Source organism: Hymenobacter sp. (assembly GCF_031398885.1).
Lineage (GTDB): Bacteria > Bacteroidota > Bacteroidia > Cytophagales > Hymenobacteraceae > Hymenobacter.
The window spans coordinates 1-54,655 of sequence record NZ_JANNOD010000011.1 but is presented as its reverse complement, the minus strand read 5'-3'; the positions used below and the strand labels follow the sequence as shown (position 1 = coordinate 54,655).

Here is a 54,655-nt window from a genome sequence, read left to right as displayed (position 1 = left end):
TGCCCTAGCCGCGCTGCCCGCCGACGCGCCGGTGTGGGTGGAGGACGAGAGCCGGCAGATTGGCCGGCTCACCATCCCACCCGCCTTGTTTGGGCAGCTGCGCACCGCCCCGCGCTGGGTGCTGGAGGTGCCCCGCGCCGCCCGCGTGGCCAAGCTGGCCGCCGAGTACGGCGCCGAAAGCCCCGCGGAGCTGGCGGCCGCCATCGAGCGCCTGCAAAAACGCTTGGGCGGGCTGGCCACCCAGCAGGCGCTGGCCGCCGTGGAGGCCGGCGATTTCACGCAAATGGTGGAGCTGGTGCTCGACTACTACGACAAGACCTACACCTACGGCCTCACCCGGCGGCCCGGCGAGCCGGCCCGCACCTTCGTGCCCGTAGCGGGCTGCGACCCGGCCGCCAACGCAGCGGCCCTGCTACAAACAGCCGTTGCAGTGACTCAATAGCCGCCGCGTGAGACGGCAGGCGCGAACGTACTCACGGGTTTTCTCGGAAGTATCGCATTTTATTCGCAGCTTTAGGGCCCTCTACTCCGCAATCGGCAAGCGGTTAATTTAATTCACACCATACCCCTTTTCTTATTTTCCACTTTTCCCCTTCCTTCCATGTTTTCATTCTTCCAAACCCGGCTGAAAAAAGCCAGCCGGTGGCTACCCATCGCGCTGTTGCCGTTTGCGGCGCAGGCCCAATTCAACTACGCACCAAGCAATGTGGCGAACACCACCGGCACTTATACCGACTTGGCGGCGACCGGGACTGCTATCACCACAGCCAATACGGACGATGATAATTCGGCCGCTCAACCTATTGGGTTCAATTTCACCTTTAACGGCACCGTCTTCACGCAGTTCGTTCTGAATACGAATGGCCTCATTCGGCTGGGTGCTACCGCTCCTTCCTCAGCGGCAGCTTTCCCGGCTTTCGCCCAAGCACCCGCAACCGGCCCCGTTTCCGGCACCGACGCTGCTGATGTGAACCTGATTGCTCCTTTTAACCTAGACTTGGGACCTGGTACCGCCGGAGGCACGGAGTATCGGGTATTCACAACCGGAACGGCTGGCAGCCAGGTATGCACCATTCAATGGAAGAATGTGGCGGACAAGCCCCAGGCGGCTGACGTTGCTACTCCCACGGTCATCACTACTCAGTTGGCCAACGTTTCCTTTCAGGTAAAGCTTTATGAGGGCACCAACAATATTGAATTTATATACGGTCCTGCAACGGCTGGCACGGGCGTGGCCAACACCAAATATGCGGCTGTAGGCATCAAAGGCTCGGCTCCTAATGCGTCCGTACTGGCCACTAAACTGTCGTCGGCGGCATGGACCACCACCACTTTTTTTGTGGGTCCTTACCTTGCTTCCACTGCAGGCAATGCCCACAACGTGCGCCAAACATTTCCACCCGATGCCGGCCGCACCTATCGGTTTGCACCCGGTGCCCCTTGCGGCGACCCCACGGCGGCCACTATTAGCACCAATAACAATTCGATACAGTTGGCCTTCACGCCCGGGGCCAACAGCGTGAGTTACAACGTGACGTACACCGCTGGCGGAGCTGTTCAGACCCTGAGTCCGGCCCCCACCACTTCACCTATCACTATCCCTGGCCTCACGGCTGGCACCGTGTACGCTGTCACGCTTCAAAGCGTATGCGCAAACGGCACGAGCAACGTACTGCGGGGCACAGCTACGACCACTGGCCCCCCCCCGGCTTCGCCTTATGTCACGCTTCCTTATTCGGAAAGCTTTGAAGGGCCATGGGTAAACGGATTAGGTACGCGTGACCTGCCCACAGCTAATTGGCGCAACACTCCGGCATTTGGCGATAACTCCTGGCGCCGCGAAGACGACGGGTTTGATGCGGCCGGTTGGCGTTTCAGAGATGATGAAACAGGTCCTAATCCGCCTTACCCTACCCGTTTCAGCACAGGCGCGCATTCCGCGCGCTTCCACTCTTACGGGACCCCCCTCAGCACTCCAACAAATCCTGTGCTTCCGGGCCGCCTTGACCTCTACGTGAACTTAAGTGGAGCCGGCACCAAAACCCTGACCTTTGATTACATCAACCCCTCCGGCACCGACAAGCTGGACGTGCTGGTGAGCACCGACGGCGGGGCCACCTTCGGCGCCACGCCCGTGCTCACGGCCACCACCAACGCCACGTTCACGGCCAAAACCGTAACCATTCCCAGCACCTCGGCCACCACCGTCATCCGCTTCCAGGCCACCTCCGATTTCGGCGATGACGACATCGGCATCGACAACGTGCAGCTGCGCGTGATTACAGCCACCCGCAACGCGGCCCTGGCCGCCGCCGTGGGCCTCTACCCCAACCCCGCCCGCCAGCGCTTCACGCTCGAAGTGCCCGCGGGCAGCCTCCGCGCCGCCTCGGCCACGCTGCTCAACGCCCTGGGCCAGGCGGTGCAGGCGCGGCCGCTGAACGCCGCTGGCATCACCTCTTTCGACGTGAGCGGCCTCGCGGCCGGCGTGTACTCGCTGCAGCTCCAAACCGGCAGCGATTTAGTCGTCAAGCGCGTGGTGGTCGAATAACCACTGCCTGGTTCTTTGTGATTTAGGGGCTGACCATCAGGTCAGCCCCTTTTTTTGCATTACGACGAGCCATTCAGACGCCCGATAACTGTGCCGGTTGAACCAAATAGCCTTGCGGGCCGGAAGGGTTTTTTATCAGCATTTCATCGTTTGCTGCTTGAATGAATGCAGGAAGTACTACGGCTCGAAAGCCCACGGGCAGCGCAGTGCCTGAATTGGAAAGCATGGCCCTCATTCAAAAATGGCCTTCTATAGTAATCTGGTTATTTGTTCGCAGATTTGGTTATCCCATCCGGCAACGGCAGAACAGCTTGCTTTCACTTCTTTTTCTTTTCCTATTCTTCACTTTTCCTCCCTTTTCATGTTCACATCCCTTAACACCCGGCTGAAAAGAGCCGGCCAGTGGCTACCTGTGGCGCTGCTACCTCTGCTGCCGTTCGCGGCGCAGGCCCAATCGTTGAATTACGCCCCGGCAGGCGCCGTGAATGTCGCGGGCGCTTACGCCGACCTGGGGACCACCGGCACGGCCATCGCCACGGCCAACACGGACGACGCCAACTCGGCGGCCCAGCCCATTGGCTTCACGTTCGGCTTCAACGGGGCCACCTTCACGCAGTTTGTGTTGAACACCAACGGCTTTCTAAAACTCGGCGCGGCGGCTCCTTCGGCCACGGCCTTGTTTCTGCCCGAAGGCACGGCCACCAACGTGGACCCGTTCCGGAGCACTGACCTTGCCGATGTCAACCTCGTCGTTCCGTTCAACGTGGACCTGACCGCGGGCAACGGCGCCGGCGGCGCCGAGTACCGCGTGACGACCACCGGAACTGCCCCCAACCAGGTGTGCACCATTCAATGGAAAAACCTGAGCGACAAGGCCAGCGCCACGGCTTCGCAGTACGCGAATTTCAGCTTTCAGGTAAAACTCTACGAAACCACTAACAACGTCGAGTTTGTCTACGACGCACCGGTGGCCAGCGCGGCCGCGGCGGTTTTTCGCTCCGCGCAAGCGGGCCTGAAGGGCTCCGGCTTTGCCAACGGGCAATTTGTGCAGGCCACCAAGCAGTCGGCCACCGCCTGGAGCGACGCCACGTTTGCCAACGCCATAATCAACAACACGCTCAACACCCTTAACTTCCGCAACAATATTAACCCGGTCGCCGGCACCACTTACCGCTTCGCGCCCACTGTAATACTAAACAATGATGCCGCGGTAACTGCGCTGTACACGTTGGGCAAAGTGTCCAGCACCTACGGCTCGCCCGTGACGGCGCAGGTGGTGGTAACCAATCCCGGCAGCACGGCGCAGGCCAATCTGGCCGTGACCCTGACGGTGAGCGGGGCCACCACGTTCACCAACACGCAGACGGTCGCAACGCTGGCCGCCGGGGCTTCGACGACGGTCAACTTCACCTACCCCGTGACGGGCACCGGCGGCACCAACACCCTGACCGCGACGGTTCCGGCCGATGACCTGGCGTCCAACAATTCCAGGGCCGCGACTCAAACCATTACCAGCGTAGAAGAAAGCCATTTCCCAAGCGGCACGGTAACATACACGGGCGGTATTGGGTCAGCCACGACTGCTGACATTCTCCTGCTAACCCGCTACCAGACCACTTCCCCGGCCTCTATCACCACCGTGACGCCCACTTTTGCGGGCACCGGCACGGCGACGAATACCTATCAGGTAGTTATTTACAGCGTCAGCGGCGCGGACAATGCCCCCGGTACGCTGCTCTACACTTCGCCGACGCGCACCCGGCCCGCCACGGCGGCGGCTGACGCCGTGGCCGTGCCAGACATCAACGTAAACGGCGATTTTTTTGTGGGCGTAAAGCAACTGACGTCCAGTAGCGTTGGCCTGGCATTCTTAACTGATGCGCCCCTGCGGCCCGCCACGTTCTACATTTCGACGAACGGGACGGCCTTCACGGATTTGGCCACCACTGCCCCCTCGCCCCGCCTGGCCATCGACGTGACGCTGGGCGCGGCCTGCGGCGTGCCCACCAGCCTCGCCGTCACGGGCATCACCGCGACCTCGGCCTCCCTGGGCTTCACCGCCCCCGCGGGCGCTACCAGCTACACCGTGACGACCACGCCCGCCGGCGGCACGGCCACCACCGTCACGCCCGCCCCCACGGCTGCGCCCGTCGCCCTGACCGGCCTCACGCCGAGCACCACCTACACGGTGAGCGTGACCACGAACTGCGCCGCGGGCCAAACCTCAGCCGCCGTAACCACCACGTTCACGACCCTGCCCGTGGCCCCGGCTAATGACTTGTGCAGCGCCGCCATTGCCCTCACCTGCGGCGTGCCCGTCACTGGCACCACGGTGAGCGCAACCACAGCCGGCGACCCCACCGCGGTGTGCGCCGCGGGTTCGCCGCTCACGCCTTCGGCTTCGCCCGGCGTGTTCTACAGCTTTGCCGGCAACGGCCAAGTGGCCACGGTGAGCACCTGCTCGGGCCCATCGGCCCCGGCCGGCGACACAAAGGTGTTCGTGTACTCGGGCTCGTGCGGCGCGCTCACGTGCGTGGGCAGCAGCGACGATTTTGCGGGCTGCGGCACCAACGCGACGGCTTCCAGCGTCACCTTCCCGACTGTCACCGGCACGAACTACTACATCTTCGTGCAGTTTTTTGGGACCGCAACCGGCGCATTCGGCGTGAACGTGACCTGCCGCCCCCCCGTGGTAACAACGTACGCCACGCTGCCGGTCAGCGAAAGCTTCGAAGGCCCCTGGATTGACGGCCTGGGCACGCGCGACTTGCCCGGTGCCTCCTGGCGCAACTCGCCGGCAGACGGGGACGCCTCTTGGCGCCGCGACAACGACGGCACCAGCGCTAGCTGGGGGTTTGCAGCCTCTGGAAGCTATACGCCAGCGAGCAGCCAGGGTACCCGCTCGGCTCGTTTTCACAGTTACGGGGCGGATGTGAATGAGCAGGGCCGACTTGACCTGTACGTGAACCTGAGCGGAGGCGGAGCCAAAACCCTGACCTTCGACTACATCAATTCGACTGGGACCGACAAGCTAGAGGTGCTGGTAAGCACGGACGGCGGGGCCACCTTCGGCGCCACGCCCGTGCTCACGGCCACCACCAACGCCACGTTCACGGCCAAAACCGTAACCATTCCCAGCACCTCGGCCACCACCGTCATCCGCTTCCAGGCCACCTCGGACTTTGGCGACGACGACATCGGCATCGACAACGTGCAGCTGCGCGTGATTACAGCCACCCGCAACGCGGCCCTGGCCGCCGCCGTGGGCCTCTACCCCAACCCGGCCCGCCAGCGCTTTACTCTCGAAGTGCCTGCGGGCAGCTTAGCCAAGGCCTCGGCCACGCTGCTCAACGCCCTGGGCCAGGCGGTGCACGCGCGCCGACTGGCCCTGCCCGCCGCCGGGGGCACCGCCGAGTTTGACGTCAGCGGCCTGGCCCCGGGCGTGTACTCGCTCCGGCTCCAAACCGGCAACGACCTCGTGGTGAAGCGCGTGGTGGTAGAGTAACTTCCCCATATTTTAATCACGAAAAAGAGGGCTCACCGTATGGTGGGCCCTCTTTTTTGGCTGCGGCAATGCGCGGCCATTGGCTCATGGCCGGGGCAAGCTAGCTGATAGGCACCTTGCGCAGGATGGCCTCAATCAAATCCTGGGTGCGGATGCCGTCCGCTTCGGCTTCGTAGGTGAGCAGAATGCGGTGGTTGAGCACGTCGGCGGCCATTTCCTTGATGTCTTCGGGCAGCACGTAGTCGCGGCCTTCGAGGTAGGCCAGCGCCTTGGCGGCGCGGTGCAGCGCGATGCTGGCCCGCGGGCTGGCCCCGAACTGCACGGCCTGCGCAAACTCGGGCAGGTCGTAGTCGGCCGGGCGCCGGGTGGCAAACACCAGCTCGATGAGGTACTTCTCCAGGGTGTCGGAAATCTGCACCTGGTTGATTTGCTGGCGGATGCCGAAGATGTCGGCCTGCGTGAGCACGGGCTGCACGTCCTCCACGAAGCTGAGGTTGGCCATGCGGCGCATCACCTCCAGCTCGTCGGCCTTCTTAAGGTAGTCGACGTGCACCTTGAGCATGAAGCGGTCGACCTGGGCTTCGGGCAGCGGGTAGGTGCCCTCCTGCTCCACGGGGTTTTGGGTGGCCAGCACCAGAAAGGGCAGGTCGAGGGCGTAGGTGGTTTCGCCGATGGTGACCTGCTTCTCCTGCATGGCTTCGAGCAGGGCGCTTTGCACCTTGGCCGGCGAGCGGTTGATTTCGTCGGCCAGCACCAGGTTGGCGAAGATGGGCCCCTTTTTCACCTCAAATACCGACTGGTTCTGGTTGTAAATCATGGTGCCCACCAGGTCGGAAGGCAGCAGGTCGGGGGTGAACTGCACGCGCTGAAAGTGCAGGTGCAGCACCTTGGCCAGGGTGGAGATGGTGAGCGTTTTGGCCAGTCCCGGCACGCCTTCGAGCAGGATGTGCCCGCCCGTAAACAAGCCGATGAGCAAGCGGGTGAGCAGCGGCTGCTGGCCCACCACCACCTTGCCCATCTCAGCAAACACCTGGCGGATGAGGGGGTGGTAATCGACCGGGCCGGCCGGCGGAAAAGGAGCGTCGGGGATGGGAAGCATGGGCAAGAACAGGCAAAACAGCGGGCGCAAGGTAGGCACGGGGCCGGGGTCGTCCGGCCACGGGACGGGCAGTTCCCGCTCCCAATGCCTGTTAATTGATAGTCCTTCGCAGCTGGCTTTTCCGCCGAGGCACGGTACTTCCGGCGGCGCCGGTGCTTGCGGTTTTAACTCAAAACCAAGTGTTGGCCAACCGCTTATTTATCAAGCAATTGCTACTTGTTTTCCCCAACGAAAACCTGGGCGGCTGATTACCGTTTGCTTTTGCGCCCAACCGCCCTTCTCATGCACTCTTGCCGCGCCTAAGCCCGCTGCGTTTGTCGAGGCTTTTGCTTCCTCCTCTTTATATTTTGCATGAAATCATTTCTTCTCACCCGCTTGCTGCCCACCCTAACGCTGTTGGTGGGGTTTGCCGAAGTTGTCCTAGCTCAGCCCGGCACTGGCGGCGTCATTCCGGGTAATTCCGCAGCCATTCCGCTCGACGGGGGCGTTTCGCTGCTGCTGGCAGGCGGCGTTGCGTACGGCGCAAAGCATTTGCGCAACCGTCGCAAGGAAGCGTAAACGTTTGTGCCCCCAGAAAAAATGACGGCTTCTCGGGCGGAGAAAAGCCGTCATTTTTTGCATTTTTGTATCCATCACCCGCAGGCACCCGCTCATGTCCCCCCCCGCTCCCGCCGGCACGACGCCCCCCGGCAACCGGCTCTTGTATCGTTTCATCCTGGTCGCCGCCGCCATGTACCTGGGGTGGTTCTTCGGCTACGAGCAGTGGCTGGCCCGGGACGGCCGCCTGGACGCCGCCCTGTGCGCCCACATCACCAAAGTCAGCGTGGCAGCGCTGCACGCGTTGGGTTTCGACGCCGCCGTAGCCGCCGCCAACGACCGGCTGGTGACAATGAACGGCCAGTCAGCGGTCATTGTGGGAGTGCCCTGCAACGGCTTGGTGCTGTACGCGCTGTTTACGGGCTTCGTGCTGGCCTTTCCGGGGCCCTGGCGGCGCAAGCTGTGGTTCATTCCGGCGGGCATCGGGCTCATCTGGTGCCTCAACATATTGCGGGTGGCGGCCCTGGCCATCAACCACCACTACGCCCACCAGTCCCTGGACTTTAACCACCACTACACTTTCACCTTCGTGGTGTACGCCTGCATTTTTGGCCTCTGGATGCTGTGGGCCCGGCGCCTGGCCGTCCCGGCCCGCCCGGCGTTGCCCGCCTCAACCCCAACCGGAGCCGTAAGTGCCTGACCAACCTATTTCTCCCGCCCGCCCGCCCGCCCGGGTCGGCCGGTGGGTAGCAGTGGGCGGGGTGGTGGTTACGCTGCTGCTCGTTGGCGTTTACGACGAGTTCATTCTCACGTTTCTCACCGGACTCTGGCAGCGGGTGCTGGCGGCAGTGGGCCTGCGGCGGCAAGCCGAGGCCATGCAGCAAGGCATCAGCGGCGGCATTACCAAGCGCTTCCTGCCGGCGGTGGCCACCTACGCGGCGCTTTACCTCGGCTTGTGCCTGCTGCTGCTGCGCTTATTGCTGTCCTCCGCCCAATGGCGCCTCGTGCTGCGGCTCTACGCCGGCGCCCTGGCCGTGTATGTGGCCGTTGTGCTGCTGGGCAAGTTTAGCGGCGATGCCGTGTGGGCTTACCGGCTGAGCCGCCAGCTGTTGGATTTCGTGGTGAGCCCGCTGCCCGTGGCGGGGTTGTTGGTGCTGTTTCGGGCCGGCTTTGGGCCACAAGTGCCGCGCTCGTAGCGTAAGCTTCCGTCCACGCCGGCTTGGAGCCAGAGAATATCCTCATCCAAATAGCAACAACGAAAACGGCCTGCCGCTGCAAGCAGCTTCAGGCCGTTGTTGTACCAGAGACGGTGACTGAATCTAATGCCCGAAAGACTCGGCAAACAACATATTATCAACTACTTGCAGCCAGCGAAGCAGCTGCACAATTCTAGTCAGGGGCGTAACCAGGGGCGTTTGCCCGGTTACCCCCTTTTATACTGCCATTGCTGCACCCCGCGGCGAGTGCGCCCCCTGGCCGCCCTCCTCCAGGAATCGGCGCACCTCGTGGTAATCGTGACCCAATGACTCAATAACTTCCTGCAGCCGTTCAAGCAACGCACCGCGGCTGTCGGGGCGGGTCGGTACGGCCGTGGAGAGGTAGCCGCGCACGTGCCAGAGCTGCACGAGGTCCGATACTGGCAGCCGGTAGGGGTCATAGCCCGGGTTGTCCGAATACAACTCGACGGTACCACGCCGGTCAGTGATGACTTCGCTAATACGCTTGAGCAACAGGTTTTCCTGGGTCACCACCACGTAGCATTCCCAGGGCTTGAGCAGGTGCCAGCGGTCCACGTAGCTGCACACCACGATGTCGCGGTTATTGAACGTCGGGTGCATACTCAGTCCGTCCACTTCAAAGGCCCGATAGCCACCCCCCTCGAAGCCCGGAATATTGTAGGGTTGCATATCCTGGAGGTATACCTCGTCATTCATCCGGGTAGGATAGCCCGCCTGCGCCTCGCGGGGGAACAGCACCGTGTTTTCGTCCCCGTCCTTGTCGACGGTCACGGTCAGCACTTTCAAGCCGTCTTCGTACTTGTTGTGCGTTGCTACTTTGGTAGGAGCCGCTGGCCCCCTGGCTGGAGCTGAACCAGCTCCTTCCCGCAGCATAGGTCCCACACCGAGTAGCATCCAGTCGCTTGACACGGCCGGGAAGGCTTTCAGGAAGTCCACCAAAGTAGGGAAACTAGGCTCTGCACCTTGCAAAATTTTGTACATTTTGCTGGTTGTAGAATATCCTAATTTGGTCGTAACACTATTGGCGTTCAGATTATAGTGATGCAAAAGCAGTTTGATTCGGTCGGTGACGGTGGCACTCGCTTCCATAAAAAAGTGTATTTGGGTGACACATTTGCACCGCTGTGCGTGTATGTTTGTACACGCAAGTCTCGGCATCACTTGCAAAGATACACAACTACAACTAAAATACACACCAAAGTGGAAAGAATTACCAAAGAACCCACCGAGTTGCAAAAAGTGCTTGAACGCTTGGGGGCTGGCCAATCCGTGGTGAAGGATGCTATTGCGGCCCTGGCTGAGCGGGGAATCAAGGTCAGCAAGTCGGCCATGTACCAGGTGATTAATGGCCGCAGCGGCAAAAAAGAGTTGGTGGAAGCCTTCCTTGCTGCTGCCGAGGCTGAGCACAACCGCCGCGAGCTGGTGAAGCAGCGCACCGCCAAAATCGCCGCCTAGCCATGCAGCACGTCGTCATCATTCCCGAGCCCGAATGGCGGCAGCTCACGGCCCGCCTCGACCGCCTGGAGCAGGCCGAAGCGGCGCGTCTGCTGGCCACTACCACCCCGCCTGACGAGGTGCTGAACGTGCAGCAGGCCGCCGCATACATCGGTCTGTCGGCCGAGGCGCTACGCCGCGCCCGCCGCAAAAACCGCATCAAGGGCGTGCGCCTGAACGAAAAGGAGTGAGGCTTCAAACAGTCGGCGCTCGATGCCTACCCCCGGCGCTATCACCGCGCCGCCGCGTGAGCACCCCCTGCTGGCACTTGGTGCGACCTGACGGAAGCCGAGATGCAGCAGGTGCGCCAGCAGATTCGGGCCACCGGCAAAAAGACCCGCGCTATTGGGCCCGCAATACGCTCAAAGCCGCCGGCAACCGAAGGACAGCGCCAGCTAACGCCCCAGTGCCCCACATACCCGAACTATTCTTCCGATTCATTGCCGACCACAAACGCAGGTGAACTACATCCAACACACCCGCGCCGCGCACGAGTGGCTGCTGGCCCAGCCCGCCAGCCGCCCGCTCCACATCAGCCTGTACATGGCCCTGTTCCACCAGTGGAACGCCGAACGCTTCCCCGAATTCATTGAGCTGGACCACGACGCCACGATGAAGGCCGCCCGCATCGGCAGCCGCCACACTTACCGCGACACCCTGCGCGACCTCAACGCCTGGGGCTTGCTCACCTACCAGCCCAGCAAGTCCAAGCACACCGACAGCTGCTGCTACATGGCTGTTCTATCGGGGCCAGAAGTGGCCCAGGTGAAACCGCCCACCGAGGCCAGAAGTGGCCCCGATAAAACACCCCCACCGGGGCCAGAAGTGGCCCAAGCACTTAGGCCAGAAGTAGCCCCGGTAGAAGCTTCATCGAGGCCAGAAGTGGCCCAAGACACTGTATTAAGTAAAACAGTAGTCTTAAACAGTGTAGTAGTAAACGGCGACGCCGCCACTGCAAAAAAAAAGAAGGGGCCTGCGGCGCTTCCCGACGAAGGGCTTTTGGAGGCGGAAGTTTTTAACCCCGACTTACTAGCCAACGACCCAGGCGCAGCCCCAAAAGAAAAAGTTGCGCCAAAAAGAAAAGGGGTATGGGCCGAGGCCATCCGCGCAGCCGCCACCGCCGGCCCCAACGAGCCGCGCCGGCGCGGCCCGCTCCCTGAGCTGCTGTTCAGCCAGTCGGCCATCGCCGCGCCCGATGCCTTCGCCGCCGCTTTCGAGGGCACCGATTACGCCTTGGCCGACCTGCGCCACTACCACCAGCTGGTCGCCACCTGGCGCGACAAGAAAACGGGGCTGCCGCCCCTGCGCAAAGACTGGATTGCCACCGCCTCACGCTTCATGCTTAACGATGCCGCCGACAACCGCCTCAAACTCGCTCCCCACGTCCACCGCGTCAGCGCCGATGGCACCGGCCAATCAAACGCCGGAATCCCATCTACTGGCTACCGCAGCAGCCGCTACGACTAACGCCCTGGCCGAGGCTTCCACCGCCGAAACCCGCGCCATGCTGGCCGACATCGGCATCGGCCTCACCAAAGCCCAGGCCCTGGCCGCCCCCAAAATCTTCCAACTCACCCACCGCATCGGCGAGCGGGAGGTGGTAAAGCTGCTCGTCCTCATCCTCCGCGCTTTCGTCGACTCGCTCCGGGTGAAGGAAAAGCCCGACGCGGCCGACCTCATCACCCTGGCCGACGACCTGGCCCGCACCTACACCCACGACAGCATCAAGGACATCATCCTGGCCCTGAAAGAAGCACGCATGAGCGGCCACAATTTCTTTCAGGCCCTCGACATCAGCACCCTCTACAAGCTGATTGCGGACTACTTCGAGCAGAAGGCCCGCTTCCTCGAACACCGCCACCTCGACCAGAAAGCCAACGGGGCCAGCACCCAGGCCGCCGACGTGCAGCTGTTGGGCGATGCCGCCCCCCGGATGCTCGAGAGCGTGGCCCAGCAGATTCCCGACGACCACCCCAATGCCGAGGGCCTGCGCCAGAAGCTCAGCATCACCAACGCCAAAGCCCGCCGCGGCCTCATCACCCCCGAGCAGGCCGAGCAGCAGCGCGCCGAGGCCCGCAAAGCCACCCAGCGCAAAGACCGCCCCGATTGGAAGCCCAGCCCCGAAGCTCAGCGCCAGATGGACAAGCGGCACCAGCAGGAGAACCGCAAAATCATGGACTGCTACCGCACCTGACCCGCCCACCCGCACCTGCCTTCAAATTACCCTGCCTTTCAAAACCGGCTTTTGACCGCTCACAAGAAGCCCGAGCCCGCCCATGATTGCTCGCAAACACGACCAGCTGCCCCTTGATTTCGGTACCCTCAAAGCCGGCGAGATAACCAGCGCCATCATTGCCTACCTCACCCGGCACGGCTTCAAAGTGTGGCGCCAGAACACCAGCGGCATCTACGACCAACACACCGGCCGCTGGCGCAAGAACCCCCAGGGCTGCAACGGCGTGCCCGACATCATCGGCTTTCGACTCGCTGACGGGGTATTCGTGGGCGTCGAAGTGAAGGCCGGGCGCGACACCTTACGCGACGACCAGAAGCAGTTTCTGAACGAGCTGAAACAAGCCGGCGGCGTGGCCTTCGTCGCCTACGATTTCGCCCAGTTCCAACAGTCATTCGAGTGCCGCGGCCTTCACCTGCAGCACCGCCATGCTTGAGCTCCCCGCCATCAGCACCTACTACGGAGGTAAGGGCAGCAGCGCGTTATAAAGCAACTTTTAGAGCTTACCAAAGAAACTGGTAAAGCGACTGACCGCAAATGAGAAGTGAAACACTACAGCAGGCGCCAAAACAAAATAAGCCCTGCTAACTTTGTAGCAGGGCTTACCTAGACAAAGAGCTAAGCTCCCACACCGCTACGCATATTGGATGAGGGTCCAAGTGGTAGCATCACGGTTGTACGGCGGCATCGTATTGCCTTTGGCAATAGGGGCCGTCGTATTGCCGTTGGACGGACGCCAAACACCGCTTTCGGGGCATTCTTGTCCGGTCCGAGCAGTAGTTCCGATTGGTTTACGGGACATGGCTAAGGGTTTTAGGAACCTACTTTATAAGGCATTGGCAAAACTTCCTCAAGGAAATGTTCTCGCGTCGATAACAGTTGATTACGTGCACTTAATCAACAAACCTTAGCAAATGGCCTTTTCCCTAACAAGCCATTAAAATTAGCAAAGCCAGCACTGTGCCATAATTGATGAGCTTAACATGATTCGAGACTAAATCTGCCATAGTGCAGCTAAATCGAACATCACTTCAATAGCGCTAGCATGACAATCTGGTGGCGTATGCACACATTGGTGTTATTGTGTCATGCTCTATCTTCCTTTACGAACGTCGTAGTATGACATGCGACAGATACACGAAGGGTCAAATCACACTGTGCTTCTGGCGGTTAAATCTTACTTGAATGCCTCTATTTGGTATGGCACGCCGTACTGTTGAAAAAGCTTCCTTCTGAACTCATACATGCTGCTGCACGATTCCATTACCTCAATGGCTTCATCACGGTACTGCTCCAGCAAGGCCAAGCCTTCCACAGTGAGATAATGATACAGTTTCTGTGGCCTTATCCCATTGGTATAAGCGGGATTTAGTGCCCGCAATGCTGGCAGCACCGACTTGTCAAATCTGCCATAAACAACCTCGACCACAATTTTGCCAACAAACGCAGGCTTGATATATTCCGTCGGGTCGAATTTCACTTCTGACAGTCGGGCAATTTCCGAAAAGAAGGAAATATTGTTTGGAAACATCGGCAGGTAATCCGAGTGTCGGCCGGAAACGATGGCGTTGATTTCACCAATTGTTATCCTGAAGCCGCTATGCAGCTCAACAACCTCCTGCTCCCGCTTGCGCTTGACCTCACGCGCCTGCTGTGCCAACTCATCAGCACCCAGAATTAGCATTCCGGCTAGACGCAGTTGCTGCTCTCTGGACTGCTCAGAAACTTCCTTCGGTTTCTGGGTGCTTACAGGACTTGAAATGGTTGGTTCATCAGGGTTTTGCGAAGCCTTTTTCATTGGTTTTTGACCTAAGCGTACAGTAAAGATTTGAGCGGTTTGGTTAATTCAGCAATAAGCTCCCCATTTTCCAGAGCAAAGCCATACTGGCTTATGGTATGGCCTGCTGAAGGAGAATGCTTACGAGCCAGTATCCAAGCAGAACGGTTCTTGGGCATGGCAAAAGCGCATTGAGTATAGATGATACTGGGATGTACCTGATTGTCGGCAGCAAACCGGGTCACATACTCATCATCATGGAGATGGTATTTTATCTGCGCGACTTTCTCACGGGAAAACAAGTATTCACCGGCAAAATTATTGGCCTCCCGCTCCCGCTCCTGAACCGAAAGCTGCTTGTTCTCATCATCAGTTATGTGGTACTGATTCAGCTTAATATCATCCCAATCGAATAAAACGTGAAAAAGCTCGTGGAACAGAGCAAACCATAGTGTCGGGTAAAAGCCGACGAAATCAGTTACTACCACACACGGCTTCCCGTCATGATTAAATGTAGCTCCGCGTAGTTGCAAGCCGGGCATTGACGGCTGTAGTACAACCGTAACTCCCACTCTATGTAGCAGCTTGATTACTTCCGCTAAGCCATGCTCCTCATTGGTTGTAAACCACCGTAGGCGCGGGAAAAGCTTTACAAGCTCTGCGCGGTCATATGGATACAGATTATCTATTTCCGTGAAGCAGGCTTGGGCGGCTTTAATCCATACTGCCCGTGTGAGTTCGTTCTTTGGTTCGTAAGTACCCACACAAAAGGCTACATCGACTGCCGGCTTACGATATTCCAAAATGGATTTCAGCCCTAAGCGGGCAGTTAACCTCTTCTCAATATGAGCAAAATCGGTGATGTTCTCAATCCACCCTGCTTTACGCAACGCAGCCAAGTCAAAGTAGGACTTGATAAATTCAACTTTGGTTGCCGAAATTGTACTTGTCGGAAAATGCTTCTCAACCCCATCCAAATAAAGATTCACAATCTTTTCGCGGGGTAATTGTACGAAGCTCGCCAGCTTGCTGATAATGGTAATGTCAATTACCTTCTGAGTGCCGTTCAGTATTCCGTTCAAAGCCCGGAGCTGAACTCCCAAAATCCGGGCAGCAGTTGTAGGAGAGACACCGAGTGCCTGTACCTTATAATCAAAAAGTTCGCGGAGCGTCTGCGATGGAAACAAGCCACCCAACAGAGCATCGACTTCTTTATACTTGTCGTCCATTGCCAGTGAGTGCAGGTGATTGATGCAGGATTGCATTGGCAAATGTATTGCATTTCAATTGCAGAACAAGACTTTTGCAGAAAATAAATGCAGGATTGCATCGACAATATCATCATCTAGCTAACAGCTTCGTTGCTACCACCTTTTTCATTGCGCGTACCAATCGGCGTAGGAGCCAGGGGTTGAGGCCTCTGCCAGAACGAAACGCTCACTGGGGCGCAAGCCGCAACGCCCCTCATTCTGTCTACTTTTACTATCTTGTCTACATAAAACAGACACATGGAAAAAGATAGACAACCCACTGCTACGCGGGTCCTGCTCACCCAGGTAAAAACCGCCCTCAAAACCGTGCTAGGCAAGCGGCTCACTATTCAGATAGCCACCGATGAGCACAAGCAGCCCACCATAACGGTAGGCAAGCAAGCCGTTTTTACCGTCGAGGTGAAAGAGCAGGCACTAAAAAATGTCACCCCTCTGCTGGCTTTGTGGCCCCACCCGCCCGCGCAGCCCTGGGTACTGGTCACCACCTACGTGCCCGATGAGATGGGCCGGCAGCTGCGCCAGCACGGCTTGTGCTACGCCGACACCGCCGGCAACGCCTGGCTTCAGCACCCGGACGCCGGCTTGTTCGTCCTCGTGCAGGGCCAGCCCCGCCCCCGCAAAGAAGCCACCGCCACCACGGCCGGCCGGGCGTTCCGCAAAAGCGGCCTGCGCGTGCTCTTCCACCTGCTCACCCAGCCCGACCTCGTCCGCCAGCCCTACCGCACCATTGCCACCCGCACCGACACGCCCGTGGCCACCGTGGGCCAGGTCATGCTCGACCTAATCCAGCAGGGCTTCCTGCTCGACGAAGAGCCGCGCCAGCTATTGCGCCGCCCCGAGCTGACCCAGCGCTGGGTAGCCGGCTACGGCGACACGCTCCGCCCACACCTTGCCCCCCAACGCTACCGCTGGCTCGATGCCGACCAGGCTGCCGGCGGCTGGCAAAACCAGCCTCTGGGCGCCGCTACCTACTGGGGCGGCGAACCGGCCGCCGCCCTGCTGCTCGATGGCTACCTGCGGCCCGAGTTCTTCACCCTCTACAGCACCGCCACCCGCCCGGCCCTCATGCGCCAGCTGCGGCTGGTGCCCGACCCCACCGGCAGCGTGGAAGTCCTGGAACCCTTCGACCAGCGCCTGAATTTCCACCACCCCACCAGCCAGTGCGTGCCCCCCCTGCTGGTGTACGCCGACCTGCTCCTGAGCGGCGACGCCCGCAACCGCGAAGTCGCCCAAAAACTCCATGCTCGATATCTCCACCATCCCGCCTGAGCGGCGCTTCCCCTCGGGCCTCGACCGGGTGCTGCCCGCCCTAACCCGTGGCCTGCACCACCTCGGCCTCGACTTCTTTCTGGTCGGTGCCGTCGCCCGCGACCTGTGGCTGGATTCGGCTCTCGGGGCCGCGCCGCGCCGCCGCACCACCGACGTGGACCTGGCCGTGCTTATTGCCCACGAAGCCGAGTACGAGCAACTGCGTGCCTGGCTGGTCGCCCACGAGCAGTTCACCGCCCCCGCCAGCAGCGCCTTCTGCCTGATTCACGAGCCCACCGGCATCCAGGTCGACCTGATGCCCTTTGGCGGCATTGCCGACGCCGAGGGCCGCGTCCAGGTCGCCGGCCAGGGCCTGAGCCGCATTTCTGTTGTCGGCCTGGCCGAAGTACTGGCCTCCGCTGCCCCCGTCAAAGTAAACGAGCAGATTACCTGGCAGGCCGTCACCCTGCCGGGCCTGGTAACCTTGAAGCTGCTGGCCTGGGACGACCGCCCCGAGCAGCGCGGCAAAGACGGCACCGACCTGCGCCTGATTCTGCAGCATTACCACGCCCTCATCGAATCCGACATCATCGAGCGCCACTACGAGCTGCTGATTGCCCAGGACCCGCAGGAAGAAGAGCTGATGCAAATGGTTGGAATCCGCGTGCTGGGCCAGGAGCTGCAAACCCTCGTCACCGTGTCGCCTCCGCTCCGAACCCGCCTCCACAACATTCTCACCCAGGAAATCCAGCTGGCCGCCGCCAGCCGCCTGGCCCTGGCCATGTCCCAGCGCATCAGCCCCACCGATAAAACAAGCCCCACGGTTGGCCAAAGCCAGAAGTGGCTCCGGGCGCTGGTAACCGGGTTAGCCGATGACCTACTGCCACCGGACCAGCCTACTGCTTATAACTGAAAACAATGACGGAGCCAGCCAATCGGACATCACGCCCGGCCAGCTGGCCCCGTTGTTTGTGGCGGTGTAAGCTCCGGCTACTTACCGGCCCGGTCACGCTTCTCGTCCACGAGCTGCAAAACCCCATTTACGGCAGCGTGGACACCTTTCCGCCAATCTGCGCAAGCCGCGCGAGATAGGCAGTGGGGTCAAGCAGCTGATAGGGGAAATAGAGCCCGGCTGGGGTTGACGGCTTGCCGTCAAGGCCTAAAAGCCGTTCAAGCACCATGGCGACACCGAGGCCCGTCAGCGGCATTTGCCCTGCCGGATGCACCACCGCATGCCGGGTGCGAAGCGGCCGGCCCGCCGGGTCCTCCCCCGTGAGTTCGATGAGTATCTCGGTGGACAGCGGCTCGCCGCGGCGACGGGTCGAGCTAACCCCCAACGCGAGATGAAATTGCACGTTCGGGGCACCGGTCGCATTCGCCAGGCCGACCACGTCGTAGGGGGAGAAGGCCACCGCCGCCATCTCCGTGCCGTCCACGGCGCGGAACGTGGCCTTGGCCTCGTCGCCCGCGCGCCACACGTAGCGGCCGTTGCGGCGGGCAAGCGCCGCCGGCATGGTCTTCGTTTGGCGCTCCAGGTCGGCTTCGGCCGCCGGGCCGAAGGCATCCTGCTCGTCGAGCAGCGCGCCGATGGTGATGTCGTGCACCCGCCCGAACGCCTTGGCGAATTCGAGCGTGGGGACCGTCGTGGCCCCGACCAGCCACTCCGTGCCGAGCACGACCGGCGCGGCCTGCGGCCGGTGGATGTAGGCCGCCACTTCGGGAGCCATTTCGTTGATACCGGGCGAGATACTCAAGTGCGGCACGCCGCGGGCTTGGGCGAACCGGAGCGCGGCCGTCCGTTCGTCCGTAAACAGGACGGCCACGGCACTGACCGGGCGCTCGCCGAGGCCCAGGTCATCGGCGGCCAGGTCGAGCGCAACGCCCTGCGCCTCGCCCGCCTCGGCCGCGGCTTGCTCGGCCTTGACGAGGTCGCGCCCGCCAATCAGCAGCGGCACCGAGGGATGGGCGGCGCGCAGGAACCGGGCCGCCCAGCGGCCGACAATTCCGGAGCCACCGACCAGCAGAATGGGAGTTGAGGACATCATACTATCGGTTGTTAAACACGTTGATGGAGGCAATCTGCCAGTCATACTACGTCACACCTCGAAATGCGGCCGGTCCTTAAACTTCGACCAGTCGCCGCCCCAACGTACCCGCGCATCGGCCGCTTTCATCAGCCGGGCAAACTTGGAGAGCAGCAGCCCCGACCACGACACCGACCCATCAACCAGCAGAAAGGCCACGTCCAGTGCCGGCGTGGGTACCTTGTTGTGGTTGGATTCTCCTCCACGCTTATAAGTCACCACCGGCCCCGGCTTGCTGCGCCCTTGCTCAAAAAGCTCATTCTGACGCTCAGGGCTACGGTAGCACTCCGTGATGATGGGCAGCCCGGCCAGCCGAAGCATTGGGTCACCGACCCAACGACGCAGCGCCTCCGAGTAAGCCACCGCTAGGCTCGGCACCGCCTGGCGCAGCCTTGCCGCCTGACTTTTCACCTGCGCGGGCGTCAGCACCGGGACCCAACGCCGCGGCTTCAGCGCGGCCTTAGTAACGGCGGGCTTAGTCGGCGACATGGACAGAGTCGGTAGGGGAGGCTTGAACAGGAGTAGCAGGTAATGCTGGGGGCACCACTACCGCCCCCACGGCCGGCAGCTTAACCACCGATTCGGGCTTCTGAAACATCTTGCGCACCGTGGCATAAATCGTCACCACCCCCACCACCACCTGAATAACGACGTGCACGAAGGTTTCGATTTCGTTAGCCGTGGGCGGCGTAAAGGCCGAGGTTCCGATTTCCCAGACCGCACTGGTACTGAGTATCTGGCCAATATGACCAAGTTTTGAGCTACTGAACAACATGGCTTACTGAAGTAGATGTTAGAAAATATACTTTAGTGCAAATTTACGTAAACACCGGCTACTTAGGCCACCGAATTGAACTGCCAGCATAATTGTATTTTTAAGGGCGCATCCCCCTCCGCTCCCGCTGGTCGCTCCGGGGGTCGGGCTGTACGCCACTGCGCTTCGCTGCGGCCCTGCGGGCACCTCCCGCTGGTCGGTTGGCTCCCATCCTTTGCGCATTTCTTCAGCGACTAACTGACTCGCCAGCCGCAAACCGCCAGCGGGTCGGGCAGCACCTGAAAACGGCGCAGCCCGCCCCTACCGAAGCCCACCGCTCGCGCCGGCCGCGGCTGCGCATCGGGGCTGCGGAGCCCTCCGTTTGCTCCCTCTCTCCCGTTGGTCGTTCCATCGCTCACTATGGGCCCTACGCCCCGACGCTTCGCCCCGTCCCGCGCTCTGTCTTCCTGCCTGCTCCCGACCCAGCGAAGCTGCAGCACCACCGCCAACGGGCCGGCCCGCTTCCAAAAAGTCAGCCAGCCGCCCCTACCGCAAACCCGCGGGAACCCCTCGAGGGCAGGCCCACCTCATTCCGGGCCGGGCGGCCAGACTGCGCTCCATTCGGCCGGCCTCTCCCCACCCGCATTCCACTGATTCAAAAGCAACCACGTACCCACCGCAAGAAGTCTGGAGCAGCGCCGGTTTCACCAGTGACCGAGCCAGGGCGCGGCTTGATTCGGCCCAGGACTCAACAGCGGCAGCAGCGGCCCCTGGCCGAATGCGGTGCCCTTCGGGCGGTGCTCATCGGGGAGTCCCCCGAGCCCCCGTACTGCCCTCCGCTTTGCTCTAGGCTGCCTCGGCTTCCGCAGCCGGAAAAGGCTGCTCCTACCTCATAAGGCGCCCTTCAGGCGCGTGGTGCGGCTGCGCGCGCACCGGGGGCCTCATGGCCGGCCCCCGAACCCCCTGGCCGTGGGCATTTAGGGTTTGTTGGGTGGGGGTACCCCGGCGGGGTGCCCGCGCAGCTGCCACCATCAGGGCCAGCGGTGGCCACCGCCACCACCGGCGGCGGGGCTCACAGACCCAGCCCGCCCGGCACCGGCACAGCCCCAGGCGCAGGGGCCGCCAGCCACTCGCAGCGCCGGCCCAGGGCCACGGCGGCGCGGGCGGCGCTTAGCGTGCCCTGGCTTTTCCCATCCCACACCACCAGCACCACGCTGGCCGCCGCCACTATTGCCGCGTTCCGCACGTGGGGCGCGGCCGGGCCGTGGGTGCGGTAGTCGGGCCGCAGCACCCACAGCGGCACCCCGTTGGCCCGCGCCCATTCCGCGCCCAGCGTGTCGGCCCCGGCCGCGCCGCCACTCACCACCTGGGCAGGGGCCAGTTCCGTCAGCCGGGCCAGCAGCGCCGCGCACCGCGTCATGCTTCGGCTGCCTACCACCGCCACTACCAGCCCACCAGCAGGCGCTACTATATTTTGCATATTTTTCATACCACAAGTTACAACACAGAAGTGTATTTTGGCGCATATTGTGAATAAATATTTACCTACTTTGGTGTATCAATTACTACTTTAGTGCGTATATTTGTAAGGTAGTCGGGGGAGAGGCCCCCGGCGCTTTGCGCCAGCGGCGCGTGCTGGGCCCGGCCCGCACCGCAGCGCATTTCATACCTAACCCTTACAGGTCATGTTGTCCCATTTTCAATTTGCAGAGCTGGCCGCCGCCGCCTGGTGTGGTCCCGCACTTCATACCGCCGGCGTCCACGTCAGCATTTCCGGGCCCGTCAGCCGCCCGCAGTTCGGGGTTCACTATTTCGTTGCGCAGGCCGGCACCGAGTACGGTTGGGCGGGCTACTTTTCTTGCGGCGTTTCATGCCCCTTTGCTGCCATAGCTGCCGCCGTGGCCAGCTATGCGCAGGCTGCGCAGGAGCAGGCCGCCGGGCTGGCCCTGCTGGCCGAGGCCGCCCAGGGCCATGCCGCCCGCGTGTTGTCGGCCGCCGAGCAGGCATTCAGCGGTGCGCCGGCCCTCCCGGAGGAAGCCGCGTCCGAGATTGTTTGCGTGGTGTGCCAGGAAGGACGCGACGCGCTGGGCCAGTGCGGGTGCTGCTACGTCCGCGCTTCCGAGCCGGCTTATGCTTAGCCAGTGTGCCCCTGCCATTGCCGCTCCCGCATTGGGGGCGGCTCTATTGGCCCCGCTCACGCCCTACGAGGTGCTGGCCCGCGCACAGTCGGCCAAGTTCGATGCCGACCGGGCCTTGTGGGAGGTGCGGGATAACGACTTCGGCCCCGGCCGTTTTCGCCGCCTGCTGGCCGCCGCCCGCCGCCGTCAGGCCGCCCGCGCCGCTTATGGCGTCGCCGCCGCTGCCTACCACGCCACGCCCAGGGCAGCCGCCGAACGGGCCGCCCGCACCGCCTACGCCGCCAGGTACGGCACCCCCATTCACTAGCCACTGGCCCGCGCCCCGTTGCGCGGGCCCCTTCTGCCCCCACCATGCCCGCTTGCCTCGACCCCAGCTTTCCACAGGTCGCCGCCGCCTGCTTTCCCTTGCCCGGCTGCTCGGTAAGCGGCTACGCTTTCGCCCAGGGCACCCGCTACAACCTCACCATTCACACCCCGGCCGGCGCGGGCTGCCCCAGCCAGTACCACGGCACCGGCCGCAGCTGCTACGAGGCCCTGGCCGCCGCCGTGGCGCTTTTCCACGCCAGCGCCCACGCCTACCCTGCTACGGCCGCCCACGCCGGGCCCATCCATCAACCAGAGGCCGCCCGCCCAGCGCCGGCCCTATTTCTCCAGCTTCCATGCCTAAGACTACTTACCAACCCCATTTGCTGGACCCGCACAGCGCCCAGCCGCAGCCCGTCAGCCCCGCCAACGGCCGCAGCTTCAAGCTGGCCGAATTGTACACCATGCTGGACTGCCAGCGCGTGGACGTGGTGCGCCTCACGCCCGAGCTGATTCTGATAATCGACGACGAAGGCAAGTTCCGCAGCCCGGCCTACCTCAATCTGCTGGCCACCTACCTCTGGCACCAGCACCAGCCCGCCGCCCGCGGCGTCGACTGCATCGTGGGCCGCGCCATCCTATGCCACGACAATCAATTCCGGTAGCCACCCAGGGGCCGGCCCCACGACACCGGTCCCGCCTTCCCCCTTCGCCCATGAAAGCCCCCACTTTCCGCGCCTACGTCCGCCGCGACGCTCAGGCCCACGGCGCGCCCTACGTGTGGCAGATGCGCCAGCCATTCAGCGCCGCCACTGCCAACGACCTGCACCCGACCCGGCAGCAGGCCATCAGTGCCATCATCCGCGACGCCCGGCACTTCCAAACCATTCACGAAAGCCCCGACCCCAGCAGGAGCTAATCAAAAACGGCGTAGGGGCCGGCCGACAACTGGCCCCGCTTTTTCATCCCAATCATCGCCCACATGGCAACTCCCAAAACCACCGCCGCAGGTGCCGCCGCAGCCGCGCCCGCCGCAACCCTTACCGCCACCCCGCAGCCCAGCCGCGCCTACCTCACGGCCGCCTTGGACCAGGACAGCGGCGAAGTCACCGAAACCAGCCGCTTCCGCTACCTGACCGGCCACCCGCGCCAGATTCGTTTCGACGCGAAGGCCGGCCAGTTCAACATCGGCGGCGTTACCCCGCTCGGCAACTCGCTCGAATTCGTGCCCCTGGCCTGGCGCATCTTTCAGGACAACATTCTGAACATGGGCCGCAAGACCTGGGCCGAGCTGTTTTTTGTCGATGCGAAGGGGGCCGTTTGCGCCGTGCTGTTCCACGGCTACAGCGTCGAAAACCTGTACCGCCTGATTGAGCCGCTGTTTTACGACGACCTGACGTTGGCCGACGTGAAGGTGAAAATCAGCGCCGAGAAGAAGCAGACCATCAAGGACGAGAAAACGGCCACCTACTACATCGCCCAGTTCAGCTACACACCCGCCGACCCGGCCGAGGTGCAGGCCCTGCGCGAGTTCGCCGAGGACTTCCCCATCTGGCGCGAAGAGACCTACACCGGCCTGGCCGAAATCAAGACCAGCGCCGGCTACGCCGTGCCCCAGGCCGACGAGCAGCCCGCCCTGCTACTCGAAGCGGCCGAAGCGGCCTAGCCTACCGGGCGGGGCCAGCACCGACACAGCTGGCCCCGCCCGAACCGGCGGGTCCCTTCGACGACACCGCCAGAACCGCCAGGGCGAGGCCCAACTTTTCACCGCTTCATTTTCACGCTCATGCTGCAACTTCCCGAACTCCGCCAGGAGCAGATGCCTAATTCCGCCGACGAGGCCGCCCGCCTAGCGGAGCTGGCCCAGCTGCTCGCTGCCACCGCCCCGCTGCCCGACGTGCGCGACCTCGCGCCCGCCGTGCGCCGCCTTTTCCCCGAGCCGGCCTACCAGGTCGGCTGCGGCGGCTCCCACATCTGGCTGCACCGCGCCGAAGAGTCCAGCCGCCTGGCCTGCATCATCGACCAGCACCAGTAGCCCCCGATTCTCCACCATTCCGTCATCGAGCCCCCGCCATCATGTTTCACGCCCTCACCCATCACCCCGACCTGACCCAGGCCCAGCACCGCGCTTTACCCTACGTCAGCAACACCGACCTAAGCACGCTCAAAAATGAGCTGTTGGGCCTCACCCGCCAACCCAACCCCGTGGCCCTAGCCTACGGCACCCACTTCCACACCGCCGTGCTGGAGCCCCCGCACTACGCCCGAACCCAGGAGCGCGGCATTAAGTGGGCTGACTTGGAGACATTGGCGCGGCAAGTGCGGCGGCAGCGGTATTGCCGCGATATCTTATATCGGGGCCAGGCCGAACAGTCCTACACCGCCACGCACACGGCCACCGGCGTAGAGGTCAAGCTCCGCCCCGACCTCCTGGTACGCAGCCCTGCCGGCCGCTGCCTCACCCTCATCGACTTCAAAACCACCAGCAGCCCCGACCTGCCCCACTTCCTGGCCACCATCGAGAAGTACGACTATGACCGCCAGGCTGCCCTGTACCTGGACGTGCTCGGGGCCACGCGCTTCCTCATCATCGGCGTGCAAAAGAAGGCTCCGCACGAGGTTTGGCGCGTCGAGCTAACGGCCACGCCTGGCCCCATCGAGCAGGGCCGCAAAAAGTACAACACGCTGCTGCGCCACTACGCCCGGCAGGCTCACGAAGTGCCCCACACTGCGCAATTGGGAACCGTCGCGCCGTTGGCGCAGGCCGCTTAACTTGCCCACGCATCCTACCCAAATTCGTTCATCTAATGGCAACCTTTCAAATTTTCCAGAGCAGCGGCCACCATTGGTACCGCCTGCGTGCCGACAACGGCGAAATTGTCCAGTCCAGCGAAGGCTACACCAGCAAAGCCGCCTGCGAGAACGGCATCCAGAGCGTCAAAGCTAACTGCCAGCCCCACTGCTTCGAGTCGTTTCTTGAATCCGGCCAGTACGGGTTCAACCACGTGGCGGCCAACGGCGAAACCATCGGCCGCAGCGAGAAGTACACCACCGCCCAGGCCCGCGACCACGGCATCCAGGTGGTGCTGCGTGAAGCTCCTGAGGCCCCAATACAGAACTTGGATTAGTCATCTTGTCTACAGCAAGAAAGCCTGCTGGCAAGTTTCCAGCAGGCTTTCTTGCTGTCTGAATTTGTCCAGAAAAATGGCCGTGGCTATTGGGGAATTCGGCGCGGTTGACTCTTGTGCCGCGCATTTCCTTCTTGCACACCCGGTTTGGGGTTTTAGCTGGTTGAGGTGGTCGGCTAAATCTGGACAGAACGAGGTAGTGTCTTTCCTTCGTCATGATAGATGCACCAAACCCCGGCAAACGCCGCAAATGATAATGCGGTCCTTAGTGCCGAAGCCCTACGCCTAGATACGTAAAGCCGCTTGACACAAGCAAAGGCGCGGGCGCTGAATCTAAACCCTAAGCGGCTCGCTCTATCAATAGCAGAAAGCCGCTAAAGCGCCGACGGCGGCGTTGGGTGTGGCCCCGACCCGGCCATCGCACCGAGCCGCGCCAGTTGCGGGCGGCCAACGCAGGAGCTGCTCCATGAAATCAGTCGCCGGCGGAGCCGCGCGCCGTGCGTCCTCGTCAAGCACTCCGTCGAGCTTGAGCGTAGTAGCGATGCGCCCGGCCGCCAGCTGTCCGCCTGGAGACGTGCGACCCGCCGGTAACGCCCTTGCCGTCGCGACCGCTACTGCCGAAGGCCGACAATCACGTTGTGCGGCCCGTCACTCATTATTCGCAAGCAGGTGTAAGACCTGACTGCACTGGGCGTGCCGCGCGCCGCCCCATACAGTTCGAGGAATCCGGCCCTGCCACGCTGGGTGTGTATTCTAAAAATGCTCTCTATTTCGTGGATACGCTCGCTAATCCGCTACATAACGTGTGATTATTAAGGTCTAAAATAACATAATTATCTAGAAATCAATATTTTGTGCGGGTGGCACGGCCCTTGTAACCCACTGAGCACCTCTCCTTGCGTTGCATCCGCCGATGGAATTTGGGAGAACAGTTGGTCGCTTCGCGGCTTGGCGCACCACCAACACTTCATCTCACCCTTAAAACCGTCCGCTATGAACCCGCAATTGGTCGAGTTCCCTATTGAAACTACCCGCAATGAGTTGGACGAACCGCTCAAGCATAGCGCAAGCGTCACGTTCCCAATTCTAGCAGAGAGTTTGGCCGAAGGCGAAGAATATATAGCGGATGGGGCAAGAATGACTGACCAACTTCTTACTCAAGATTAAAGACCAGCTTCAAGCACAACATCTATTCATTACCAAGGCGAAAATAGCAATCTGCTCGACAGGACCTCACTGCTTCATTGGGATGAATTGAATCAGCGAACAAAGAAAATCCCGAAAATGAGCGAATTCTTATTGGTGTTTCGCCGGGATTATCAGACGCCGGGACTACAGCCGAACCCCGAGCAGCTGCAAGAGCATCTCAAGCACTGGGCCGACTGGTTCCGCAGCTTGGCGGCGCAGAATAAACTGGCCAATACGGTACAGCGCTACGATAGCCAGGGCAAATTTCTCAGCTGCCACGATGTGACCAGCGGACCCTTTACCGCCAGTGGAAACTCGGTGGGCAACCTCATTCTGCTACGGGCCCGGGATTACCAGGAAGCCGTCGCGCTAGCGCAGGGCTGCCCTATTCTGGACCTGGGCGGTACGGTCGAAATTCGTCAGATAGTGCAACTTCCTGTATAACCTAGAATGCTTGTACCGGCAGGCGCGCACTATGTTGAAAACAATTCTATGGACGAGTTTTTACTGCTGGTTCGCAGCTGCTACCCAGCCAAGCGGGTGCCGTTACGAGCGCACCTTGGCCCACCGCTTCCGCTTTGGCCGGAATGGGTGGCCCATCTGAAAGCCAGCGGCAGCTTGGTGGCCCTGCCCACCCATTTGGCCAAGACAGGGAGGATTCTGACAAAAAACCAAGCCGTAGCCGAAGGGCCTTACAGAGAGGGAGAAGTAGTTATTTACGGCTTATTCCTCATCAAGGCCCCTGATTACGAAGCGGCTACTAAGATTGCCCAAGGCTGCCCCGTGCTAGCCGTGGGCGGTACCGTCGAGGTGCGCCGGGCGTTGTAGCGCTTTCTTTCCGTGCTCCACCTCCAACACCATTGACTCCATTCCTCGCTATGCACACTGGAAATGGATACACAGCCTTACCAACCGCCTTAATCATGGGAACCCTCGACGTAAACATGCTGAACGTACGCCCCATTCTGCTGGACTTGCAGGCGCAACTACAGGCATTTGATGTTTCGGAAAACGTTTACCTGAGTTGTTCAAGCGCCGGCAGCGGGGCGAATCCGACCACCTCGCAACGCCGGGTAAATGCGCTCGGCATTAACGAAGAAGAGTTGCCCGCGATTCTGCGGCTGCTGGGCATTCGCAGCCTGAGCTTAAGTGCCCGGCACGACCTGCGTGCGCTGGCCGCCTTCAACGTAGAGATTCCGGCCAATGCCGCGAGCGAGCTGTGCCAGTGGTGCTACCTGCGAAACGAGGCCGTCATCACGGAATTGCGGGCCTTGTTTCAGCATTGCCGGACGGTGGCCTTCGACGAGTGGGCGACCCTGAGCGGTGCCTCCGACTTGTGGGATGGCTTGTTGGTGGACGTCATCAAACCACTGGGCAAGCCGGACCTGGAATTCATTTTCTACCTGGGTGACTCAGGGAGGAAGCTTTCCTTTCAGGTTGATGAGGCGCTGGATATCATCAGCGACTTCGCGCAGCACGGGCAGGTTACGTTCGCCCTCGACGAAGGCGAGGCCATTAAGCTGTGGATGGTGTTCAACGGTGTGCACCCGGATACGCCGACTGCCCCACAGAACTACCCGGACCGGAAAAAGAAGTATTTCTCCATCTTCCGCATGATGCGCATCACGCGGCTGCTCATCTACTCAGCGAATGAAGTCCTGCTGTTGACCAATCAGCAGCAATTCGTCCTGGCTCGCCACAAGGTGGCTACCAGCATCGAGCTCGGTGCGGCCGCGCGGCAGGATTTCATCGCCGGCTTTAGCCTCGGCATGCTGCTGCGGCTCGATGTTGCGCACTGCATTGCGCTGGGGCTCCTGGTCTTTGGGAGTGCCGGCGAACGGCAGGCCAATCCGACCCCTCAGGACTTACTAACCTATATCAACCAGTGGATAGAAGAATTGCAAAAGCCGGAAATCATCCACCTGTATCAATAGGAACGGCTCTCTTACTATCTGCTTACCTGCTTCAAAAAACGATGCGTACGTCCTGTTTGCATCTGATTAGTCTGGATACTACTCAGCTTAAATCAGCTCCTTACCATGTCTGTCCCGAATGCGCGGCCCTAGGCGACAGCTGGGTGCATCTGCGGGTGTGCCAGGCGTGTGGCCACGTGGGCTGCTGCAACGACTCCAAGAATCAGCACGCGGCCCAGCATTTCCGTGCTACCCACCACCCCGTCATTATTTCGGCTGAACCCGGCGAGCGCTGGGCGTGGTGCTACCCCGACCAGCGATTCAGGAAATACTAGCCGGCCATGTGTTTCACCAACCCCTCATGCCTAATACTCCGCGTTGGGGCTTCCCTTTGCTATGAACCAACCCGTCAACTCCTGGCCTTCCCTCCCGGCCGATTCCTGGACCGACACCCGCCTGACGTTGCACCGCTGGACCCAGATGGTGGGCAAAACGCGGTTGGCCCTGAGCCCGATGCTCAACCACTGGTGGCAGGTGGTGCTTTACGTGACGCCGCGCGGCCTAACCACGGGGCCCATGCCCTACGCGGCGGGCAGCTGCGAAATCGTGTTCGACTTCCGAGCCCACCAGCTGCAGCTGCACACCGACGACGGCCAAACCCATCAGCTAGCGCTGGAACCCTGTTCCGTGGCCGAATTCTATCGGCGGTACCAGTTCCTACTGCGCGAGGCCGGTATCAGTGTGAAAATCTGGCCCGTGCCCGTAGAAGTGGCCGATATTACCCCGTTTGGCCAGGACTACCATCATCGCTCCTACGACGCAAGGGCCGTGGAAGCCTTCTGGGACATCATGCTGCGGGTCGACCAAGTACTCAGCGAGTTCCGCAGCCCCTTCCTGGGCAAGTGCAGCCCCGTACATTTTTTCTGGGGCAGTTTCGATATGGCCGTAACGCGCTTCACGGGCCGGCCCGCACCACCGCACCCCGGCGGGGTGCTCCACGAAGCCCCTTGGGTGACCCAAGAGGCGTATTCGGCCGAGCAGTGTTCGGCCGGCTGGTGGCCGGGGAGCGACGACCAAGAATCGGCCTTCTACTGCTACCATTACCCTGGTCTGCCGACGCTGACCGAAGCCAACATCAAGCCCAGCGCCGCTTATTTCAGCGCCGAGCATGGCGAGTTTCTGCTGCCCTACGAGGCCGTGCGCACGGCCGCCAATCCCCGGCAGGATGCCCTGGATTTTCTGCAAAGCACCTACGAAGCCGCCGCTACTCTCGCCCACTGGAACCGGGCCGCCCTTGAACGCGCCTAAAGCAGGTCCTTGCTAATCTTCCATTCAACCTCTTAATTCTTTTTTAAGCATGGACCCCATCACCTTGATTCCGAACAACACCCTTGTTACCGCGACGCCGGAGGAGGGCCGCCAGTTAGCCGTGCACATCAGCCGGCTCATTGTGAAAGCGACTCAGCCAGATGCTCAGCGCCGCGAGCAGTTGCGCGACGTGTACGCCAACGACGCGGCGATGCTGCTAGCCGTCACCCAAACGGTGGCCCTGGAATTTGCCACCATTGCCGCCGCTAATAATTACTGGAAATAGCAGCCAGCTGCTTTATCCACCACCGGCTCCAGCAAATCACTCATGCACTTCTCTCTTCAGAATGTCCTCTTTCTGGTGCTGGTGGCGGTGGGCTTCGGCCTATTTGCCTGGCAGGCGCGGCAAATCCGGGCCAACATTTTGGTGGGGCGCGACCGGGATATGAGCGGCCGGCGGCCTGAACGGGCCTGGAAAACGCTGCTTGTGGCGTTTGGCCAGCGCAAGATGTTCACGCGCCCGACGCCGGCCCTGCTGCACCTGGTGGTGTACGTGGGCTTTCTGACCATCAACTTTGAAGTGCTGGAAATGCTGCTCGATGGGGTCTTGGGCACGCACCGGCTGCTGGGCTTTGCCGGTTCCTTTTACGCGGCCCTGGTGGGCACCAACGAAATCCTGGGCGTGCTGGTGGTGCTGGCCGTGGCGGCGCTGTGGTGGCGGCGCAACGTGAGCAAAATCCACCGTTTCACCGGCGTGGAAATGCGGGCCTGGCCCCGACTCGATGCCAACCTTATCCTTTATGCCGAAGGCGTGCTCATGGCCGCGCTATTCCTCATGAACGCCGCCGACCTGAAGCTGCATCAGTTGGCGGGCCAGGTGCTGCCGGGTGCCTACCCAATCAGCGGCATGCTCGTGGGGCTGCTGCCAGATAATGTGGGGGCTCTCGCCCTATTGGAGCGAATAGGCTGGTGGGTCCACATTATCGGCATCCTGGTGTATCTCAACTACCTGCCCAGCTCCAAGCACTTTCACATCATCCTGGCATTTCCCAACGCGTGGTACTCGCGGCTGGTGCCGCCGGGGCAGTTTTCCAACGTGGAAAGCATTACCCACGAGGTGCGGGCCATGCTGGACCCGGACTACGTGGTGCCGGCCCCGGCCCATAATTCCGATGGCTCCGTCGCCGCCCCGGCAACCTTTGGGGCCCAAGACGTGGATGACCTGCCCTGGACCAGCCTACTTAATGCCTACGCCTGCACCGAGTGCGGCCGCTGTACCTCCGTCTGTCCCGCCAACCTGACGGGCAAGCTGCTTTCGCCGCGCAAAATCATCATGGACACCCGCGACCGGGTGGAAGAAAAGCATCATTCCCTGCTCATCTTTCAACCTAATTTGTACGGCCCGGAAGCCAAGCACGCTGCGCCAGAGGCGGCGAATAAGGAGGCTCGTTTCTTGTTGCGCGGCTACGTGATGCCCGAGGAATTATGGGCCTGCACCACCTGCAACGCTTGCGTGGAAGCCTGTCCCGTGAGCATCAATCCGCTGGAAAGCATCCTTGAGATGCGCCGTTTCCTGGTACTGGAAGAATCATCCGCGCCGCACGCGCTCAACACGATGTTTGCCAATATCGAAAACAACGGCGCGCCGTGGGCTTTCTCGCCCTCCGACCGCTTCAATTGGGCCGACGACTTGTTTGTGGCCGCAAAGGCCTGACGCCGTCGCATCTGCCGCATGGCCTAGCCTTGGCCAACGGCTGTCGCTGGTACTGCTGCAAGGCCACCCCTTGATACACCGGACGCCGGCGCTTTGACTGCCGCTTCGTTCCTATTCCCACTGCTCATGAACTGGCTCACCAAAACCTTGTCTAGTAGCATTGGTCGCAAGATTAGCATGTCCTTAACGGGCTTGTTTCTCTGCTCGTTCCTCCTCGTGCACGTGTCCATTAACTTGATGATGCTGGTGCCCGACGGGGGCAACATGTTCAATATCTGGGCGGAGTTCATGGCCACCAACCCGGTCATCCGCAGCCTGGAAGTGGTGCTTATGCTGGGGTTGCTGGCGCATGCCTATCAGGGACTGAGCCTCGCCGTCACGAACCGGAAGGCACGCGGCACGGTGGCCTACGTGGTCAACCACGCGGAGCAGAATTCGCGCTGGGCATCGCGCAACATGGCCTTGCTGGGCACCTTGCTGCTGCTTTTTCTAGGCGTGCACCTGATGAACTTCTGGATGCGCTCCCGCTTCGAGCTGATGGGCGGCCTGGCGGAAGTGCACATTCTGCACGTTGACCACCCCGTGAAGGACCTGTATTCACTGGGCGCGGCCTCGTTTAAAATTCCGTGGTACGTCGCCCTCTACGTGCTGGCGCAGGTGGCCCTGGGCTACCACCTGTGGCACGGCTTCCGCAGCAGCGTGCAAAGCCTGGGGCTCAACCACCGCAAATACAACCCGGTGCTTTACGGCACGGGGTACGTTTTCTCGGTGGTTGTGCCGCTGCTATTTGCGCTTATTCCGCTGGTCATCTTCTTCAGTTCGGCCTACCAGCCGCGCGAAGCGACGCGCAACATCATCAACCATTCGCTGAAGGCCAAGCCTACTGTACAACAGCCGCCAGCGGCCGAGTGACATTCCTGACCTGCCCTACGGCCATTTAATCACCCGTATTATGTATCAACTAACGGAATCATCTCTGAACGTGCCAAGAACCAACAAGCCGCGGGTGGTTGTCATCGGAGGCGGATTTGGGGCGGTAAATTTCGTGCAGCGGCTGCCGGAGCACGATTTTCAAGTCGTCATGCTCAGCAAGCAGAACTACCACGGCTTCTGGCCTCTGCTCTACCAGGTGGCTACGGCCAGCGTGCAGCCGGAGTCCATCGCCGAGCCCATTCGCAAGCTGTTCCGGCACCACCCGGACTTCCACTTTCGCGCCGTGCCCGCAACCAGCGTCGACACGGGGGCTAAAACGGTGACGACCTCGCTGGGCGTGGTGCCCTACGATTATCTGATTATCGCCACGGGCACCCAGGCGAACTACTTTGGCAACGAGCAAATCCGGCAGCACGCCTTTGTTCTTAAAGACCTCGGCGACGCGGTGAACCTGCGCAGCCAGCTACTGCAAAGCCTGGAGCAAGCCAACGTCGCGCAGGAACCTGCCCTACGCCAGGCCTTGCTCAACATCGTGATTGCGGGCGCGGGCCCCACGGGCGTCGAGTTGGCGGGCTCCCTGTCCGAGATGCGCCGGCACGTACTGCCCTGTGACTATCCGGGGCTGGATTTCCGGGAGATGCACATCTACCTCATCGACGGTGCCTCCCGCGTGCTAAACACACTCTCTTTAGAGGCGAGCCATCAAGCCCAGCAAGACCTGGAGGAGTTGGGCATTATCGTCAAGCTCGATGAATTGGTCACTTCTTACGATGGTCAGAACGTGACCTTAAGAAGCGGCGAGCAAATTGCCGCGCAAACGTTGGTGTGGGCGGCTGGCGTGACGGGTGCCCTCATTGAGGGATTGCCGGAAAGCGCGAAAGCGCGGGGCCGCTACCTCGTCAATCACTTCAGCCAGGTGCGAGGGTACGAAGAGGTGTTTGCAATTGGCGATGTCGCCCTGATGAAGGTGGATAAGTGGCCCGGCGGGCACCCGCAAGTGGCTCAGCCCGCCATGCAGCAAGGGCGCCACTTGGCCAGCAATTTCCGGCGCCTCCTCCAGGGCGACGCGTTCGAGCCGTTCGAGTACTTCAACAAAGGCGACCTGGCCGTTATCGGGCGCAGCCGAGCCGTGGGCGATTTGCCGGGGGGCTATCATTTGAGCGGCTTTGTTGCCTGGATGTCGTGGCTGTTCGTCCACATCTTTTTTCTGATAGGCTTTCGCAATAAGGTAGTGGTGCTCATTGACTGGCTCTATCAACTCGTTACGTTCCAGCGCAGCAACCGCATCACTATCCTACCTCTCAGCCGGCCGTCGGCCATAGTGGAGGAGGAAACCCTCCACGTAGGCGCACGCTGAAGGGCACCTCTTCAAAGCAGCCCTTCGATGGGCAAGCAACTCGACAACCGAGCCCAACTAGCTTAGTTGCTTAAGCGGCACGGGCAGCAAACCGAGCCCGAAGCTTTCACTGCCGTCCATGCTTTGCAAAAATTCCTGGGCCGGTCGAGCCTAAACCCCACTCACCTTGACTTCATTCCTCCAAGCGCCTTCCAGCTCAGCAGCTGCGCCTTCTGCATCAAGTAGGCACGTTGACGTGGCCCGCAAGCACGGGGAATGAAACCGCGTTGCCAGCACCTCCCACTGCCCGTTCAGGCTTAAACCAGGACGAGGTGGGCCACCAAAATCAGTCATAAATCCAGCCTGAAAAGCAGGCTATTACTCAACAACGTATGAAAATTGTCGTCATTGGCGGAAGTGGGCTTATCGGAGCCAAAGTTGTCGCCCGGCTTCGCCAGCAGGGTCAGGAGGTAACAGCTGCCTCGACCAGTTCGGGAGTGAATACGGTGACCGGGGAAGGCTTGGCCGATGCCTTAGTCGGCGCCCAGGTGGTGGTAGATGTCGCCAATTCCCCTTCTTTCGAGGACGGGCCAGTCATGGCGTTTTTTGAAACGTCAAGCCGCCACTTGCTCGCGGCCGAAGCCGCCGCCGGGGTGCAGCACCACGTCGCGTTGTCCGTGGTGGGGATGGAGCGCATGCAGCAAAGCGGCTACTTCCGGGCCAAACAAGTGCAGGAGGACCTCATCAGGGCTTCTGGTGTTCCTTACACCATCGTGCGCGCCACCCAGTTCATGGAGTTTATAGAGGTTATCGCCGCCATATCGACGGAAGGGACCACCGTGCGGCTCTGCCCGGCGGGCATCCAGCCGATAGCTTCCGACGACGTGGCCGAAGCCATGGTCGATGCCGCAATCGGTGCGCCCCTAAATGGCATACTGGAAATCGCGGGCCCGCAACAATTCAGTTTGAGTGAGCTGGTCCAGCGCTTCTTAACCAAAAAGAAGGACCCGCGCCAAGTGATGGCCGACCGCCACGCCCGGTATTACGGGGCTGAGCTAGCCGAGCACACTTTGGTTCCGGAGGACAACGCGTATCTCGGCAAAATCGACTTCGAGACCTGGTACGCCAGTCAACCAATCAAGGCGTAATCGGGAGCACTACGGCCCCACACTCTGCTCCACTTATCATGCTGAAACGTCCGGAATACATTGTCGCCTTTGCCCGTTTGGCCCTGGGGGCGGGGCTGCTTTCGGCCGTGGCCGACAGATTTGGATTATGGGGAACTCCCGGGCAACCCCATGTGGCGTGGGGCGACTGGGCTCATTTTGTGGCTTACACGGCCCAGGTCAATTCCTTCTTACCCCCGGCGATGGCCCCGAGCCTGGCGGCCCTGGCAACCCTGGCGGAGACGATGCTCGGCACCAGCCTTATCCTGGGCCTGGGGACCCGTCTAGCTGCCTGGGGAACGGGCTTGCTCACGCTGACTTTCGCGTTGGCCATGACCATTTCCTTCGGTTTTAAAGCCCCACTGGACTATTCGGTGTGGGTAAATGTGGCCGCGGGCCTGCTGTTGACCCAGGCCTCTGGCTACTCTTGGAGCCTGGATGCGTGGTGGGCCAATCAGCATCCCCAGCGGCCCTACAGCATTTTCTAATGGAGGTAGGCCGTTCTCCTATTTGCTGGTACGATAAATTTTTTACCAATCCTTTTTCTTACTGCTTGCCATGTCTAAAACCTTCAATTCAACTCCCGTTGTACCCCAGCCGCGCTTTGTGCTGCATCTGGTTGAGCCCCAGGCTTACGCCGGCTTGCTGTTACTTGATAAGCACTTGGCCCAATCGGCCCTGACCAAGACGCACTGGCACTTAATTAAAGTGCGCACTTCCCAAGTGAACGGCTGTGCTTACTGCATTCAATCGCATTCTGAAGAAGCCTTGGGGCATGGCGAAACCGAGCAGCGCTTGCGTGCGCTGCCAGCGTGGCGCGAGTCGCCCTACTTCACGGCCGAAGAGCGCGCCATTCTGGCCTTCACGGAGGAGGTGACGCTGCTCGTGCCGTACCAGCTCCGCGATGCAACCTACGACGAGGTGGTGCGCCTGCTGGGCGTGCCTTACCTGGCCCAGGTCCTACTCGCCGTCACCAACATGAACGCCTGGAACCGGCTCGGCATCGCCGCGCGCCTAGTCCCCGCCTAATTCCCCTCTGCCCGTGTTCCTTATCCAGACCGCGACCACCGGAGAAATGATTATGACCTGTCTGCACCACCTGCGCCCGAAACTGGTGCCGGAGACCTTTCTGCCGCAAATCCGAGCCATACAGCAATAGAGCTGCGAGCTCATTTATGTGCAGGCCGCGGAGAAATAGTGGCCGTGGCAGGCTTTCGTTACCTGCACCAGCTCTTCGCGGGTTGGTTGCTCTACATCAATGATTTGGCTACGCTACCCGCCGCGCTACGCCAGCCACATGCTCTATTATATCACGGCGGCAGCCCATGAGCGCCACCTAAAAGGAGTCGCCTTGGATACCGGCCTCGGCAACGAGGTAGCAGTGTAGCGACCTGCTCGGCAAACGAAGCCGTTTAGAATGTTGCAGAGCGGACGCCGGATGAGCATGACGTTCTGAACGACTTTTTCGACCTCCTAAACTGCTTCACTCCCAACCACTTTAATTTTCAACATCATGAACAAAGTAATTGGCCTAATCGCAGGAAGCCTGCGTAAAGAATCGTTTTCTAAAAAAATAGCCAACACTCTACTGCCGATAGCCCCCCAAGGGTTTGAGTTCCGGCTGATTTCGTTGGACGGACTGCCCATCTATAATCAAGACTTCGATGACCACAACGAAGTGCCGGCGACCTATACGGCTTTCAGGGACGAGATAAGGGCGCTGGATGGCGTTATTTTCATCACGCCGGAATACAACCGGTCGGTGCCGGGCGTATTGAAAAACGCGCTGGATGTCGGCTCGCGGCCGTACGGCAAAAACGTATGGGACGGTAAACCGGCGGCGATTTTTAGCAATTCGCCGGGCAACATCTCTGGCTTCGGGGCCAATCACCATCTGCGGCAAAGCCTGGTGTTTCTCAACGTACCCGCCATGCAACAGCCGGAAGTTTACCTGACCAAGGTAGACGAGCTTTTTGACGAGAATGGGACCATGCACGAAGGCAGCACCAAGCAATTCCTCCAACAAGCGGTAGCTGCTTACCTCGTCTGGTTCCAGAAGAACGCGGCCTAAGCAGCTTTTGGTTGTCTGTTTGCTAAGAGGGCCCCTGTACGGGGTTTTTCTTCTAAAATAGCGAATTGCACGCTAAGCCCTTTCTAGAGGGTGTTTGGGAATTATGATAGCCGATGTGGAAAATCAATTCGCCCGTGGGCGTAATGGTGTCGGTGTTTTTCTAATAAGAGATGAAGTCTACGCCCAGGCGCTGGAATTCCTTTGGCGCATTGACCAGCGCTTGGGTTAAGTGAGCAAACTGGCCGTAGCGCCAGACCAACACCGCGTCGAGCTGTCGTTTCTTGGCGGCCGCCATCATGCGTTTGTACTGGGTTCAGTCCTCGCTGATGTCCGAGGTCTGGTCTACGTATTCTTCCGCCACGGCAAATTTCCGCGGCTGGGCATACTCGCGCAGCTGCGTCTTCAGGTCCTAGTTGCCGTTTCTTTCAGGGCCTGCTGCGCCTCGAAAGACCCTTGTGCACTTTTTGAGCTTGCGGGTCAAGCCGTGGGAAATGCCCCAACGCGGAAATCAAGGTTGACATTTCAACTGCATAAGTCCTAGTGCTATGTAAGTCATGAAAAAGCTCCAACATATAAGTTGGAGCTTTTTGTGTTTTAAGCCAATGCTAGCTTAAGTAATTTAAAAACTTACTGGTTAGATTAGTAGACATATCTGCTCTTCCTCCGCTGTGCCAACCGATTTACCTATGAAAAACGCACACATAGGCATCGCAGAACCGCAATCCAAAAGGGCCGCGGGCCGAAACTCTCCGAACGCGCTTCTCAAGCAGGTTACCTCATATGAACAGGAGAAGGCCATCTTGCTGGCTCTGGGCGATGACCTCACCAAGGTGCGGGAGAAAGCTGACTTAATTACTTTATTTTCTTCCCGGCTGAAGGGTTTGTTTTACTTCACGCACGCTCTTGTAACGCTGATTGACCCGCTCCACAAGACCTATAGCCCCTTTCTGCTCGATCCGAATCACCCCGCCAAAAAACACCCTGATTATCCCGAACTCATCAAAAAAGTTTATCGGCTTGATGCGCCGGTTATCGACCAGGTTGTCGTCGCGGAAGGCCCACTGATTTTTCGGCTGGAAGATATCCTACAAGTTCCCGAGCTTCCGCCGTTTATAAAAATGAACTACGAGTGCGGCACTCGGGAGATAATGATGACGCCACTGAAAAGCAAGATGGAAACCATCGGCTTCATCCTGGTTTATTCCGACCGGACGGACAGCTTCACCAGCGAATTCAAGGGCATTTTGCAAGGTATTGCCCCGCAGCTGTCCAGTGCCGTTTGCAACATTGTCATCAACGAGGAAATCAACCGAAACGACCAGGTAAACGAGGTGTTGCTGTCCCTGAGCAACGACATGGTGAGCGTCCGCAACCGCCTGGACCTGCTACGGGTCATCGACACGAAGCTGAAAAAGCTCATTGACTTCTCTCACAACGTAATGACGGTATTGGACGGTAACGGTGAGACTTACAAAGCTTTCTTAACGGACCCCGACTCGAAATCAAAGGATTATTCAAAGTATACGGAAGCCATTTCCGTTCCCTACCCGGTCAACGACGGAATCTACAACGCCGCCGTCGCCTCCGACCAGCCCCTGCTCTTCAATATTCGGTCGCTCGACCTGAGCACGACCCCACTGTGGCTTAAGCTCAACCATGCGGCGGGAGCCCGCGAAATGCTGATTAAAGTGCTGCCGGAAGACGGGGTGCCGAAACACAGCCTGATATTATTTGCGGACAAGCTTGGCACTTTCGATGAAGCCTCCATCGCCATTGTAAACCGCATTTCCAGTCAATTAGCCACGGCGGCCAAAAACATTGCCGCCAACGAAGAACTACTGAGCAGGGAGCAGGAGAAGTCATTCTTGCTGGATTTCAGCCGGGACATCGCCGGCGTCAGGACCAAGGATGACCTTGAACAAGCCATCGCCAAGGTATTGGAGCATGTGCTGCACATCCGGCTGGCCATGATTCGCATTATTGAGGATGATGGCGTCAGCCTGAGCCCTTATATGTACGACAAATCCGTGTTTCACGGGGCAGAAAGTCTCTTCCAAGAGCTGGCTTCCAAAACGATATGCATTGATGAGTACCTGACGGCCAAGGTATTGAATAGTGAGGGTCCGATTGTTTTTGATATCGAAGAAGAAGACCGGAAGGGCATCAGCGTTCAATACCTACCTCTATGGAAGAAGTTTGGGCTAAAAAACGCCTATGGAGCCCCCCTGCGGGTCGGCAATAAGGCGATTGGAACACTGTGGCTGGTAGCCAATGAGCTGAACCTGACCTTGCTCCAGGGGATTTGCGCGCAGATATCCGTCGCCATCTCCAATATTCAAGTGAATGAGCAGGTGCTGGCTTACAAACAACAGCTCGAATTTGAAAATGACCACCTCAAGGAACAGGTAAAAACTATCTACAACTTCTCGGAAATCATTGGCAGCGGCCCGGAGATGGAAAAGGTGTACCGCCTGATGTCGCGCGTGTCAGAGTCTAATTCGACGGTGCTGATACTGGGCGAAACCGGCACTGGCAAGGAGCTTATTGCGCGGGCGATACACCAGGCCTCACCGCGCAAAAATAAGCTCATGGTAAAAGTGAACTGCGCCGCCTTGCCCGCCAACCTGATTGAAAGCGAATTATTCGGCCACGAAAAAGGCTCGTTTACGGGCGCGTTCGACCGGCGAATTGGCAAGTTTGAATTGGCGCACAACAGCACCTTGTTTCTGGATGAAATTGGGGAGCTGCCCCTGGAGCTGCAGGCCAAGCTCTTGCGCGTGATTCAGGAGCGCGAATTCGAGCGGGTAGGCGGAAAAACGACCGTAAAAGTCGACGTTCGGATTGTAGCGGCAACGAATGCGAACCTGGAAGGTGAAGTCCATAGCGGCCGGTTCCGGTCCGACCTGTTCTACCGGCTGAATGTGTTCCCTATCACCCTGCCGCCCCTCCGGCAACGCACCGAGGACATTGCCCCCCTGGCAGATTTTTTTCTGGCCCGCTACAGCAAACTGACGGGCAATAAAGTGACGGGGATTACACCCACCGCCCATCAGCAACTGCGGGCTTACTTATGGCCTGGTAACGTGCGGGAGCTAGAACACCTGATTGAGCGTAGCGTCCTGCTGGCTAATGGCAACATGCTACGCGAAATTGATTTGCCGAAAAGCCAGGACAGTGACCATTCACTGCAAAACACCTTTGCGAACACGACGCTGGACACGATGGAGCGCAGCTTCATCGTCGAGATACTGAAGCGGTGTAGTGGTAAAATTTCGGGGGCGGGCGGTGCAGCAGAAGTGTTGGATATTCCTTCTACGACCCTGCATTCCAAGATGACCAAGCTGAAAATCATGAAAGTAGAATATTTTTAGTAATAAAGCTGTCCGCGGCGGGTGGGCTTGCGCCCGAGCCGACCAGATGAATATAAAGGGGGCTAATTCTATGAAAATAGGGTTAGTCCTTTTGCATTTGACGCGCTTCTGAAGTACTGGCACAGCGAAGCATAAAGTCAGAATTAGAGTGCACGGTATATCGCCGATGCGAGCGGGGTTTCACGGCATATAGAGAAAACTCAAACCTCAATACGAACATAAAATTTTGTATATCAATCATTTATACAAATGGCACAGCTGTTGCAAGCACTAGTAAGTCGGGTAGGATGGGAATGAGCAAGTCATCTATCTCCAAAAACACGCTTTTAGTTCACCAACAAAAAGTGCTTTGTCAACCGGCCTGCACAACGGCTCAATAGAGCCAATTTCTTCGACGGATGTGGCCTAGCAATGACCGGGGTCACGTTGAGCGCGCCGCGCGACGGCATATTCACAATTGCGGGGCCGGCTCTTTCCCCTATTCGTGCAGCGCATCACAAACCCCACGCCAGCGCCCTGCCAAGCCGGCCAACCTCACGACGAGCCGATGAGCTGCCGCTCGCTTTAAAGCCAACTACAGGGCCGGTAGGGAGCCTGTTCTTCCCCGCCGTTTGCCCAATCCACTGTCGCTGCCATTGCTTGATTCTGGCGGAAAGCGCCTTTTCATCGCCTGATAGGCATATCTACTTTCTATGTTCTCCTCACTGTTTGCGCACATTGCCCGCTACGTGTCCCTGACGCCGGCCGAAGCCGCTATGCTGCAAGGGCATCTAAGCCACCAACGGCTGGCCCAGTACGATTTGCTGCTGGTGGAGAGTCAGATATGTTTGGCCAGCTACTTCGTGCTGCAGGGTTGCCTACGCACGTACTTCCTCGCCGACGACGGGACCGAGTACACCACGCAAATCAGTGCCGAGAACAGCTGGGTGACCGATTACAACAGCCTCGACGCGGGCACTCCCTCGCAATACTACATCCAAGCGGTAGAGCCCACGGTGGTAGTCGTGTTCAGCCGGCTCGTGCAGGACGAGGTATTCCAACTCCTGCCGACGCTGGAACGGTACTTCCGCCTCCTGCTGCAACGGTCCGTCGCCGCGGCCCAGTTTCGGGTCCGGTTGCTCTTCAGCTTGTCGGGGGAGGCGCGTTATCACCTCTTCACCCAGGCCCTGCCAGGCATCGTGCCGCAGGTTCCACCCCACATGCTAGCACCAGCGGCAGCCGGCGTGCCGGAAATTTTAGAAAAGCTCTCCAGGCTGCATACTTACGCCCGCGCCTAGCGCAGTGGACTTACGGCTGCTACCCGGACGCGACGCGGCGGATAAGCGGGGCACTCGTCTTCATCCTGTTTGAATCCCCTCAATTGTCAAGCTTCTTCCCATGAAAAACGCAGAAAATCTTGTTTTAGAAAGACATGCCGCTACTGGCCTGACGCCGCAGCCGTTTGCCACCGACCCGAACCTGGACCCGCAGGTCATCGAATTCCTTGAAGGCCTAAACACCGGCGGCCCCGGCCTGGAAACGCTGACGCCGCTGGCCGCGCGCCAGGCACTGACTGATGCGCAGGCTTCGGTCGATGTAGAGTTGTCTGGCATTGAAGTTCACGAAACAACCATTCACCAGGACGGCTATAAGGTGCCGCTTCACCTCGTGCGGCCGGCCGGGACAACGCACCAGGTGCTGCCCGTGTTCATCTTTGTCCACGGCGGCGGCTGGGTCCTGGGCGACTTTCCCACCCACCAGCGCATGGTGCGCGACCTGGTGGTAGCGACGGGCTACGTCGCCGTATTCGTGAATTACACCCGCACGCCGGACGCGCATTTCCCGCAGGCCATTCACGAAATTTATGCGGCCACAAAATGGGTAGCGGAAAACGGGAACGCCATTGGCGTGGACGGGCAGAACCTTGCCGTGGTGGGCAACAGCGTGGGCGGCAACATGTCGACCGTAGTTTGTCTGCTGGCCAAGTGCTCCGGCGGCCCCAAAATCAAGCTTCAGGTGCTGATGTGGCCCTTGACTAACGCCGATGTGACCACGGACTCCTACCAGCAGTTTGGTCAAGACCGGTTCCTGACGACTTCGCTCATGAAGTGGATGTTCGACCTCTACACCACCGACCCCACCGAGCGTCAACTCAGTACTCACTCGCCCCTGCAAGCCACCTCCGAGGAGCTGCGCGACCTACCGCCCGCCCTGATTCAAGTGGCCGAAAACGATGTGCTGCGCGACGAGGGCGAAGCCTACGGCCGACAGCTCAGCGCGGCGGGCGTCCCCACCACCACCATTCGCTACAACGGCATGATTCACGACTTCGGCCTGCTCAACGGCCTGGCTACATTGCCGGCTACCCGCTCCCTTTTTCGGCACGCCGCTGCCGAACTCAAACATTACTTAGGCCAGGGCCAGCTCTGAACGAATAAACGCGGCGTTTCGATAGACCTGTCTGACTTTCAACCCAGCTAGCGCTGCTGAAAGGCGCGGGTCGCCTGCAAGATGATGGCAATCTGAGTGGTCCACTTCCTAGCAAGCGCAGTGCAAGCAGCCTGCTGATAAGCAACGCGAAGTATTCCGAGGATTCATTGAGAATCGCCCCAGGCGCTGAGCACAATCCCGATTTCCTTTCTCACCAAACCAATACCGCCATGTCTCCTATTTTCATCCGCCGATTCTCACTCACCGGCCTGCTCTTAGCTGCCTCCTTCAGCACCCTGTTTGCCCAGTCTCTATTGACTTCCCGGGTCCACTCAGGCACCCCCAGCGGAGCGGTAGGTGACAGTCGGGCGGCCGCCAAGCCCACTATTGTGCTCGTGCACGGTGCCTTTGCCGACGGTACCAGTTGGCAGCACGTGATACCCCTGCTGGAGCACGACGGCTACACCGTCATTGCCGTTCAGAACCCGCTCACCTCCCTGGCTGCGGACGTGGAAACAACCAAGCGGATGATTGACGCGCAGCCCGGGGCAGTGGTTGCCGTTGGGCACTCGTACGGCGGGGCAGTCATCACCGGGGCCGCAGCAGGCAATGCCCATGTGAAAGCCCTGGTGTACATCGCTGCCTTTGCGCCTGAGGCCGGCGAGCCCATTGGGGCCTACAGCAAAAAGTATCCGGCCGCGCTCGACCAGGCGTTGCTGCCCGATGCCGCCGGCTTTGTCTACATTGACCGGAAGCAGTTTTGGGAGCTTTTTGCCAAAGACGTGCCGCTGGCGGAAGCACGGGTAATGGCGGCCACGCAGAAGCCCATCATCGGCAGCGCCTTCGCCAGCTCCGTGCCGCGGGCGGCGTGGAAGACGATTCCTTCCTGGTATTTGGTCACTCAACAGGACCAAGCCATCAATCCGAACCTGCAACGCTTTTACGCCCAACGAATGGGCGCCAAAACCTCCGAAATCAAGGCTAGCCACGTGCCCTTTATCTCCCGCCCGGCGGAAGTTGCCCGGTTGATAAAACAGGCAGCCAGTGCCCCGATGGTCGCGGTAAAATAAAGCGTGTCAAGAAGGGAAGGAGCATCCGAATCCGTCGCGGCTCTGTCAGGCGCCATCGGCCTTCGCTCGTCTTTTCTCACCATCAATCACTTCATCTCTTCACCCTAACACGCAAACGCCATGTTAAAGGAAATCAACCTCCCCCAAGTCGAATCAGCCTACTACACGGCCCACACCCATACCACGGGCGGGCGCGACGGCGCTTCCCGCAGCTCCGACGGCCGCCTGGACATTAAACTGTCGACCCCGGGCACTTCCGACAGCGGTACCAATCCCGAGCAGCTGTTTGCCGCCGGATGGTCGGCCTGCTTTATGGGAGCCATGAAGATTGCCGCCGGTAAAAGGAAGATTCGCTTTCCGGCCGGCGCGGCCATCGATACCGAAGTGGACCTGTGCAATACGGATGGCAGCTTCTTTTTGCAAGCGCGCCTCAACGTCAGCCTGCCGGGCTTGGCGCACGAAGTGGGCCAGGACCTGATGGAAGCAGCAAGTCAGACGTGCCCTTACTCCAAAGCAACCCACGGCAACATCGACGTGACCTACAAGCTGGTGGAAGCTTGAATCTGGCACGGAGCAGGCCGGCCCGATGCATACGAGCAGGCCGACTCAGCTTATTCGTAAAGAAAATGACTTCTGACTTTCCTAACACCCGCTCGTCAATGGAACCGACGCCCGTCTCCAGCGCGCCAGCCCAGCCCAGCTCCTTATCCATCAAGCAGGTGAACGCCGGGGTGCTAGACGTGGGCTACTACGAAGCCGGGCCGCACACGGGCCCGCCGGTGGTGCTGCTGCATGGCTTTCCGTATTCTATCGAGAGCTACGCGAGCGTCGCTCCTCTACTGGCTGCGCGTGGGTGCCGGGTCATCGTCCCCCATCTGCGCGGCCACGGCACCACGCGCTTCCTGGAGGGTTCAACGCCACGCTCCGGGCAACAAAGCGCCCTGGGCGCCGATGTAATTGCGTTGCTCGATGCCTTGCAGTTGAAGCGGGCCGTTCTGGCCGGGTACGACTGGGGCGGCCGTGCCGCCTGCGTCGCGGCCGCCCTGTGGCCGGAGCGGTGCACGGGATTGGTATCCGTCAACGGCTACCTCATTCAGGACATTGCCAAGGCCAGTAGGCCGCTTGCCCCAACCATCGAATCCGGGCTTTGGTACCAGTATTACTTTCAAACCGAGCGCGGACGCGCCGGGCTGACGACCAACCGCCGCGAACTGGCCCGCACGCTCTGGGAGCGTAACTCGCCCACCTGGTCCTTCGACGGGGCCACACTGAACCGGCACGCCAGCGCGTTCGACAACCCGGATTATGTGGAGGTGGTGATTCATTCCTACCGCCATCGGCTGGGCCTGGCGGCCGGCCATTCCGCCTATGAAGACCTTGAACAACGCCTAGCTGCCCTGCCTGCCATCACCGTGCCGAGCATTACCCTCGACGGCAAAGTTGATGGCGTGGTGCCCGCCACTGACGGCCGCGCCTCGGCGGCAAAGTTCACCGGCACGCGCGTGCACCGCGTCATTGAAGGCGCCGGGCACAACCTGCCTGAAGAGGCTCCCCAAGCATTTGCGGATGCCGTGTGGGAACTGGCATCCGCAAAACGCTAAATCCTCCTCGCCCAATTACTCTCCGCCACTGCTCTTCGTCACTTCGTAGAAACCATGTTTGAAGACTTCACTCACGGTCGTCGACGCTTTTTGGGCGTAGCGGCCCTCAGTTTAGCTGCCGCAGAGTTCGGGCTGTTCGATTCTGAACCGGCGCATTCCGCTCCGCTGCACTCGGTTGATTTGCCTGAAGGCTCGGGGATAACCACCTCGTCCTTTGGCACCCTGAAACAAATCACGGCGGGCGTATTAAACGTGGGCTACGCGGAAGCCGGCCCGGTTAACGGTCCGACGGCCGTCCTGCTGCACGGCTGGCCCTACGACATCCACAGCTTCGTTGACGTGGCCCCGCTGCTGGCCGCGGCCGGCTACCGAGTCATCGTGCCGCACCTACGCGGCCACGGCACCACGCGGTTCCTTACCGGGGAGTCCTTCCGCAACGGTCAGCAGATTGTAGTTGCGCTCGACATTCTGGCCCTGATGGATGCCCTCCAAATCAAGAAAGCCATTCTGGCGGGCTATGACTGGGGCGCGCGGACCGCCAACATTATCGCGGCACTCTGGCCCGAGCGGTGTCAGGCCCTGGTATCCGTCAATGGCTACCTCATCAATAACCGGGAACGCAACCAGTTGCCCTTGTCGCCCAAGGCCGAGCAGGGCTGGTGGTATCAATATTATTTCGCCACCGAGCGTGGCCGAGCCGGTCTGGAGGCCAACCGGCGCGAGTTGGCCAAGCTCATATGGAAAGCCAATTCGCCGACCTGGGCTTTCGGCGAAACCGCCTTCGCGCGCAGCGCCGCCTCGTTCGACAATCCGGATTACGTCCGCATCGTGATTCACAACTACCGCTGGCGGCTGAGTCTAGCCCCCGGCGACCCCCAATACGATGCCCTCGAAAAACGACTGGCTGCTGGCCCGGCCATTGCCGTGCCCACCATAACACTCGATGGCGACTCCGACGGCGTGGCTCCGGCCACGGATGGCACTGGGTACGCTAAAATGTTCACGGGCAAACGTACGCACCGCATCCTCAAAGGCATCGGTCATAACCTGCCGCAGGAGGCCCCTCAAGCCTTTGCTGACGCTGTCTTTGAAGTAGCAGGGCACACCGGCTAAGGACTACACACCCAATCGCCGATGGCACAAAAGCCGCCTATTTCACTTTCACCCCCCTTTTTCATGAAACTCTCACCTCAGCTCCTCGCCCCCGATAATCACGCCTTGGTCTTGATTGACTTAGAAGGGCAGATGGGTTTTGCGACCCACAGCATTAATATCACCGATTTGCGAAGCAATACGGCCCTCATTGCGGGGGCTTCCCGGATTTTCAACGTGTCGACCGTGGTGACGACCGTGGTCGAGGAAAGCTTTACCGGCCCGGTATTCCCCGAAGTTGAAGAGTTCTACCCGAAGGCCACTTCCAATTACCTCGACCGTACGTCCATGAACACCTGGGAAGACGAGGCGGCCTACCACGCCATAACCGGGCTGGGCAAAAAGAAAATTGTGCTGGCCGGGCTCTGGACCAGCATCTGCATCGTGGAGCCGGCTTTATCGGCCCTGGCCGACGGCTACGAGGTGTACGTGGTGGCCGATGTCTGCGGCGACGTGACCCTGGAAGCTCACGACCGGGCCATGCAGCGCATGATTCACGCCGGCGTGCAGCCCGTCACCGCGTTGCAGTACCTGCTGGAGCTGCAGCGCGACTGGGCCCGCACCGAAACCTACGCGCCGGTGATGGACCTGGTGAAGAAGTACGGCGGCTCTTACGGCCTCGGGGTGCAGTACGCCCAACACATGCTCCAACCCGAAGCCGCGCCGGCTTAAGTGAAGCAAAAGGTTTAGTGGCCGGTCGTGGGCTTTTCCATAGGAAATCTGCCCTTGCTTGATAAACCTCCACTTCCACTTACAAAACCTAGTCATGAGCGCTTCCCTAGTATTATACAACGGCCGGATTCACACCGTGGACCCGGCGCAGCCCGCCGCCACGGCCGTGGCCATCGAAGATGGCAAGTTTGTGGCCGTGGGCGACGACGCGACGGTAATACAGCTCGTGGCGGACGGCACCACGGTCATCGACTTGCAGAAAAAGCGGGTCGTGCCGGGCCTCAACGACTCCCACATTCACCTGATTCGGGGCGGGTTGAACTTCAACCTGGAATTGCGCTGGGACGGGGTGCCCTCGCTGGCCGACGCGCTGCGCCTGCTCAAAGAGCAGGTGGACCGCACCCCTTCGCCCCAGTGGGTGCGGGTCGTGGGCGGGTGGAGCGAATTTCAGTTTGCCGAGCGGCGGATGCCCACGCTGGCCGAAATCAACGCCTTAGCGCCCGATACGCCGGTGTTCATCCTGCACCTCTACGACCGGGCGCTGCTCAACCGGGCCGCGTTGCGGGCCGTGGGCTACACCCGCGACACGCCCGCGCCACCCGGCGGCCAGATTGAAAGAGACGCTAGCGGCGAGCCCACCGGCCTGCTGCTGGCCACGCCCAACGCCATGATTCTGTACGCGACGCTGGCCATGGGCCCCAAGCTTTCCTACGAGCACCAAGTCAACTCGACCCGGCACTTCATGCGCGAGCTGAACCGCTTCGGCATCACGAGCGTGATTGACGCGGGCGGCGGCTTCCAAAACTATCCCGACGATTATAAAGTGGTGAGTGAACTCAACGACAAGCAGCAGCTCACAGTGCGCATTGCCTACAACCTGTTCACCCAGCACCCCAAGGAAGAATTCGAAGACTTTAAGAGCTGGACCCAGTCGGTGAAGCTCCACCAGGGCGACGACATGTACCGCCACAACGGGGCCGGGGAGATGCTGGTGTTTTCGGCGGCCGACTTCGAGGACTTCCTCCAACCCCGACCCGACCTGCCCGACCACATGGACGCGGAGTTGGAGCGCGTGGTGCGCCTGCTAATCGAAAACCGCTGGCCGTTCCGCCTGCACGCGACCTACAACGAAAGTATCACTCGCTTTCTGGACGTATTCGAGAAGGTCGACCGGGACCTGCCGTTCGGGGACTTGCCCTGGATATTTGACCACGCCGAAACCATCGATGCCCGCAACATCGACCGGGTGAAGGCGCTGGGCGGCGGCCTGGCCATCCAGAGTCGCATGGCGTTTCAGGGCGAGTCTTTCGCCGACCGCTACGGGGCCGCGGCCGCCGAGCACACGCCCCCGGTGAAGCGGATGCTGGCGGCGGGCGTACCCGTGGGGGCCGGCACCGACGCCACACGGGTGAGCAGCTACAACCCCTGGGTAGCGCTTTACTGGCTGACGGTGGGTAAGACCGTGGGTGGCATGCAGCTGTATTCGGAAAACACGCGGCTGAGCCGCGAAACGGCCCTGGAGCTGTACACCCGCGGCAGCGCCTGGTTTTCGGGCGAACAGGATAAGAAAGGGGCCATCAAGGTGGGGCAGCTGGCCGACCTGGCAGTGTTGGACCAGGATTACCTCAGCGCCGCTGACGAGGACATCAAGCAGATTGAGGCCGACTTGACGGTGGTGGGCGGCACCATCGTGTACGCCGCGGGCAACTTCTCGTCGTTTTCGCCGCCCACGATTCCGATTCTACCCGACTGGTCGCCGACAACTATCCGCAACGGCTATCCGCCCAAACCGACGGCGGGCCGGCTGCTAACAGACCACCCGGCGGCTAGCGGCCACCTGCCGGCCTCGGCCAGCGCGATATCCCAACACCAGCTGTTGAGCAAGGTGCATCACTGCATCGGCAGTTGCGGCGTTCACGGACACGCGCACGATAAGGTGCGCACGAGCAACGTGCCGGTTTCCAACTACACGGCTTTCTGGGGGGCGCTGGGCTGTTCCTGCTTTGCGTTTTAACCGCCGGTTTCACCCCTGAAGGGCGCGGCGGCAAACGAGGCGCGGCTTTTCCTTCTCAACTGCTCAAGGCCTGACTCGGCATGGAAACGGATGACAAAGTACTGTACCTGAGTTTGCTGCTCACCTTCGTCGCCGGCTTTTGCGACACGGTAACGTTCATTGCCGCGGACGAGCTGTTCTCGGCCCACGTTACCGGCAACTTTATCGTGTTTGCCTACCATGTGGTGCAGGACGCCGCCACGGCCAACTGGGCCAAGCTGTTGAGCTTCCCCGTGTTCGTGGCGGCGGTGGTTGCGGGGCGCTGGCTGGCCCAAAAATCGACCAACCATTACGCCCTGCTGCTGGCCGAAGGCGGCCTGCTGCTGACCAGCGGTCTGCTGGCGCTGGTCCTGGCGTGGACCGGTACCGCCGCGCCGTGGCTCTGGCAGCTAACGGCCATGACCGTGGTGTTTGCCCTAGGCTTGCAGAATACGTTCGGTAAGCTCTTCGCCAAGGAAACCTACGGCCCCACGACCGTCATGACTGGTAACGTTACCCAGGCCGCCTTGGACGTGGCGGAGCGGCTGGCGGGCCCCCGTAGGGAACCCGGCCCAACGGGTTCAGTCAAAAACCAGCTGCTGGTTATCGGCGGCTTCCTTTTCGGCTGCCTGACGGGGGCCATTGGCGCCAAGCTGTTGGGCCTTTGGCCCGTGGCCCTGCCGGGCCTGTTGCTGCTAGGGCTGGCGTTCTTCCGGGGTGCTTCCAACCGGGAAACGAAGTAGCCTCACTCGAAAACCATACCAGGACCAACGTGCCCCTGACCCACTCTACTTTCCCGATGTCAACCACTTCCTTGCCCTCGCGGGCACCCTAGAGCCTTACGTGCCTGCTGCTGGCTCCCTGCTCGTCCGAGCTGATTACGGACTGGGCGTTATCGCTCCTCTAGGTGCTGGCCGGGTTGGCCCTCCTCCGGATGCAGGGCCTTAACAAGCCACTCTACACCCAAAGGCTTATCGCAACGCTTATTTCTTTTCGCACTATGAGCCTCGCGTGTCGTTTCTTCTCCGGCTGGTGGCCCGTCGGCCCGCTCTGTTTGTGGGTGACGATGGCTCCCGGCCAGACGGCTCCAGAAGTGCCGGAGTACGAAGCGGAACGCGCTAAAGAAGACTACCGCTATCTGGCGACTGATTCTGGGGTGCCGCCCGATGTATTCGACCCCATTAAGTTCATCGCGCTTTCCCGGTCCAAGACCACGTACCTGAGCATCGGCGGCGAGATTCGGCAACAGTACGAGCTGCTGCACAACGCGGGGTGGGGCGAAGAGCCCGAAGACCGCAATGGCTACCTGCTGCAGCGCTACCTGCTGCACACCGACTGGCACTTCGGTCGGAATGTCCGGGTATTCGGGCAACTAAAAAGTGGCCTGACGACCGGCAAGCGCGGGACACCCGACCTGCCCGACGAGGACCAGCTGGACCTGCACCAAGCCTTTATGGATGTGAGCACCGGAGGGGCCGGGAACGCCCTCACCCTCCGGCTCGGCCGCCAGGAGATGAGCTACGGTTCATCGCGGCTGATTTCTCTGCGTGAGGGTCCCACGGTCCGCCAGACCTTCGATGGGGCACGCGTGATGGGGCAGTCGCCGCGCGGGCGGCTGGAGGCCTTCGTGACTCGGCCCGCCACCACCAAACCCGGCATCTTTGACGACGAACCTAACCCCGAGGTCTGGTTCTGGGGCGTGTACGGCGTGCGGCTCCTCGCCCGACGGGCCGGGGGCCTGGACGGGTACTACCTCGGGTTCGCCAACCGCCAGGCCCGGTTTGCGCAGGGCCGCGCCGCCGAGCGCCGGCACTCGGTCGGCTTCCGGTGGTGGGGCGCGCCGGGCGCATTTCGCTATAATGCGGAAGCCGTTTATCAGTTCGGCCGTTTTGGGGTGGGCACTATTCGAGCGGGAACAGTTTCGAGCGAAGTGGGATATGGGTGGCAGAACTTGCCGCTCGCGCCTGCGCTGACGCTGCGCGCCGAGTACATCAGCGGCGACCGAAACTTGGCCGACCCAACCCTGCAAACCTTCAATCCCTTGTTTCCGAAAGGGGCTTACTTCGGCCAGGTCGCGCTGGTTGGCCCCGCTAACCTCTTCGACCTGCACCCCATTTTGACGCTGCACCCACTCGCCAGCCGCAACTTGACTATCCGTTTTGACTGGGCTTTCTTCTGGCGCGCCAGCCGCGCCGATGGCTTCTACACCACGCCCTACGTGCTGGCCCGGTCCGGCACCAGGGCGCAATCGGCCTACATCGGCGACCAGCTCACCGTGGAAGCCGAGTGGCCGCTGCAGCGGCACTTGCAGCTGGAGGTGTTCGTGACCCAATTCCGGGCCGGCACCTTCCTGCGCGAGTCGGGTACCGGACGCAACCTGACCTACCTCTCGCCGCGCGTAACGTTTCTCTTTTAACCCCGCGGCGGTGCCGCCCGGCGTATGCCGGGCCTCTGCACGCAATCCTTTTCCTGCTTCGTCATGATTACCCCTGCTTCTCAGCCCGAGCCCGTGCGGTTCAAATCATTTCTGCTCAACTGAACCTATATTTTCCCGGGTGTGCTGCTGCTCAACGCGGCCGTGGGTTGGGCCCTGGCTGGCCTCCACTGGCCGGAGTGGGCGCTTGTCGCTATCGTCACCGGCCTGCTAACCTTCGGCCCGTGGCTGGAGCGCACGTTTCGGGCGTGGCTGCGGCGGCCTTGAGGCAGTGAAATGAGCCACTATGCATTATTGTAGTGGCTTATGACATTAATTTTATTGCAAATCAAGCATATAAAATCGCTCGTTTACCTGTGCGACTTCGCACGTTGTTTGAACGGCAGTTGACGGCGGTGAAACAGACGGAAATGGTTCAGCAAACTTGTTCATTCACCAAAGTAAGGCGCCTCTTTAGCGAGAGCCCAAGACACAAAAAGCCGGTTCCTATCAAGAACCGGCTTTTCATTTACTGCAATAGAAACTGATGCTTTGCCAACGCTTTCGACGCTTGAATATCGGTCTTAGCCGTGAGCACATCCGGCGTGGGAGCAGCCTCCAGTGCCAACACCTTTGCCGTTTACGCGGGCGGTACAATTGGCATGCCCGCCACCAGTTCCCCCAAAAAGCGGGTTGTTGGGCAGAGGCTGCCCGCCGTTGCCATCCGGCACCTGGTTGAACAATACCGCTTCCTCGCCGGGCGTGCTTTGGGCTAAATGGTCCTCCAACACCTCCTGTCCGCTGTTGGCGTGCAGCGCCTGGGTGAGCAGCGTGTAGGTACTTACGTCCACGTTGTAGAGCTGGTTCAGCGCGTTCAGCTGCATGGCCGCGTCCTCGGCCGCCCCGATGGCATCCGAGAGCCGCTTGGTGTAGCACCGGGCTCGCCGGTCGGCCTTGGCCCGCAGGCGAATGGCGCGCTTCATGCGCGGCTTGAATTGGGCTTGGTAGGCCGTAAGTGCCACGATGGTGAAGATTTAGAAGGTGAAATAAAAACGGCCAGCCGCTGCCGACTGGCCGTTTCGTGCCGTGGGTGCTCCGGCCTAGGCCACGTACTCAATCGCCAGCGGGTTGGTGCTGTTGTTGTTGAGCGGGTAGAACTTCCCGTTAATCTGCTGGTAGAAATTAATGCCCACCACGCCCACCACCAAGTTGGCAGCGGCCGGAGCAGCCGGGAAGGTGGCCACGACCGCCTGATTCGCCAGCGGCGCGCTGTTGATAGGCAGGATGCCCAGCGGCGCCGCCACCACGCCGTTGGCGTATGTCAGCGACTCCATATCCAGCGACGAAGCCGCAAACACCACCTCGAAGTGGGTAGCGCCCTGCGGGGCGGCGATGTCCGAGGCCGGGTTCAGCGCCGGGATGCTCATCGTCACGTCAGCACCGGCCCCCGTCACTTCGTATGGGAAGTACATGGTCTGACCAATGCCGGCCCCGGCGTTGAAGTTGAAGCCCAGCAGGGGGGCCGAGTTGTCCGAGTCGAACACCCGCTGGCCGCGGTCGTTCGTGCCATCCAGGCCGATAATCTCGCGCATCTTTTGCGTGAGACGCGAGGCCACGCGGCTGTCGCTGGCCGCCGCAATGGCCACGCGCAGCGAGTCGCGGAGCAGCTTGCTGTATTTGGCCGACAAGCCGAATTCACTTGCGTTTTCGCGGGTACGGGCCATGCTGGCCTTGCTGTCGAAGGACGACTTATTGGAAGCGGGTTTTTGACGGACCGAGCCGTCTTTAGCGAATACAAGGCCGCCCACGGTGCCTTGCAGTCCCAGAATGCCAGTTTGTGAGGCCATGAGAAAAGGGGGTAAAAAGTGAGATAAAGAACCCGGCTGCTTTCACTTGCGCGACTTTGTTACCAGGTGCAGCCAACCCGGTAGCGCCGCTTGATTTCTGAATCGAAGGACCGCCACAGCTTCGGCGGCACCGCTTGGCTGACGCCACATTTCCACAGACCGCGCCCGGCCCGCTGCGCGGCCGTTTGCTGCGCCGCCCGCGCCGCTGCCTTGCGGTCAGGGTCGCTGGCCCAGGCCCAGCTGCACACCACCATCAGCGAATCCAGCGGTACCGGCCGTCCCGCAGCTGCCACCGTTGCCACCGGCAGCAGCACCGCACCCAGCGTCCGCCCGTACAGGTCCAAGCCAGCTTTCGCTACCATCACCACCCGCCCCGGCGCCAGCAGCCGCGCCACCGAGTCGGTGGCCTGCAGCCCGAACGCTTGGTCTTGCTCCGGCGCATCCGCGCCCAGCAGCCGCAGCCGATAAGTCGTAGTGCCTGAGAGCATGACGTAAGTATGGGCGTCGATGGCGCGCACGGTCATCGACAGCGGCGCGCCCGTCTCGCGCTGGCCCGACAGGCAGCCCGCCACCAGCGCCCCGACCACCGCCATTTCACCCATCCGTAAAATCGTCCGCTTGGTGTTCATGCTCCGAACCTACGGCCCGGTTTTAGCGGTTGTATCTTAGCCTGCCACTTTTACCCAAAACCGTTCCATTATGCCCCAGGTCTGCATCTGCCCGAAGGAGGCAGCCCAGCTTACCGGCACCAAATACAGCACGGCCAAGGTCCTGTTGCAGCGCATCCGTAAGCACTTCGACAAGCCCGCCCGCGCGTACGTGTCGGTGGCTGAGTTCTGCCAGTTCACCCACCTCCCCGAGGCGGAAGTTTCCCGCGCCCTGAACGGAACGACGGCGCAGGTCAACCGTAGCTAGAGTATAGCAAAAGCCACCCTCGCCCCACCCTGCGCCGTCCCGCCGCTGTCTCGTCCGGCTATAGCTATACAGGTGGAGGTGATAATCCGGCCTGCGCTTTACAGGCCGGGGTGGTAATCCGGATTGGACTTTACAGGTGAGGAAGATAAGCCGCGAATTTATTTCCGCCGCCAGGGCTGGGTGTCAA

Annotated in this window: 60 protein-coding genes (1 of these 60 cut by a window edge); 48 read left to right on the top strand and 12 right to left on the bottom strand. The window is 60.6% G+C overall.

Annotation, left to right across the window (positions count from 1 at the left end; all coding sequences use genetic code 11):
• The 3 genes from mnmH to RMO51_RS01555 all read left to right on the top strand — a co-directional run.
• Positions 1 to 442: the 3' end of a tRNA 2-selenouridine(34) synthase MnmH gene (mnmH, locus tag RMO51_RS01565; RefSeq protein WP_310391398.1), read on the top strand. The gene continues 590 nt to the left of window position 1, outside the view; 442 of the gene's 1,032 nt are visible here — the last part of the coding sequence; its start codon lies beyond the left edge, outside the window; it ends in the stop codon at positions 440 to 442.
• 1,545 nt (positions 443 to 1,987) lie between these two features.
• Entirely contained in the window at positions 1,988 to 2,548 is a 561-nt protein-coding gene (locus RMO51_RS01560; protein ID WP_310391396.1) for a T9SS type A sorting domain-containing protein, read from the top strand.
• Between the two features lie 361 nt (positions 2,549 to 2,909).
• Positions 2,910 to 6,053: a T9SS type A sorting domain-containing protein gene (locus RMO51_RS01555; protein ID WP_310391394.1), complete on the top strand. Its 3,144-nt coding sequence runs from the start codon at positions 2,910 to 2,912 to the stop codon at positions 6,051 to 6,053.
• A gap of 100 nt (positions 6,054 to 6,153) precedes the next feature.
• Here the strand turns inward: RMO51_RS01555 and RMO51_RS01550 are convergent, their stop codons facing one another.
• Positions 6,154 to 7,152, bottom strand: coding sequence for a MoxR family ATPase (locus tag RMO51_RS01550; RefSeq protein ID WP_310391393.1), 999 nt, complete (start codon positions 7,150 to 7,152; stop codon positions 6,154 to 6,156).
• A 351-nt stretch (positions 7,153 to 7,503) separates the two neighbouring features.
• On the opposite strand from RMO51_RS01550, the gene RMO51_RS01545 reads away from it, so the two are divergent.
• The 3 genes from RMO51_RS01545 to RMO51_RS01535 all read left to right on the top strand — a co-directional run bounded on the left by RMO51_RS01545 (position 7,504) and on the right by RMO51_RS01535 (position 8,885).
• Positions 7,504 to 7,710, top strand: coding sequence for a PID-CTERM protein-sorting domain-containing protein (locus tag RMO51_RS01545; protein ID WP_310391392.1), 207 nt, complete (start codon positions 7,504 to 7,506; stop codon positions 7,708 to 7,710).
• 94 nt (positions 7,711 to 7,804) lie between these two features.
• Positions 7,805 to 8,389, top strand: coding sequence for an exosortase X (xrtX, locus tag RMO51_RS01540; RefSeq protein ID WP_310391390.1), 585 nt, complete (start codon positions 7,805 to 7,807; stop codon positions 8,387 to 8,389).
• Positions 8,382 to 8,885: an XrtX-associated membrane protein gene (locus RMO51_RS01535; RefSeq protein WP_310391388.1), complete on the top strand. Its 504-nt coding sequence runs from the start codon at positions 8,382 to 8,384 to the stop codon at positions 8,883 to 8,885. Before xrtX ends, RMO51_RS01535 begins: the two co-directional genes overlap by 8 nt.
• 237 nt (positions 8,886 to 9,122) lie before the next feature.
• On the opposite strand, the gene RMO51_RS01530 is transcribed toward RMO51_RS01535, so the two are convergent.
• The gene (locus RMO51_RS01530) at positions 9,123 to 9,800 is read right to left on the bottom strand and encodes a S24 family peptidase (RefSeq protein WP_310391387.1); all 678 of its coding nucleotides are present in this window, start codon (positions 9,798 to 9,800) and stop codon (positions 9,123 to 9,125) included.
• Between the two features lie 168 nt (positions 9,801 to 9,968).
• On the opposite strand from RMO51_RS01530, the gene RMO51_RS01525 reads away from it, so the two are divergent.
• From RMO51_RS01525 to RMO51_RS01505, 5 genes are all read left to right on the top strand, one after another.
• Positions 9,969 to 10,382 carry a hypothetical protein gene (locus RMO51_RS01525; protein ID WP_310391386.1) on the top strand — a complete coding sequence of 138 codons (414 nt, stop codon included), beginning with the start codon at positions 9,969 to 9,971 and terminating at the stop codon, positions 10,380 to 10,382.
• Between the two features lie 2 nt (positions 10,383 to 10,384).
• Positions 10,385 to 10,612 (top strand): DNA-binding protein, encoded by a 228-nt coding sequence (locus tag RMO51_RS01520; RefSeq protein WP_310391384.1) that lies wholly within the window; start codon positions 10,385 to 10,387, stop codon positions 10,610 to 10,612.
• Between the two features lie 268 nt (positions 10,613 to 10,880).
• A complete protein-coding gene (locus tag RMO51_RS01515) occupies positions 10,881 to 11,888 on the top strand; it encodes a hypothetical protein (protein ID WP_310391382.1) in 1,008 nt (335 codons plus the stop codon).
• Positions 11,824 to 12,615: a hypothetical protein gene (locus RMO51_RS01510; protein WP_310391381.1), complete on the top strand. Its 792-nt coding sequence runs from the start codon at positions 11,824 to 11,826 to the stop codon at positions 12,613 to 12,615. Before RMO51_RS01515 ends, RMO51_RS01510 begins: the two co-directional genes overlap by 65 nt.
• 82 nt (positions 12,616 to 12,697) lie before the next feature.
• On the top strand, positions 12,698 to 13,090 hold the full coding sequence (locus RMO51_RS01505) for a VRR-NUC domain-containing protein (protein ID WP_310391379.1): 393 nt from the start codon (positions 12,698 to 12,700) through the stop codon (positions 13,088 to 13,090).
• A gap of 741 nt (positions 13,091 to 13,831) precedes the next feature.
• Here the strand turns inward: RMO51_RS01505 and RMO51_RS01500 are convergent.
• Together RMO51_RS01500 and RMO51_RS01495 are read right to left on the bottom strand one after the other, a co-directional pair.
• Positions 13,832 to 14,452, bottom strand: a complete 621-nt coding sequence (locus tag RMO51_RS01500; RefSeq protein ID WP_310391378.1) for a P63C domain-containing protein — start codon at positions 14,450 to 14,452, stop codon at positions 13,832 to 13,834.
• Between the two features lie 11 nt (positions 14,453 to 14,463).
• Positions 14,464 to 15,660: an ImmA/IrrE family metallo-endopeptidase gene (locus RMO51_RS01495; protein ID WP_310391376.1), complete on the bottom strand. Its 1,197-nt coding sequence runs from the start codon at positions 15,658 to 15,660 to the stop codon at positions 14,464 to 14,466.
• Positions 15,661 to 15,939: 279 nt separating this feature from the next.
• Here RMO51_RS01495 and RMO51_RS01490 point away from each other — a divergent pair, with 279 nt between their 5' ends.
• Positions 15,940 to 16,971 (top strand): type IV toxin-antitoxin system AbiEi family antitoxin, encoded by a 1,032-nt coding sequence (locus tag RMO51_RS01490; RefSeq protein ID WP_310391373.1) that lies wholly within the window; start codon positions 15,940 to 15,942, stop codon positions 16,969 to 16,971.
• A complete protein-coding gene (locus RMO51_RS01485; RefSeq protein WP_310391372.1) occupies positions 16,943 to 17,863 on the top strand; it encodes a nucleotidyl transferase AbiEii/AbiGii toxin family protein in 921 nt (306 codons plus the stop codon). Before RMO51_RS01490 ends, RMO51_RS01485 begins: the two co-directional genes overlap by 29 nt.
• Positions 17,864 to 17,990: 127 nt before the next feature.
• Here the strand turns inward: RMO51_RS01485 and RMO51_RS01480 are convergent, their stop codons facing one another.
• The 4 genes from RMO51_RS01480 to RMO51_RS01465 all read right to left on the bottom strand — a co-directional run bounded on the left by RMO51_RS01480 (position 17,991) and on the right by RMO51_RS01465 (position 21,268).
• Positions 17,991 to 18,995, bottom strand: a complete 1,005-nt coding sequence (locus RMO51_RS01480; RefSeq protein WP_310391370.1) for a hypothetical protein — start codon at positions 18,993 to 18,995, stop codon at positions 17,991 to 17,993.
• Between the two features lie 51 nt (positions 18,996 to 19,046).
• Positions 19,047 to 19,523 carry a M15 family metallopeptidase gene (locus RMO51_RS01475; protein WP_310391368.1) on the bottom strand — a complete coding sequence of 159 codons (477 nt, stop codon included), beginning with the start codon at positions 19,521 to 19,523 and terminating at the stop codon, positions 19,047 to 19,049.
• Positions 19,510 to 19,692: a hypothetical protein gene (locus RMO51_RS01470; RefSeq protein WP_310391367.1), complete on the bottom strand. Its 183-nt coding sequence runs from the start codon at positions 19,690 to 19,692 to the stop codon at positions 19,510 to 19,512. The genes RMO51_RS01475 and RMO51_RS01470 overlap by 14 nt, the downstream gene beginning before the upstream one ends.
• Before the next feature lie 1,168 nt (positions 19,693 to 20,860).
• A complete protein-coding gene (locus RMO51_RS01465) occupies positions 20,861 to 21,268 on the bottom strand; it encodes an SLOG family protein (RefSeq protein ID WP_310391365.1) in 408 nt (135 codons plus the stop codon).
• 205 nt (positions 21,269 to 21,473) lie between these two features.
• Between RMO51_RS01465 and RMO51_RS01460 the strand changes: the two genes are divergently transcribed.
• The 23 genes from RMO51_RS01460 (at position 21,474) to RMO51_RS01355 (ending at position 36,986) form a co-directional block, all read left to right on the top strand.
• The gene (locus tag RMO51_RS01460; RefSeq protein WP_310391363.1) at positions 21,474 to 21,926 is read left to right on the top strand and encodes a hypothetical protein; all 453 of its coding nucleotides are present in this window, start codon (positions 21,474 to 21,476) and stop codon (positions 21,924 to 21,926) included.
• Positions 21,919 to 22,233, top strand: coding sequence for a hypothetical protein (locus RMO51_RS01455; RefSeq protein ID WP_310391362.1), 315 nt, complete (start codon positions 21,919 to 21,921; stop codon positions 22,231 to 22,233). Before RMO51_RS01460 ends, RMO51_RS01455 begins: the two co-directional genes overlap by 8 nt.
• 352 nt (positions 22,234 to 22,585) lie before the next feature.
• Entirely contained in the window at positions 22,586 to 22,894 is a 309-nt protein-coding gene (locus tag RMO51_RS01450; protein WP_310391360.1) for a hypothetical protein, read from the top strand.
• Between the two features lie 50 nt (positions 22,895 to 22,944).
• Positions 22,945 to 23,148, top strand: coding sequence for a hypothetical protein (locus RMO51_RS01445; RefSeq protein ID WP_310391358.1), 204 nt, complete (start codon positions 22,945 to 22,947; stop codon positions 23,146 to 23,148).
• Between the two features lie 63 nt (positions 23,149 to 23,211).
• Complete coding sequence (locus RMO51_RS01440; RefSeq protein WP_310391357.1) at positions 23,212 to 23,895, top strand: hypothetical protein; 684 nt, start codon at positions 23,212 to 23,214, stop codon at positions 23,893 to 23,895.
• Positions 23,896 to 24,015: 120 nt separating this feature from the next.
• Complete coding sequence (locus tag RMO51_RS01435; RefSeq protein ID WP_310391354.1) at positions 24,016 to 24,264, top strand: hypothetical protein; 249 nt, start codon at positions 24,016 to 24,018, stop codon at positions 24,262 to 24,264.
• Between the two features lie 41 nt (positions 24,265 to 24,305).
• A complete protein-coding gene (locus RMO51_RS01430; protein ID WP_310391352.1) occupies positions 24,306 to 25,001 on the top strand; it encodes a PD-(D/E)XK nuclease-like domain-containing protein in 696 nt (231 codons plus the stop codon).
• A 35-nt stretch (positions 25,002 to 25,036) separates the two neighbouring features.
• Positions 25,037 to 25,357 (top strand): YegP family protein, encoded by a 321-nt coding sequence (locus RMO51_RS01425; RefSeq protein WP_310391350.1) that lies wholly within the window; start codon positions 25,037 to 25,039, stop codon positions 25,355 to 25,357.
• Positions 25,358 to 26,350: 993 nt separating this feature from the next.
• Positions 26,351 to 26,524: a hypothetical protein gene (locus RMO51_RS01420; protein ID WP_310391348.1), complete on the top strand. Its 174-nt coding sequence runs from the start codon at positions 26,351 to 26,353 to the stop codon at positions 26,522 to 26,524.
• 117 nt (positions 26,525 to 26,641) lie between these two features.
• Positions 26,642 to 26,989 carry a YciI family protein gene (locus RMO51_RS01415; RefSeq protein WP_310391347.1) on the top strand — a complete coding sequence of 116 codons (348 nt, stop codon included), beginning with the start codon at positions 26,642 to 26,644 and terminating at the stop codon, positions 26,987 to 26,989.
• A 6-nt stretch (positions 26,990 to 26,995) separates the two neighbouring features.
• On the top strand, positions 26,996 to 27,373 hold the full coding sequence (locus RMO51_RS22555; RefSeq protein WP_409025024.1) for a YciI family protein: 378 nt from the start codon (positions 26,996 to 26,998) through the stop codon (positions 27,371 to 27,373).
• A 95-nt stretch (positions 27,374 to 27,468) separates the two neighbouring features.
• Entirely contained in the window at positions 27,469 to 28,479 is a 1,011-nt protein-coding gene (locus tag RMO51_RS01410) for a hypothetical protein (RefSeq protein ID WP_310391343.1), read from the top strand.
• A 41-nt stretch (positions 28,480 to 28,520) separates the two neighbouring features.
• On the top strand, positions 28,521 to 28,793 hold the full coding sequence (locus RMO51_RS01405) for a UBP-type zinc finger domain-containing protein (protein WP_310391342.1): 273 nt from the start codon (positions 28,521 to 28,523) through the stop codon (positions 28,791 to 28,793).
• Between the two features lie 61 nt (positions 28,794 to 28,854).
• Positions 28,855 to 29,766, top strand: coding sequence for a DUF5996 family protein (locus tag RMO51_RS01400; RefSeq protein WP_310391340.1), 912 nt, complete (start codon positions 28,855 to 28,857; stop codon positions 29,764 to 29,766).
• A 49-nt stretch (positions 29,767 to 29,815) separates the two neighbouring features.
• Positions 29,816 to 30,052 (top strand): hexameric tyrosine-coordinated heme protein, encoded by a 237-nt coding sequence (locus RMO51_RS01395; protein WP_310391339.1) that lies wholly within the window; start codon positions 29,816 to 29,818, stop codon positions 30,050 to 30,052.
• Between the two features lie 42 nt (positions 30,053 to 30,094).
• Entirely contained in the window at positions 30,095 to 31,480 is a 1,386-nt protein-coding gene (locus RMO51_RS01390) for a 4Fe-4S dicluster domain-containing protein (RefSeq protein ID WP_310391337.1), read from the top strand.
• A gap of 126 nt (positions 31,481 to 31,606) precedes the next feature.
• Positions 31,607 to 32,392: a succinate dehydrogenase cytochrome b subunit gene (locus tag RMO51_RS01385; protein WP_310391335.1), complete on the top strand. Its 786-nt coding sequence runs from the start codon at positions 31,607 to 31,609 to the stop codon at positions 32,390 to 32,392.
• A gap of 40 nt (positions 32,393 to 32,432) precedes the next feature.
• The gene (locus tag RMO51_RS01380) at positions 32,433 to 33,770 is read left to right on the top strand and encodes an NAD(P)/FAD-dependent oxidoreductase (RefSeq protein WP_310391334.1); all 1,338 of its coding nucleotides are present in this window, start codon (positions 32,433 to 32,435) and stop codon (positions 33,768 to 33,770) included.
• A gap of 371 nt (positions 33,771 to 34,141) precedes the next feature.
• Positions 34,142 to 34,897 carry an SDR family oxidoreductase gene (locus RMO51_RS01375; protein ID WP_310391332.1) on the top strand — a complete coding sequence of 252 codons (756 nt, stop codon included), beginning with the start codon at positions 34,142 to 34,144 and terminating at the stop codon, positions 34,895 to 34,897.
• A 38-nt stretch (positions 34,898 to 34,935) separates the two neighbouring features.
• Positions 34,936 to 35,403 carry a DoxX family protein gene (locus tag RMO51_RS01370; RefSeq protein ID WP_310391330.1) on the top strand — a complete coding sequence of 156 codons (468 nt, stop codon included), beginning with the start codon at positions 34,936 to 34,938 and terminating at the stop codon, positions 35,401 to 35,403.
• Positions 35,404 to 35,473: 70 nt separating this feature from the next.
• Entirely contained in the window at positions 35,474 to 35,944 is a 471-nt protein-coding gene (locus RMO51_RS01365) for a carboxymuconolactone decarboxylase family protein (RefSeq protein WP_310391329.1), read from the top strand.
• 229 nt (positions 35,945 to 36,173) lie between these two features.
• Positions 36,174 to 36,302 carry a hypothetical protein gene (locus RMO51_RS01360; RefSeq protein WP_310391328.1) on the top strand — a complete coding sequence of 43 codons (129 nt, stop codon included), beginning with the start codon at positions 36,174 to 36,176 and terminating at the stop codon, positions 36,300 to 36,302.
• Positions 36,303 to 36,428: 126 nt separating this feature from the next.
• The gene (locus tag RMO51_RS01355; protein ID WP_310391326.1) at positions 36,429 to 36,986 is read left to right on the top strand and encodes an NAD(P)H-dependent oxidoreductase; all 558 of its coding nucleotides are present in this window, start codon (positions 36,429 to 36,431) and stop codon (positions 36,984 to 36,986) included.
• Positions 36,987 to 37,146: 160 nt separating this feature from the next.
• On the opposite strand, the gene RMO51_RS01350 is transcribed toward RMO51_RS01355, so the two are convergent.
• Positions 37,147 to 37,284, bottom strand: a complete 138-nt coding sequence (locus RMO51_RS01350) for a hypothetical protein (protein WP_310391324.1) — start codon at positions 37,282 to 37,284, stop codon at positions 37,147 to 37,149.
• 388 nt (positions 37,285 to 37,672) lie between these two features.
• Here RMO51_RS01350 and RMO51_RS01345 point away from each other — a divergent pair, with 388 nt between their 5' ends.
• The 11 genes from RMO51_RS01345 (at position 37,673) to RMO51_RS01295 (ending at position 51,709) form a co-directional block, all read left to right on the top strand.
• Positions 37,673 to 40,357 carry a sigma 54-interacting transcriptional regulator gene (locus RMO51_RS01345; RefSeq protein ID WP_310391322.1) on the top strand — a complete coding sequence of 895 codons (2,685 nt, stop codon included), beginning with the start codon at positions 37,673 to 37,675 and terminating at the stop codon, positions 40,355 to 40,357.
• 692 nt (positions 40,358 to 41,049) lie between these two features.
• On the top strand, positions 41,050 to 41,634 hold the full coding sequence (locus tag RMO51_RS01340; protein WP_310391320.1) for a hypothetical protein: 585 nt from the start codon (positions 41,050 to 41,052) through the stop codon (positions 41,632 to 41,634).
• A gap of 100 nt (positions 41,635 to 41,734) precedes the next feature.
• Entirely contained in the window at positions 41,735 to 42,766 is a 1,032-nt protein-coding gene (locus RMO51_RS01335; RefSeq protein ID WP_310391319.1) for an alpha/beta hydrolase, read from the top strand.
• 230 nt (positions 42,767 to 42,996) lie between these two features.
• Positions 42,997 to 43,836: an alpha/beta hydrolase gene (locus RMO51_RS01330; RefSeq protein ID WP_310391317.1), complete on the top strand. Its 840-nt coding sequence runs from the start codon at positions 42,997 to 42,999 to the stop codon at positions 43,834 to 43,836.
• Positions 43,837 to 43,956: 120 nt separating this feature from the next.
• Positions 43,957 to 44,397, top strand: a complete 441-nt coding sequence (locus tag RMO51_RS01325; protein WP_310391315.1) for an organic hydroperoxide resistance protein — start codon at positions 43,957 to 43,959, stop codon at positions 44,395 to 44,397.
• 98 nt (positions 44,398 to 44,495) lie between these two features.
• Positions 44,496 to 45,437 carry an alpha/beta hydrolase gene (locus RMO51_RS01320; protein WP_310391313.1) on the top strand — a complete coding sequence of 314 codons (942 nt, stop codon included), beginning with the start codon at positions 44,496 to 44,498 and terminating at the stop codon, positions 45,435 to 45,437.
• Positions 45,438 to 45,491: 54 nt separating this feature from the next.
• Positions 45,492 to 46,550, top strand: a complete 1,059-nt coding sequence (locus RMO51_RS01315) for an alpha/beta hydrolase (RefSeq protein ID WP_310391311.1) — start codon at positions 45,492 to 45,494, stop codon at positions 46,548 to 46,550.
• Between the two features lie 63 nt (positions 46,551 to 46,613).
• Complete coding sequence (locus RMO51_RS01310) at positions 46,614 to 47,261, top strand: isochorismatase family protein (protein WP_310391309.1); 648 nt, start codon at positions 46,614 to 46,616, stop codon at positions 47,259 to 47,261.
• Between the two features lie 94 nt (positions 47,262 to 47,355).
• Positions 47,356 to 49,275 (top strand): amidohydrolase, encoded by a 1,920-nt coding sequence (locus RMO51_RS01305; protein ID WP_310391307.1) that lies wholly within the window; start codon positions 47,356 to 47,358, stop codon positions 49,273 to 49,275.
• A gap of 80 nt (positions 49,276 to 49,355) precedes the next feature.
• On the top strand, positions 49,356 to 50,036 hold the full coding sequence (locus tag RMO51_RS01300) for a YoaK family protein (RefSeq protein WP_310391305.1): 681 nt from the start codon (positions 49,356 to 49,358) through the stop codon (positions 50,034 to 50,036).
• A gap of 257 nt (positions 50,037 to 50,293) precedes the next feature.
• Positions 50,294 to 51,709: an alginate export family protein gene (locus RMO51_RS01295; protein WP_310391304.1), complete on the top strand. Its 1,416-nt coding sequence runs from the start codon at positions 50,294 to 50,296 to the stop codon at positions 51,707 to 51,709.
• Between the two features lie 581 nt (positions 51,710 to 52,290).
• On the opposite strand, the gene RMO51_RS01290 is transcribed toward RMO51_RS01295, so the two are convergent.
• The 3 genes from RMO51_RS01290 to RMO51_RS01280 all read right to left on the bottom strand — a co-directional run bounded on the left by RMO51_RS01290 (position 52,291) and on the right by RMO51_RS01280 (position 54,155).
• Entirely contained in the window at positions 52,291 to 52,728 is a 438-nt protein-coding gene (locus RMO51_RS01290; RefSeq protein ID WP_310391303.1) for a hypothetical protein, read from the bottom strand.
• Positions 52,729 to 52,806: 78 nt separating this feature from the next.
• Complete coding sequence (locus RMO51_RS01285) at positions 52,807 to 53,553, bottom strand: hypothetical protein (protein ID WP_310391301.1); 747 nt, start codon at positions 53,551 to 53,553, stop codon at positions 52,807 to 52,809.
• A gap of 59 nt (positions 53,554 to 53,612) precedes the next feature.
• The gene (locus RMO51_RS01280) at positions 53,613 to 54,155 is read right to left on the bottom strand and encodes a thermonuclease family protein (protein WP_310391300.1); all 543 of its coding nucleotides are present in this window, start codon (positions 54,153 to 54,155) and stop codon (positions 53,613 to 53,615) included.
• Between the two features lie 97 nt (positions 54,156 to 54,252).
• On the opposite strand from RMO51_RS01280, the gene RMO51_RS01275 reads away from it, so the two are divergent.
• On the top strand, positions 54,253 to 54,468 hold the full coding sequence (locus RMO51_RS01275; RefSeq protein WP_310391298.1) for a hypothetical protein: 216 nt from the start codon (positions 54,253 to 54,255) through the stop codon (positions 54,466 to 54,468).
• The last annotated feature ends 187 nt before the right edge of the window (positions 54,469 to 54,655 follow it).

What these genes read in the sequence shown, in the direction of transcription:
- RMO51_RS01555 (WP_310391394.1), top strand. Translation starts at nt 2,910, where the DNA reads ATGTTCACATCCCTTAACACCCGGCTGAAAAGAGCCGGCCAGTGGCTA.
- RMO51_RS01550 (WP_310391393.1), bottom strand. Translation starts at nt 7,152, where the DNA reads ATGCTTCCCATCCCCGACGCTCCTTTTCCGCCGGCCGGCCCGGTCGAT.
- RMO51_RS01545 (WP_310391392.1), top strand. Translation starts at nt 7,504, where the DNA reads ATGAAATCATTTCTTCTCACCCGCTTGCTGCCCACCCTAACGCTGTTG.
- xrtX (WP_310391390.1), top strand. Translation starts at nt 7,805, where the DNA reads ATGTCCCCCCCCGCTCCCGCCGGCACGACGCCCCCCGGCAACCGGCTC.
- RMO51_RS01530 (WP_310391387.1), bottom strand. Translation starts at nt 9,800, where the DNA reads ATGCTGCGGGAAGGAGCTGGTTCAGCTCCAGCCAGGGGGCCAGCGGCT.
- RMO51_RS01525 (WP_310391386.1), top strand. Translation starts at nt 9,969, where the DNA reads ATGCAAAAGCAGTTTGATTCGGTCGGTGACGGTGGCACTCGCTTCCAT.
- RMO51_RS01520 (WP_310391384.1), top strand. Translation starts at nt 10,385, where the DNA reads ATGCAGCACGTCGTCATCATTCCCGAGCCCGAATGGCGGCAGCTCACG.
- RMO51_RS01510 (WP_310391381.1), top strand. Translation starts at nt 11,824, where the DNA reads ATGGCACCGGCCAATCAAACGCCGGAATCCCATCTACTGGCTACCGCA.
- RMO51_RS01505 (WP_310391379.1), top strand. Translation starts at nt 12,698, where the DNA reads ATGATTGCTCGCAAACACGACCAGCTGCCCCTTGATTTCGGTACCCTC.
- RMO51_RS01500 (WP_310391378.1), bottom strand. Translation starts at nt 14,452, where the DNA reads ATGAAAAAGGCTTCGCAAAACCCTGATGAACCAACCATTTCAAGTCCT.
- RMO51_RS01495 (WP_310391376.1), bottom strand. Translation starts at nt 15,660, where the DNA reads ATGGACGACAAGTATAAAGAAGTCGATGCTCTGTTGGGTGGCTTGTTT.
- RMO51_RS01490 (WP_310391373.1), top strand. Translation starts at nt 15,940, where the DNA reads ATGGAAAAAGATAGACAACCCACTGCTACGCGGGTCCTGCTCACCCAG.
- RMO51_RS01485 (WP_310391372.1), top strand. Translation starts at nt 16,943, where the DNA reads ATGCTCGATATCTCCACCATCCCGCCTGAGCGGCGCTTCCCCTCGGGC.
- RMO51_RS01480 (WP_310391370.1), bottom strand. Translation starts at nt 18,995, where the DNA reads ATGATGTCCTCAACTCCCATTCTGCTGGTCGGTGGCTCCGGAATTGTC.
- RMO51_RS01475 (WP_310391368.1), bottom strand. Translation starts at nt 19,523, where the DNA reads ATGTCGCCGACTAAGCCCGCCGTTACTAAGGCCGCGCTGAAGCCGCGG.
- RMO51_RS01465 (WP_310391365.1), bottom strand. Translation starts at nt 21,268, where the DNA reads ATGCAAAATATAGTAGCGCCTGCTGGTGGGCTGGTAGTGGCGGTGGTA.
- RMO51_RS01460 (WP_310391363.1), top strand. Translation starts at nt 21,474, where the DNA reads ATGTTGTCCCATTTTCAATTTGCAGAGCTGGCCGCCGCCGCCTGGTGT.
- RMO51_RS01455 (WP_310391362.1), top strand. Translation starts at nt 21,919, where the DNA reads ATGCTTAGCCAGTGTGCCCCTGCCATTGCCGCTCCCGCATTGGGGGCG.
- RMO51_RS01450 (WP_310391360.1), top strand. Translation starts at nt 22,586, where the DNA reads ATGCCTAAGACTACTTACCAACCCCATTTGCTGGACCCGCACAGCGCC.
- RMO51_RS01445 (WP_310391358.1), top strand. Translation starts at nt 22,945, where the DNA reads ATGAAAGCCCCCACTTTCCGCGCCTACGTCCGCCGCGACGCTCAGGCC.
- RMO51_RS01440 (WP_310391357.1), top strand. Translation starts at nt 23,212, where the DNA reads ATGGCAACTCCCAAAACCACCGCCGCAGGTGCCGCCGCAGCCGCGCCC.
- RMO51_RS01435 (WP_310391354.1), top strand. Translation starts at nt 24,016, where the DNA reads ATGCTGCAACTTCCCGAACTCCGCCAGGAGCAGATGCCTAATTCCGCC.
- RMO51_RS01430 (WP_310391352.1), top strand. Translation starts at nt 24,306, where the DNA reads ATGTTTCACGCCCTCACCCATCACCCCGACCTGACCCAGGCCCAGCAC.
- RMO51_RS01425 (WP_310391350.1), top strand. Translation starts at nt 25,037, where the DNA reads ATGGCAACCTTTCAAATTTTCCAGAGCAGCGGCCACCATTGGTACCGC.
- RMO51_RS01420 (WP_310391348.1), top strand. Translation starts at nt 26,351, where the DNA reads ATGAACCCGCAATTGGTCGAGTTCCCTATTGAAACTACCCGCAATGAG.
- RMO51_RS01415 (WP_310391347.1), top strand. Translation starts at nt 26,642, where the DNA reads ATGAGCGAATTCTTATTGGTGTTTCGCCGGGATTATCAGACGCCGGGA.
- RMO51_RS22555 (WP_409025024.1), top strand. Translation starts at nt 26,996, where the DNA reads ATGCTTGTACCGGCAGGCGCGCACTATGTTGAAAACAATTCTATGGAC.
- RMO51_RS01410 (WP_310391343.1), top strand. Translation starts at nt 27,469, where the DNA reads ATGGGAACCCTCGACGTAAACATGCTGAACGTACGCCCCATTCTGCTG.
- RMO51_RS01405 (WP_310391342.1), top strand. Translation starts at nt 28,521, where the DNA reads ATGCGTACGTCCTGTTTGCATCTGATTAGTCTGGATACTACTCAGCTT.
- RMO51_RS01400 (WP_310391340.1), top strand. Translation starts at nt 28,855, where the DNA reads ATGAACCAACCCGTCAACTCCTGGCCTTCCCTCCCGGCCGATTCCTGG.
- RMO51_RS01395 (WP_310391339.1), top strand. Translation starts at nt 29,816, where the DNA reads ATGGACCCCATCACCTTGATTCCGAACAACACCCTTGTTACCGCGACG.
- RMO51_RS01390 (WP_310391337.1), top strand. Translation starts at nt 30,095, where the DNA reads ATGCACTTCTCTCTTCAGAATGTCCTCTTTCTGGTGCTGGTGGCGGTG.
- RMO51_RS01385 (WP_310391335.1), top strand. Translation starts at nt 31,607, where the DNA reads ATGAACTGGCTCACCAAAACCTTGTCTAGTAGCATTGGTCGCAAGATT.
- RMO51_RS01380 (WP_310391334.1), top strand. Translation starts at nt 32,433, where the DNA reads ATGTATCAACTAACGGAATCATCTCTGAACGTGCCAAGAACCAACAAG.
- RMO51_RS01375 (WP_310391332.1), top strand. Translation starts at nt 34,142, where the DNA reads ATGAAAATTGTCGTCATTGGCGGAAGTGGGCTTATCGGAGCCAAAGTT.
- RMO51_RS01370 (WP_310391330.1), top strand. Translation starts at nt 34,936, where the DNA reads ATGCTGAAACGTCCGGAATACATTGTCGCCTTTGCCCGTTTGGCCCTG.
- RMO51_RS01365 (WP_310391329.1), top strand. Translation starts at nt 35,474, where the DNA reads ATGTCTAAAACCTTCAATTCAACTCCCGTTGTACCCCAGCCGCGCTTT.
- RMO51_RS01360 (WP_310391328.1), top strand. Translation starts at nt 36,174, where the DNA reads ATGATTTGGCTACGCTACCCGCCGCGCTACGCCAGCCACATGCTCTAT.
- RMO51_RS01355 (WP_310391326.1), top strand. Translation starts at nt 36,429, where the DNA reads ATGAACAAAGTAATTGGCCTAATCGCAGGAAGCCTGCGTAAAGAATCG.
- RMO51_RS01350 (WP_310391324.1), bottom strand. Translation starts at nt 37,284, where the DNA reads ATGATGGCGGCCGCCAAGAAACGACAGCTCGACGCGGTGTTGGTCTGG.
- RMO51_RS01345 (WP_310391322.1), top strand. Translation starts at nt 37,673, where the DNA reads ATGAAAAACGCACACATAGGCATCGCAGAACCGCAATCCAAAAGGGCC.
- RMO51_RS01340 (WP_310391320.1), top strand. Translation starts at nt 41,050, where the DNA reads ATGTTCTCCTCACTGTTTGCGCACATTGCCCGCTACGTGTCCCTGACG.
- RMO51_RS01335 (WP_310391319.1), top strand. Translation starts at nt 41,735, where the DNA reads ATGAAAAACGCAGAAAATCTTGTTTTAGAAAGACATGCCGCTACTGGC.
- RMO51_RS01330 (WP_310391317.1), top strand. Translation starts at nt 42,997, where the DNA reads ATGTCTCCTATTTTCATCCGCCGATTCTCACTCACCGGCCTGCTCTTA.
- RMO51_RS01325 (WP_310391315.1), top strand. Translation starts at nt 43,957, where the DNA reads ATGTTAAAGGAAATCAACCTCCCCCAAGTCGAATCAGCCTACTACACG.
- RMO51_RS01320 (WP_310391313.1), top strand. Translation starts at nt 44,496, where the DNA reads ATGGAACCGACGCCCGTCTCCAGCGCGCCAGCCCAGCCCAGCTCCTTA.
- RMO51_RS01315 (WP_310391311.1), top strand. Translation starts at nt 45,492, where the DNA reads ATGTTTGAAGACTTCACTCACGGTCGTCGACGCTTTTTGGGCGTAGCG.
- RMO51_RS01310 (WP_310391309.1), top strand. Translation starts at nt 46,614, where the DNA reads ATGAAACTCTCACCTCAGCTCCTCGCCCCCGATAATCACGCCTTGGTC.
- RMO51_RS01305 (WP_310391307.1), top strand. Translation starts at nt 47,356, where the DNA reads ATGAGCGCTTCCCTAGTATTATACAACGGCCGGATTCACACCGTGGAC.
- RMO51_RS01300 (WP_310391305.1), top strand. Translation starts at nt 49,356, where the DNA reads ATGGAAACGGATGACAAAGTACTGTACCTGAGTTTGCTGCTCACCTTC.
- RMO51_RS01295 (WP_310391304.1), top strand. Translation starts at nt 50,294, where the DNA reads ATGAGCCTCGCGTGTCGTTTCTTCTCCGGCTGGTGGCCCGTCGGCCCG.
- RMO51_RS01285 (WP_310391301.1), bottom strand. Translation starts at nt 53,553, where the DNA reads ATGGCCTCACAAACTGGCATTCTGGGACTGCAAGGCACCGTGGGCGGC.
- RMO51_RS01280 (WP_310391300.1), bottom strand. Translation starts at nt 54,155, where the DNA reads ATGGGTGAAATGGCGGTGGTCGGGGCGCTGGTGGCGGGCTGCCTGTCG.
- RMO51_RS01275 (WP_310391298.1), top strand. Translation starts at nt 54,253, where the DNA reads ATGCCCCAGGTCTGCATCTGCCCGAAGGAGGCAGCCCAGCTTACCGGC.